This is a genomic window from Mycobacterium asiaticum, assembly GCF_001673365.1.
In the GTDB taxonomy this organism is placed as follows: domain Bacteria; phylum Actinomycetota; class Actinomycetes; order Mycobacteriales; family Mycobacteriaceae; genus Mycobacterium; species Mycobacterium asiaticum_A.
In genome coordinates this window covers 57,672-104,262 of sequence record NZ_LZLS01000065.1, presented here as the reverse complement: position 1 = coordinate 104,262, position 46,591 = coordinate 57,672, and the positions used below count along the sequence as shown (strand labels likewise).

Annotated in this window: 46 protein-coding genes, 1 tRNA gene and 1 pseudogene (1 of these 48 running past the window's edge); 20 read left to right on the top strand and 28 right to left on the bottom strand. The window is 61.8% G+C overall.

Annotated elements, in window-relative coordinates:
• Positions 1-87: 87 nt before the first annotated feature.
• The 4 genes from A5634_RS07415 to crcB (A5634_RS07400) all read right to left on the bottom strand — a co-directional run bounded on the left by A5634_RS07415 (position 88) and on the right by crcB (A5634_RS07400) (position 3,310).
• Entirely contained in the window at positions 88-1,380 is a 1,293-nt protein-coding gene (locus A5634_RS07415) for a GNAT family N-acetyltransferase (RefSeq protein ID WP_081290259.1), read from the bottom strand.
• 75 nt (positions 1,381-1,455) lie between these two features.
• The gene (locus A5634_RS07410) at positions 1,456-2,553 is read right to left on the bottom strand and encodes a DUF190 domain-containing protein (protein ID WP_065143402.1); all 1,098 of its coding nucleotides are present in this window, start codon (positions 2,551-2,553) and stop codon (positions 1,456-1,458) included.
• Positions 2,550-2,918: a fluoride efflux transporter CrcB gene (crcB, locus tag A5634_RS07405; protein WP_065143401.1), complete on the bottom strand. Its 369-nt coding sequence runs from the start codon at positions 2,916-2,918 to the stop codon at positions 2,550-2,552. The genes A5634_RS07410 and crcB (A5634_RS07405) overlap by 4 nt, the downstream gene beginning before the upstream one ends.
• A complete protein-coding gene (gene crcB / locus A5634_RS07400; protein ID WP_065143400.1) occupies positions 2,915-3,310 on the bottom strand; it encodes a fluoride efflux transporter CrcB in 396 nt (131 codons plus the stop codon). Before crcB (A5634_RS07400) ends, crcB (A5634_RS07405) begins: the two co-directional genes overlap by 4 nt.
• 81 nt (positions 3,311-3,391) lie before the next feature.
• Between crcB (A5634_RS07400) and pgm the strand changes: the two genes are divergently transcribed.
• Both pgm and A5634_RS07390 read left to right on the top strand, forming a co-directional pair.
• Positions 3,392-5,020: a phosphoglucomutase (alpha-D-glucose-1,6-bisphosphate-dependent) gene (pgm, locus tag A5634_RS07395; RefSeq protein WP_065143399.1), complete on the top strand. Its 1,629-nt coding sequence runs from the start codon at positions 3,392-3,394 to the stop codon at positions 5,018-5,020.
• A gap of 131 nt (positions 5,021-5,151) precedes the next feature.
• Positions 5,152-5,227 (top strand) — tRNA-Ala (locus A5634_RS07390).
• Positions 5,228-5,882: 655 nt separating this feature from the next.
• Here the strand turns inward: A5634_RS07390 and A5634_RS30100 are convergent.
• The 14 genes and pseudogenes from A5634_RS30100 to A5634_RS07330 form a co-directional block, all read right to left on the bottom strand.
• Positions 5,883-6,977, bottom strand: a pseudogene (locus tag A5634_RS30100) (recombinase family protein); the annotation flags it as partial.
• Positions 6,967-7,419 carry a helix-turn-helix domain-containing protein gene (locus tag A5634_RS07385; RefSeq protein ID WP_065143398.1) on the bottom strand — a complete coding sequence of 151 codons (453 nt, stop codon included), beginning with the start codon at positions 7,417-7,419 and terminating at the stop codon, positions 6,967-6,969. The gene A5634_RS07385 and the pseudogene A5634_RS30100, both read right to left, overlap by 11 nt.
• 154 nt (positions 7,420-7,573) lie before the next feature.
• Entirely contained in the window at positions 7,574-8,185 is a 612-nt protein-coding gene (locus A5634_RS07380) for an antirestriction protein ArdA (RefSeq protein WP_081290257.1), read from the bottom strand.
• 125 nt (positions 8,186-8,310) lie between these two features.
• Positions 8,311-8,634, bottom strand: a complete 324-nt coding sequence (locus A5634_RS07375) for a hypothetical protein (protein WP_065143397.1) — start codon at positions 8,632-8,634, stop codon at positions 8,311-8,313.
• Between the two features lie 86 nt (positions 8,635-8,720).
• Positions 8,721-9,761 (bottom strand): DNA-methyltransferase, encoded by a 1,041-nt coding sequence (locus tag A5634_RS07370; protein WP_065143396.1) that lies wholly within the window; start codon positions 9,759-9,761, stop codon positions 8,721-8,723.
• Positions 9,758-10,750, bottom strand: a complete 993-nt coding sequence (locus A5634_RS07365) for a replication-relaxation family protein (RefSeq protein WP_065143395.1) — start codon at positions 10,748-10,750, stop codon at positions 9,758-9,760. The genes A5634_RS07370 and A5634_RS07365 overlap by 4 nt, the downstream gene beginning before the upstream one ends.
• Positions 10,747-12,945 carry a type IV secretory system conjugative DNA transfer family protein gene (locus tag A5634_RS07360; protein ID WP_065143394.1) on the bottom strand — a complete coding sequence of 733 codons (2,199 nt, stop codon included), beginning with the start codon at positions 12,943-12,945 and terminating at the stop codon, positions 10,747-10,749. Before A5634_RS07360 ends, A5634_RS07365 begins: the two co-directional genes overlap by 4 nt.
• On the bottom strand, positions 12,938-13,066 hold the full coding sequence (locus tag A5634_RS29855; RefSeq protein WP_301337100.1) for a hypothetical protein: 129 nt from the start codon (positions 13,064-13,066) through the stop codon (positions 12,938-12,940). The genes A5634_RS07360 and A5634_RS29855 overlap by 8 nt, the downstream gene beginning before the upstream one ends.
• A gap of 272 nt (positions 13,067-13,338) precedes the next feature.
• Positions 13,339-13,542, bottom strand: coding sequence for a hypothetical protein (locus A5634_RS07355; protein ID WP_081290256.1), 204 nt, complete (start codon positions 13,540-13,542; stop codon positions 13,339-13,341).
• The gene (locus A5634_RS07350) at positions 13,539-14,087 is read right to left on the bottom strand and encodes a hypothetical protein (RefSeq protein WP_065143393.1); all 549 of its coding nucleotides are present in this window, start codon (positions 14,085-14,087) and stop codon (positions 13,539-13,541) included. The genes A5634_RS07355 and A5634_RS07350 overlap by 4 nt, the downstream gene beginning before the upstream one ends.
• Positions 14,084-14,701, bottom strand: coding sequence for a VWA domain-containing protein (locus tag A5634_RS07345; RefSeq protein WP_065143392.1), 618 nt, complete (start codon positions 14,699-14,701; stop codon positions 14,084-14,086). Before A5634_RS07345 ends, A5634_RS07350 begins: the two co-directional genes overlap by 4 nt.
• 179 nt (positions 14,702-14,880) lie before the next feature.
• Positions 14,881-15,957, bottom strand: a complete 1,077-nt coding sequence (locus A5634_RS07340; protein ID WP_065143391.1) for a hypothetical protein — start codon at positions 15,955-15,957, stop codon at positions 14,881-14,883.
• Between the two features lie 2 nt (positions 15,958-15,959).
• Entirely contained in the window at positions 15,960-16,751 is a 792-nt protein-coding gene (locus A5634_RS07335; RefSeq protein WP_065143390.1) for a hypothetical protein, read from the bottom strand.
• A 40-nt stretch (positions 16,752-16,791) separates the two neighbouring features.
• Positions 16,792-17,391: a hypothetical protein gene (locus A5634_RS07330; protein ID WP_065143389.1), complete on the bottom strand. Its 600-nt coding sequence runs from the start codon at positions 17,389-17,391 to the stop codon at positions 16,792-16,794.
• A 159-nt stretch (positions 17,392-17,550) separates the two neighbouring features.
• On the opposite strand from A5634_RS07330, the gene A5634_RS07325 reads away from it, so the two are divergent.
• Both A5634_RS07325 and A5634_RS07320 read left to right on the top strand, forming a co-directional pair.
• Positions 17,551-18,852, top strand: coding sequence for a hypothetical protein (locus A5634_RS07325; RefSeq protein ID WP_065143388.1), 1,302 nt, complete (start codon positions 17,551-17,553; stop codon positions 18,850-18,852).
• Between the two features lie 311 nt (positions 18,853-19,163).
• Positions 19,164-19,619, top strand: coding sequence for a hypothetical protein (locus tag A5634_RS07320; RefSeq protein ID WP_155769402.1), 456 nt, complete (start codon positions 19,164-19,166; stop codon positions 19,617-19,619).
• A 173-nt stretch (positions 19,620-19,792) separates the two neighbouring features.
• On the opposite strand, the gene A5634_RS07315 is transcribed toward A5634_RS07320, so the two are convergent.
• A complete protein-coding gene (locus A5634_RS07315) occupies positions 19,793-20,485 on the bottom strand; it encodes a hypothetical protein (RefSeq protein WP_065143386.1) in 693 nt (230 codons plus the stop codon).
• A 115-nt stretch (positions 20,486-20,600) separates the two neighbouring features.
• Here A5634_RS07315 and A5634_RS07310 point away from each other — a divergent pair, with 115 nt between their 5' ends.
• Together A5634_RS07310 and A5634_RS28070 are read left to right on the top strand one after the other, a co-directional pair.
• On the top strand, positions 20,601-21,395 hold the full coding sequence (locus A5634_RS07310; RefSeq protein ID WP_065143385.1) for a hypothetical protein: 795 nt from the start codon (positions 20,601-20,603) through the stop codon (positions 21,393-21,395).
• A 132-nt stretch (positions 21,396-21,527) separates the two neighbouring features.
• Entirely contained in the window at positions 21,528-21,863 is a 336-nt protein-coding gene (locus tag A5634_RS28070) for a hypothetical protein (RefSeq protein ID WP_155769401.1), read from the top strand.
• A gap of 106 nt (positions 21,864-21,969) precedes the next feature.
• On the opposite strand, the gene A5634_RS07305 is transcribed toward A5634_RS28070, so the two are convergent.
• The 3 genes from A5634_RS07305 to A5634_RS07295 are packed head-to-tail and all read right to left on the bottom strand — an operon-like array spanning position 21,970 to position 23,856.
• Positions 21,970-22,932: a hypothetical protein gene (locus tag A5634_RS07305; protein ID WP_155769400.1), complete on the bottom strand. Its 963-nt coding sequence runs from the start codon at positions 22,930-22,932 to the stop codon at positions 21,970-21,972.
• Between the two features lie 51 nt (positions 22,933-22,983).
• Positions 22,984-23,604 carry a hypothetical protein gene (locus A5634_RS07300; protein ID WP_065143383.1) on the bottom strand — a complete coding sequence of 207 codons (621 nt, stop codon included), beginning with the start codon at positions 23,602-23,604 and terminating at the stop codon, positions 22,984-22,986.
• A gap of 3 nt (positions 23,605-23,607) precedes the next feature.
• A complete protein-coding gene (locus tag A5634_RS07295; RefSeq protein WP_065143416.1) occupies positions 23,608-23,856 on the bottom strand; it encodes a DUF2188 domain-containing protein in 249 nt (82 codons plus the stop codon).
• Positions 23,857-24,346: 490 nt separating this feature from the next.
• On the opposite strand from A5634_RS07295, the gene A5634_RS07290 reads away from it, so the two are divergent.
• From A5634_RS07290 to A5634_RS07265, 5 genes are all read left to right on the top strand, one after another.
• Positions 24,347-25,816 (top strand): hypothetical protein, encoded by a 1,470-nt coding sequence (locus A5634_RS07290; RefSeq protein ID WP_253861506.1) that lies wholly within the window; start codon positions 24,347-24,349, stop codon positions 25,814-25,816.
• 620 nt (positions 25,817-26,436) lie between these two features.
• Positions 26,437-27,171 (top strand): hypothetical protein, encoded by a 735-nt coding sequence (locus A5634_RS28065; protein ID WP_155769399.1) that lies wholly within the window; start codon positions 26,437-26,439, stop codon positions 27,169-27,171.
• A 265-nt stretch (positions 27,172-27,436) separates the two neighbouring features.
• Positions 27,437-27,772, top strand: coding sequence for a hypothetical protein (locus tag A5634_RS07275; RefSeq protein WP_065143381.1), 336 nt, complete (start codon positions 27,437-27,439; stop codon positions 27,770-27,772).
• Positions 27,773-27,774: 2 nt separating this feature from the next.
• Positions 27,775-28,686, top strand: coding sequence for a DUF6745 domain-containing protein (locus A5634_RS07270; RefSeq protein ID WP_065143380.1), 912 nt, complete (start codon positions 27,775-27,777; stop codon positions 28,684-28,686).
• Positions 28,687-28,704: 18 nt separating this feature from the next.
• On the top strand, positions 28,705-28,923 hold the full coding sequence (locus tag A5634_RS07265; RefSeq protein ID WP_065143379.1) for a hypothetical protein: 219 nt from the start codon (positions 28,705-28,707) through the stop codon (positions 28,921-28,923).
• A 15-nt stretch (positions 28,924-28,938) separates the two neighbouring features.
• Here the strand turns inward: A5634_RS07265 and dndA are convergent, their stop codons facing one another.
• A complete protein-coding gene (gene dndA, locus A5634_RS07260; protein ID WP_065143378.1) occupies positions 28,939-30,138 on the bottom strand; it encodes a cysteine desulfurase DndA in 1,200 nt (399 codons plus the stop codon).
• Between the two features lie 99 nt (positions 30,139-30,237).
• Between dndA and dndB the strand changes: the two genes are divergently transcribed.
• From dndB to A5634_RS07215, 9 genes are all read left to right on the top strand, one after another.
• Complete coding sequence (gene dndB / locus A5634_RS07255; protein ID WP_081290253.1) at positions 30,238-31,383, top strand: DNA sulfur modification protein DndB; 1,146 nt, start codon at positions 30,238-30,240, stop codon at positions 31,381-31,383.
• Positions 31,380-32,921: a DNA phosphorothioation system sulfurtransferase DndC gene (dndC, locus tag A5634_RS07250; RefSeq protein ID WP_065143377.1), complete on the top strand. Its 1,542-nt coding sequence runs from the start codon at positions 31,380-31,382 to the stop codon at positions 32,919-32,921. Before dndB ends, dndC begins: the two co-directional genes overlap by 4 nt.
• The gene (dndD, locus tag A5634_RS07245; protein WP_065143376.1) at positions 32,918-34,894 is read left to right on the top strand and encodes a DNA sulfur modification protein DndD; all 1,977 of its coding nucleotides are present in this window, start codon (positions 32,918-32,920) and stop codon (positions 34,892-34,894) included. Before dndC ends, dndD begins: the two co-directional genes overlap by 4 nt.
• 2 nt (positions 34,895-34,896) lie before the next feature.
• A complete protein-coding gene (gene dndE / locus A5634_RS07240; protein ID WP_065143375.1) occupies positions 34,897-35,289 on the top strand; it encodes a DNA sulfur modification protein DndE in 393 nt (130 codons plus the stop codon).
• Complete coding sequence (locus A5634_RS07235) at positions 35,286-36,728, top strand: DNA phosphorothioation-associated putative methyltransferase (protein WP_065143374.1); 1,443 nt, start codon at positions 35,286-35,288, stop codon at positions 36,726-36,728. The genes dndE and A5634_RS07235 overlap by 4 nt, the downstream gene beginning before the upstream one ends.
• 51 nt (positions 36,729-36,779) lie before the next feature.
• Positions 36,780-37,505: an HNH endonuclease gene (locus tag A5634_RS07230; RefSeq protein ID WP_065143373.1), complete on the top strand. Its 726-nt coding sequence runs from the start codon at positions 36,780-36,782 to the stop codon at positions 37,503-37,505.
• 268 nt (positions 37,506-37,773) lie between these two features.
• Positions 37,774-38,238 carry a hypothetical protein gene (locus A5634_RS07225; protein ID WP_065143372.1) on the top strand — a complete coding sequence of 155 codons (465 nt, stop codon included), beginning with the start codon at positions 37,774-37,776 and terminating at the stop codon, positions 38,236-38,238.
• Complete coding sequence (locus A5634_RS07220; RefSeq protein ID WP_065143371.1) at positions 38,235-38,627, top strand: hypothetical protein; 393 nt, start codon at positions 38,235-38,237, stop codon at positions 38,625-38,627. Before A5634_RS07225 ends, A5634_RS07220 begins: the two co-directional genes overlap by 4 nt.
• Positions 38,628-38,669: 42 nt before the next feature.
• Positions 38,670-40,445 carry an ATP-binding protein gene (locus A5634_RS07215; protein ID WP_081290251.1) on the top strand — a complete coding sequence of 592 codons (1,776 nt, stop codon included), beginning with the start codon at positions 38,670-38,672 and terminating at the stop codon, positions 40,443-40,445.
• A 75-nt stretch (positions 40,446-40,520) separates the two neighbouring features.
• On the opposite strand, the gene A5634_RS07210 is transcribed toward A5634_RS07215, so the two are convergent.
• The 5 genes from A5634_RS07210 to A5634_RS07195 all read right to left on the bottom strand — a co-directional run.
• Positions 40,521-40,994, bottom strand: a complete 474-nt coding sequence (locus A5634_RS07210) for a DNA phosphorothioation-associated protein 4 (RefSeq protein WP_065143370.1) — start codon at positions 40,992-40,994, stop codon at positions 40,521-40,523.
• Positions 40,991-43,048 carry an AAA family ATPase gene (locus tag A5634_RS07205; protein ID WP_065143369.1) on the bottom strand — a complete coding sequence of 686 codons (2,058 nt, stop codon included), beginning with the start codon at positions 43,046-43,048 and terminating at the stop codon, positions 40,991-40,993. The genes A5634_RS07210 and A5634_RS07205 overlap by 4 nt, the downstream gene beginning before the upstream one ends.
• On the bottom strand, positions 43,045-43,206 hold the full coding sequence (locus A5634_RS28060) for a hypothetical protein (RefSeq protein ID WP_155769398.1): 162 nt from the start codon (positions 43,204-43,206) through the stop codon (positions 43,045-43,047). The genes A5634_RS07205 and A5634_RS28060 overlap by 4 nt, the downstream gene beginning before the upstream one ends.
• A 45-nt stretch (positions 43,207-43,251) precedes the next feature.
• On the bottom strand, positions 43,252-45,321 hold the full coding sequence (locus A5634_RS07200) for a DEAD/DEAH box helicase family protein (protein ID WP_216638720.1): 2,070 nt from the start codon (positions 45,319-45,321) through the stop codon (positions 43,252-43,254).
• Between the two features lie 65 nt (positions 45,322-45,386).
• A protein-coding gene (locus A5634_RS07195) for a sigma factor-like helix-turn-helix DNA-binding protein (protein WP_065143367.1) crosses the window boundary here: on the bottom strand, positions 45,387-46,591 show its 3' portion. 1,003 nt of this gene lie beyond the right edge of the window; 1,205 of the gene's 2,208 nt are visible here — the last part of the coding sequence; its start codon lies beyond the right edge, outside the window; the stop codon is at positions 45,387-45,389.

Below are 46,591 nucleotides of genomic sequence, written 5' to 3'. Positions count from 1 at the left end.
GCCCTCGCTATCGCACTGGCACAACGGTATTCGGCGGCATACGCCGACCTGGACACATCGGCCGCGCTGGACGAGATCACCGGCTGATCAAACGTCGCGCAGCCGAGGTACGTCGTCGAGGGTGCGGGGCAACACGTAAAGCGCCAAGCGACGATCCTTCACATCGTGCTCGCCCAGAAACACGCAACCGCCACTCTCACAGAACAGCCGCGCCGGCTTGTTGCGGCGGTCCGGGTCGAAAATGATTCGGCGACATTGTGTCTCGGCGTTGAGCACGCTGGCCACCACGTGTGGCAACAAGAACTGTGCGATTCCGTCGTGCACGATTTCGGGGTCGGCGATGGCTGGGTGTATGCCCAAGTCGTACGGCTCGCTCTCGTCCAGCGCGGCCGATGTGTCCAGGTCGGCGTATGCCGCCGAATACCGTTGTGCCAGTGCGATAGCGATGTCCGGACGCTGCCAGAGCTCACCGGCACTCGCGGTGCACAGCCAGATCGCCAGCCCGTGCGCCACCGAAGCCCGGTAGCGCAGCCAGATCTCCTGCAGGCTGGGCAACTCGGCCGATGGCAACCCGAGCGCGGCGCGGTATTCCTCAAGCAGGCCGCGTTCGCTGCTGCGACGATCCTCGGTCGTCAGGGCGCCTTGCAGGAAGTAACCCAAGTCCAGCGACCAGTTGCCGCGCCGTGCAACCTGCCAATCCAAGAAGCCGACCTCCCCGCTGGGGAGGACATAGGTGTTGCCGATATGCGGGTCGCCATGCAGCAACGTCTGGGGCGAGTTGGTCAGCGTCTCGATGTAGGGCTTCCAAATCGATCCGATGAGCTGGTCGATCGTCAACGCCAACACTTGTGGCGGTGCGTCGTCTCCCAGGTTTTGCTGGGCTTGGTGCAGCGGTGCGTATTGCATGCCGTCCCAGGGCAGGAACGGTTCCAGCCAATGCAGTCCCGGCTCACGCAGCGCCCGCTCACCCCAGTACTTGCCATGCATTCGGGCCAGACCCCGAACCCCGGTGGCGACCTGCTCGACTGTCATCGGCCTGGTGGCATCGCGCGGGTCGGCCCCGCGCGCGGTGAGGTCTTCCATGATCATCACGAAGTCGTAGTCGTCCTCGTCGATCAGTGCGGTGTAGACGAGGGGGTGCTCGAGCGGTAGCTCGACGTCGCTGGTGAACAGTCGCGGCTCGTGAAACATGCCGCTGGTCATGCGGATCATCTCTTTGTGGGCAGGGTCGGCGGCCTTTGCGAAGACCGTCGCCGGTCCGTTGCCGGCGCTATAAGTCATCTGCAGGCGGGCGCGGCGGTTGGTCCCGTCGTCGCGCGTTGTCACCTTGACCGCCGCGACCGTGCAGCCGGGATGCCGCACAGCCAGCACCGCCGTCATCCACTCCGGCGTGATGTCATCCCAGGTCTTGGGTACCGACAAGGTCACCGCGAGTCCTTCCGTCGTGTTCGCTGTTCAGTAGTCGTATTCGGCGAGCGGTGTTTCGGTGCTGCGATGGGACTCGCTGAGCGAGATGGCCGCCGGCACCATCTCGCTGGTGACCAGCCCGTGACGGACGGTCAGCTCGTCGATGATGTTGAAACTGCGCGCGACGGCTTCGGGGGTGTCCACCACGATCGTGGTCAGCGGGACACGGCGGGCGAGTTGGAAAAGCTTGTCGCCGTGCGGTTTATGGTCGCCGTGGAAGCCCCAGATGCCGCGTAGCACGGTCGCGCCGCGAGCCGTCTCGGACTGCATCAGTCGCTGCACGATCGCGCGGTGGATGGGCTGTGTCTCCGCACGCCCGGTCTCGGCGGTGTGCACCATGATTTTCTGCCACAGGTTGCGTCCCTGGCTGTCGGCCGGCGGTAGCTCCTGGGGACGGGCGAACAGCTCGCCGTCGCGTTTGCACAGCCGCACCCGTTCGATCGTCAGCAGCGGGTTGGGCAACAGCGTGGCCAGCTCGGCCGCCGCGGCCGATACCTGCAGCGGCAAACCGACGGCGATGATCATCTGCGGCACATTGACGTTGCGTCCGAAGAACTTGGCCCGTTGGCGCTGACCGTAGGCCGTGCCGTCGACGCCGAGAAGCACTGTGGCACCGGCAAATCCGTGCCGGTGCAGCAGTTCGCAGACGGCGTAGTGGGCAGGCTTTCCGGTCATCTGTACCTGGCGCCCGACATATATCGTGAGCTTGGCGGCGTCGCCGGTGCGGCTGTCGATGTCGCTGAGCGAGTCGGTGCCGCTGTCGCGGGTGATCAGTCGGGCACGTTCCAATGTCACCAGCCCGCGGCCGGTCATCGCGGTGACTTCGTCTATTACGGGGCGGATCTTGGATTCGACGTCCACGGCCACGATTGCCACCGGCGGGTCCTCGGACAGGCTCAGTGATCGGTCGCTGCGCAAGTCGCCCTTGGGTCCGAAGCTGGCGACGCCGCGCATCATCACACTGCTTGCCACGCCGCGGGCACCGAACAGATCCAGCATCGAGTCGGCCAGGAATCGTCGCGGCGCACCTACGGCACGTTGCCGCTCACCGAAATAGGCGGTCAGCTTCAGGCTCTGCTCGCTCATAGCAGCCCCGCGATCTTCTGGCCGAGTACTACCGCGGCCAACCCGAGGACCACGCTGACGGCGAGATTGGCGAAAGCCGCCACCAGTTGGCGCTCCTCGCTGAGCCGTTGGGTTTCCAGCATCCAGGTGGAGAAGGTCGTGTAGGCGCCGACGAACGCGGTGCCGGCCAACAGCGCAGCATCCTTGGGCAACGCCAGACTTGCCAGGAACCCAAGCAGTGCCGCGCCGGTGACGTTGACCGTCAAGGTGCCATAGGGGAACGGCCGCGCGAGTCGCCGCGCCACCGTGCGGTCCACCAGGAACCGCGAGACCGATCCGATGCCGCCGATGACCATCACACCCAGCCAGACCAGAACCGTCGTCATCGAATGCGCACCCGGCGTACCAGGGCGGTGGCAAGGTACACCGCAACTAGTCCGAGCGCGATGCTGACGACGGTGTAGGTCCCCGCCAGTGCCCAGTGGCCGTGCTCGATCATCCTGACCGTCTCGACTTGCATCGTCGAGAAAGTGGTTAATCCGCCGCATAATCCGGTGCCGAGCAGGGGGCGTCGGTAGCTCGACAACGGCAAGCGTTCCAGCAGTCGGGTGGTGAAATAGCCCACCAGGAATGCGCCCGCGATGTTGACCACGAACGTGGGCCACGGCCAGCGCGCCGGATCCGGCACCGCCAGGGTGGCCAATGCTGCCCGGGCCAGCGAACCCAGCGCGCCGCCGGCGAAAATCGCTGCCAACTCCCGATAGTCAGGGCGTGCCACTGGCTGTTTCCCTCCGGTGCTTCAACTGTGCGCCTACGCAGCCTAGGGCCGCACCGGGACGTACGGGCAGAATTGGTGACCATGGCCAACTCGCGAGCCGGTCAGCCGGCGCAGCCCGAAGACCTTGTCGACCTGCCCCACCTGGTGACGGCGTACTACTCGATTCAACCCGATCCCGACGATGTCGCCCAGCAGGTGGTGTTCGGCACGTCGGGTCATCGTGGCTCGTCGTTGAACGGCGCCTTCAATGAGGCGCACATTCTGGCGACGACGCAGGCGATCGTCGAGTACCGCGCCGCGCAGGGAATCACCGGGCCGCTGTTCATTGGCCGTGACACGCACGGACTTTCGGAGCCGGCCTGGGTGTCGGCGCTGGAAGTACTTGCTGCCCACGATGTTTCGGTGGCCGTTGACTCCCGCGACCGCTACACGCCGACACCCGCTGTTAGCCACGCCATCTTGACCTACAACCGCGGACGCGCCGAGGGGCTGGCCGACGGGATCGTGGTGACACCGTCGCACAACCCACCCATGGACGGGGGTTTCAAGTACAACCCGCCGCACGGGGGTCCGGCAGACAGCGACGCAACCGGCGCAATTGCCAAGCGCGCCAACGAAATCCTGCGTGACATTCGATCTGTGAAGCGGGTGCCGTTGGCGCGTGCGCTGGACTCGGTGCGGCGACATGACTATCTGGGCGCCTATGTCGACGATCTACCGAATGTCGTTGACATCGATGCCATCCGCACGACCGGGATCCGCATCGGTGCCGACCCGCTCGGGGGCGCAAGCGTGGACTACTGGGCGGCGATTGCCGAGCGGCACCGTCTGGACCTCACTGTGGTCAATCCGCTCGTCGACGCGACGTGGCGGTTCATGACGTTGGACCACGACGGCAAGATCCGAATGGACTGCAGTTCCCCGGATGCGATGGCGTCGCTGATCTCGCATCGGGATCGCTATCAGATCTCCACCGGCAATGACGCAGACTCCGACCGGCACGGCATCGTCACACCCGATGACGGGCTGCTGAACCCGAATCATTACCTGGCCGTGGCCATCGACTATCTCTACACACACCGGGGGTCATGGCCGGAGGGCATCGCCGTAGGCAAGACGGCCGTGAGCTCCTCGATCATCGATCGGGTGGTGGCAGGCATTGGCCGGGAGCTGCTGGAGGTGCCGGTCGGGTTCAAATGGTTTGTCGACGGGCTGATCGGCGGCACCATCGGGTTCGGCGGGGAGGAGTCGGCGGGGGCGTCATTCCTGCGCCGGGACGGCTCGGTGTGGACCACCGACAAGGACGGGATCATCCTGGCGTTACTGGCCTCGGAAATCCTGGCTGTGACCGGGCGGACGCCGTCGCAGCGGTACTCGGAGTTGACCGCCGAATACGGTGCGCCGGTCTACGCACGGGTGGACGCGCCAGCTGACCGGGAACAGAAGGCACGATTGTCGCGGCTGTCGGCGTCGGAAGTTTCTGCCACCGAGCTGGCAGGGGAGCCGATCGTGGCAAAGCTGACCGAGGCGCCGGGCAATGGCGCTTCGTTGGGCGGTCTGAAGGTTGTCACGGAGAACGCCTGGTTCGCGGCGCGGCCGTCGGGCACCGAGGACGTCTACAAGATCTACGCCGAGTCGTTTTTGGGGGCGTCGCACTTGGCGCAAGTGCAGGAGACGGCACGTGAGGTGGTCAACTCCGTCATCGGGTAGGTGGCTTTGGGTTTTCACCGCAGCAGGTGCCACTCGTGGCTTGAACGCGATATTGCGGGTGGAGCACTGCTCTGACCAGTGGCTTTGAACGCGTGTTGCCGTTGGTGTAGCTTCGATGAGCACGACTTCTCGGGGCTATGGCGCAGCTGGTAGCGCACCACACTGGCAGTGTGGGGGTCAGGGGTTCGAGTCCCCTTAGCTCCACCAAAACGGGTTCTTTCAAACCCTTGACCAGAGAAATAGAAGAATCAGTCGACGTTGTACTCGCTAGGCCCGCGCCCGAGTGCGCGGGCTTTGTGTTCTCCTGCGTAAGAATACTGCTGGTCAGGTTTGGTTGACTGCTCTGCTGCTTGTGGGCAGTTGCGCATCGTGCGGCGCCGTGCTGCTGGGCAGCGGCAGCCATTTCATGGCTGAACAGGGTCTTGAACGGCTCAGCGAGGTTGAAGGTGATGTCTTCCTCGGACACCTCTATACGCGAAAATAACGCCTGATTGAGCAGCCGGCGCTCCTGTGGAGCCGCCTGCATATAGGCCTCATAGGAATGGGTTGCGTAATCGAGGGCCTTTCGAAGACACGTTTCGAGCTTGTCGAACTCAATATCGGTCGCACCAAGGCGGCCATCGATGTCTGCTAACTGGCGCGCGATCCGGTCTTGCTCAGCCTTGAGAAGATCGAGCGGCACGGCACTGGCGTAGTGCGCTTGCAAGAGTCGGGCCCGTTCGTTGGTCAATCGCTCTTTCTGCGTTGTCAGATGATGGCTTTCCCTCTGCAGCTGTTGGCGTAGCGACGAAAACTCGTCTAGCAGTGTGGCTTCGATCTCGTCACGGAGCTTTGGATCAAGCTGGTGTCCGCGGTAGTGCTCCTCGATCCGCTCTTCAACGATCGAGATCAGCATGGCTCGCTGGGTGCAGTCAGTTCGCTTCTGGTGGCGCCCAATGCAAATGAAGTACGGATACACCGCACCGTGCCGGTTCTTAGGATTGGTGATGGTCAGCCGACTACCGCACTTCCCGCAAAAAATACTGGATTTGAGGTAGTGCGGGTGTTCACGTTGTTTCTCGCCGGTCGCGTGCGATGTGAGGACGTCTTGGACACGCTCCCAGGTGACTTCATCGATGAGGGGGCGGTGGCGACCGGGATAGCGAACGCCACGGTACGTGACTTCACCTTTGTAGTACGGGGTGGTCAGTATTTTGTGGAGAGAGTTCCACCTGATAGGCCGAGCTGGCGACCGTGGTGTCGCGCGGGTTCTCAGTCCGCGGCGCTCGAGTTCGGCGGTCATTTGTTTCAGCGTCCAGTCGCCCGTCGCATACGCCGTGAAGGCCCAGGTGATTAGTTCCGCGCGTTCAGGGTCGACATCGACGGTCCGGACCTCTCTGCCCTCTTCATTCACTATGCGGACATTCCGATAGCCGAGCGGCACCTTGCCCGGTGTGCCGCCAGTCTTGGCCTTCTGCTCCATGCCCTTGACGACTTCGTTGGCGAGGTTGCGACTGTAGAACTCGGCAATTGAGCTCATGATGCCGTGGAGCAACATCCCCGATGGCGTCTCGTCAATGCTCTCGGTGGCCGACACAAGCTTCGCTCCGGCGTTCTGGATCAGCACGTGAATTTGTGCATCATCAAGGCGATTACGGGCCAGGCGGTCGACCTTGTGAACGATCACGTAGTCGACAGGGTGGTTTTTGATGTACGCAAGCATTCGTTGTAGCTCAGGCCTGGTGTCGGCTGACTTTGCCGACTCGCCCCGTTCAACGAATTCCTCGGCGACCAAGGAATCCAGGGATTCTGCCTTGCGACGGTTTGCTTCAAGCTGTGCGGGCAGTGAGTAGCCCTCAGGGTCGCCGTCACGTTGTGCCTGTTCCTTCGTCGAGACGCGGGCGTAAGAGACGGCAACCTTCTGTGTCGCAGCGAAAGCAGAATCCGCTCGGGCCGGTGTCGCTGTCTCAGGGCTCATGCGGGCTCTCCATTGTCGAATTGGCTACGTGTCCATAATGATTCGCGCACCAGGGGCAGTGCTCGGGCTCGGCTGCGCTGTGACGATCACCTGTGCTGTGGCTATACGCGTGCATGATCTCGGTGAAATGGTGCTCGACATGGCGGATCACCGCATCGGGCAGGTGCGCGTACTTGGCGTGCAAATAGGTGCCGAAGGATGGCAGGTCGTCGGCGGTCAACCAACCGACCGTGGTGAACAGCTGCATGGCGTTGATGCCCAGTACATTGCCGATCGCGATCAAACTCTCCGCATGCGGCTTAGCGATCTTGCCTTGCTCAATTCTCCACACTGTTCCGACGTCAACATTGGCGCGACGCGCGACTTCGTTTACGCTGAGATGCAGCTCATTGCGCTTCTTTTTGAGAAAATTTATTAGTTCTACTGTCTGTTCTGGTGTCATTAGAATTGTCTCCCCTTGTATCAATAATTGTACAATGGGGCGTTGAACGAATTCAATAAAAATGGACAATTCCACAACGGAAAATTTCGTTAAATCAATATGACGGATTGCATTTTTGGATTATCTGTGTAGCGGCCTTAAATGGCCCCAGCACTCATTGGTTGGCGCGGAAGACCCACGCGCCGCCCATGGGATCCTCGACGGTGGCGATGTCGCCGGATAGCTCCAGGTCGCGAGCGATCGCGGCGTAGTCGATGCGGACGTAATCACGGATATGTGCAGGGAGTTTGTCGATCTCGTCCTCGTAGCCGAGTTCGTCGGCCATCTGCTCGACGTAGTCCTCGACTGAGTCGTAGTGGCCGAGGTAGTCCTCGCGGAAGCTGTCGAAGTTGTCGGGTGGGCGGTCGAAGATGCTGAGCCATGCCGAAAAGCCGTAGCCGTGCTCACGAACGGCTTTGGCGATGCGGGAGACCATCTCGATCGAGTCGTATTCGTGGACGCGCCAGCTGCCGAATTGTTCGTAATCGTGGATAGCCCACTCTTCGGCGTTTGGTTCGCGGGAGCTGTCCAGAATGTCATTGATGTCGGCCTGGATCTCCCAGTCCTCGCGGGCGGCGTCGATCCATTTGCCGTGCAGGACGCCGTTGTTGTAGTCGGCAAGGCTGGCGACGTAGATGGCCGGTGATGGTTTCGGCTCCATCTCATGGCGCTGTTCAGCCTCTGCCTGAGGCTCGGGTTCGGTTGGTTCGTGGTGGGTTTCATTCATTCTCACCTCCCTTCTGTTCTTGGTGGGTTGTGTGGGGCCGGTCGGGAAGCAGAGAGCCTGAATGGCTCGATCTGCTTCCCGCCGGCCCCGGTTGCGCCGTAAGGGTCACGGGCGCGTTATGTCCCTCAGGCCGATGGGTTCTCACCTCCCTTCGGGGTCCGGCGTGGCCGGGCTCCCGTCGGTTCGCCGCCGTCGGCGAACAGGGTGGCGATGGCCTGCTGGCGGGCCGCAGCTTCACGCTCGATTTCGGCGCGGGCTTCGGCTGCCTTGCTCGCGAGTTCCGGATCGTCTTTCGCGCGAGCGATGTGCTCGGCAACGGCGATCTGGATTTCATCGGTGATGGTGCCGTCGCGCAGCTGGGCGATGAAGCTCAGCTGCGCGTGGACATCCGGCTTGAGTTTGATACCAAGGGTTTTGACGCCTCGGGTTAACTCATCGGGTGTGGACATAGCGACCTCCTCGGTGCGCTGCGGCCGGTAAACACTTGCTGTGCTTACGGGAACGGCCGCATGACACCGACGAGGCAGCCGCGCGCTCATGCGGCTGCCGTTGCGGGGATTGGTGTGGAAGGTGCGGTTCGTGCGCTGGCGATGCGGTCCGTTGCCGCAGCAGCGAAGCCGGGATTTAGTTCGATGCCGAGCCAGTCTCGGCCGAGGTGCTCGGCGGCGACGGCAGTGGTGCCGCTGCCCATGAACGGATCACACACGATGCCCGGCTCGCGCTTCGCTCGACAGTTGCATGGCGGTTTGAGTGCGGGACGAAGGGCGGTTCGGCCGAGGGAGCGGATGACGCCGCGCCGCCAGGGCCGTCGGCAACGGACGCAGCGCGATTCTGGGCAACCGGCGGCGATCATGCGTTCGGCCAGTGCCAGCGGATACACGGCGTGGTGGCCAGAGCGGTAGCCGCCCGGCGCGATCGTCCAGACGTCACCGGGGTTCTTCCCGAGCGGATGCCCGACGCGTCCAACGGCTTTGAGTGCTGCCAGACCGGTCACCGTGTCACTGTTGGGACCGCGCCAGGTCTCCTTGCGGACTGTTTTTTGACGACTGAGCTTCGCGGCGGCAGCGCGGGCCGATACGTGCGGCACGCGGATCGCGTCCAGATCGAAGTAGTACTGCTGTTGCCGCGCGAGGACGTAGATGACTTCGTGGGTGGTGTTGAGTCGGTCGGGAATGCTGGTGGGCATCGGGTTGGGTTTGGCCCAGACGATCTTGTTGCGGATGATCCAGCCGTCACGTTGCAGTCGTAGCGCGAGACGTTCGGGTGCCATCAGCAGACTCTTGCGTTCGGCACCCTCGTTTGGGTGAGTGGCGTAGGTGTCGCCGAGGTTCAGCCAGTAGGTGCCGGTGGGCACGAGCACGCGGGCGACCTGCTCGCTGATCGCCGCGAGCTGCTCGACCCAGGCGTCGACGTGTGCTTCCAATCCCAGCTGGCCTTCGGCGGCGTAGTCGCGCAGTCGGAAATACGGCGGGCTGGTGATGACGCAGTCGACCGATGCGTCCGGCAGTGTCCGCAGGCGATCGAGTGCGTCGCCGATCAGCAGCCTGTTGCGCGGGATCGCTTGGGCCGCTCTCATCGCACTCCTCCGTCGTGGATAAGCGACACCAACTCGTTAGGAGCGATCACGCGGAACAGCGCAGGGGTCAAGTGCGGGTCGGCGGCAATGGCGGCGGTAAGTGCCTGGCGGCGTCGGTCGGCCGTCGCGGGGTCCGGGTGTGTGAGCGACCAGACGACGAGCGGAAAAGCGCCGTCGCGATCTTGCTCGATGCCGGTGTGGCGATAGGCCTCGTACTCGCGGCACTTGGTGAGCAGCGTCGGCAGGTGCTCTGTGCCGAGGTCGATTTCAATGAACCAGGCGCGTACCAAGTCGTCGGTTGTCGCGGTTTCGGCGTAGAGATCGGGCTTGAGTGTGCGCCTCGCCGCGCCGATGCCGGTGAAGCGCCGCCAGGTCGCCGGCTCGACCGCGCTGTCGACGAGCTCCAGCTGACCGTCTCGATCGGCCCGGATGAGGGCGACATGCGCGTCGGCCACAGCGAGACGATGTGACACGAAGCGGGTCGTCGGTTCGTAGCGGAGGCGGCCTTGGCGGTGGCGGCTTTCACGCAGGCGATCACCCACAACGTCTACGTGATAGATCAGTCCGTGTGAGCCGGCCCGGACGCCGCCGATGCGGCGGTCGAGTGTGCCGAGGATTCGTAGGTCGCGGAGCCGCGCCAGCGTTCGCCGGGTAAGGCGGCTCCGGGCCGCTGGCGCGATGGTGTCGAAGTGCAGCGCTGCGATGTGATGGACGGTCAGAAATTGATGCTGGTCAACCGAGCGCAGGATGGCCCGGTCACGATCCGACAGACGACTACTAATGACGTCGATAGCAGATGCGGAGATGCGTTGGCCTACCGAGCGTTTGGCGGATCCTGTGGTGCCACATGGGGCACCACTATTCCCTGACGGTAACGGCCGGGATTGCCCGTTGACAGGTGCGGATGCGGCCGGGGTGGTCGACGCGATAGGACCAGCGATCGGACCATCCTGCTCCGCCGGATTCAGCTGTTGCCGTTGATGGTTCATGGCTGTCTCCGGCGGCGGGGCGCGCCGATGTCGCCAATGTCCTCGCCTGCGCCAGCGTCCTCGATGAGCGCGGCGAAGCTTGCCTCGATGTCGGCGATCGGTTGGCCGTAACGTTCCCGGCTGAGCTTGCGGATCGCCGCGGGACTGCTCGACGGCGCCGGTGCGGGTTTGGTGACACCGGAGGCCCAGGGCTGTACCGCGTTGTCGCGGACGAGGCTGGCGTAGACGTGATGGGCGGGCAGCTTCGTGAAGTCCTCGATCGTGAGCACTGATTGGCCGGCGGTCATCTCTTTGGCGTCTCCGGCTTGGAGTTGGAAGCAGACGCGCGAGCGGGCGTTGTTGCGAAAGGCGTCGAGCATCGCGGGCGGCAGTTGTTTCTCGTATTGGTGCGCCAGGTGGAAACCAGCACCAAGGCTGCGGGCGGTCGCCAGGGCGTCACCGAGATCGGTTGGCAGCCGCAGGTAGTCCTGGACCTCGTCGATGTAGACCATGACTGGGTCACGGCTGTTTTCGGGTGTTCCGGCGCGTTCGCGGATCGCTTGCCAGAGTTCGGCCACCACCAGCGCGCCGAGCAGCTGTGCGTTCTCCGGGCCGATGACGCCCTTTTGCAGTGGCACCAGGAGCACCTTCTTCTCGCGCAGCACTTGGCGGACATTGAACTTCGGGTTCTGCTGGGCCAGAACGTCTCTGAGCGGCTTGCTCAGCAGCGGGCGCAGCTTGTTCGAGAGCGGCGCGATCGTGGTGGCGGTGGCTTCGGGGGACAGGCTGTCGAACCACTGCCAGAACGGTCCGGAAGCGAACGGGTCTGCTTGCATGACGCCACGCGTGAGGCGGCGGCGAAAGCCCGGATTGGTCAACAGCAGGGGCAGCATGACGAGCGAGGCGTCATCGCGGCGCGCAAGCAGGTCCAGGCAGTTGCGCAGGATGTCGGCGGATCGGGGGCCGAGGCTGTCACCCCAGATCGCTTTGAAGGTACCGAACAGGCTGTCGGCGACGACTTCTGGTGAGCGGCCATGCCGGTGTGCCGCGTCGAGCGGATTGATGCCGACCGGTGCTGAATCAAATGGATCGAGCACGACAATGTCGCCTCGCCGCTTCTCCGGGATACGGGCCAGCAGATCAGTGATCAGGTCCTTTGGCTCGATGACCACGATCGGGCGATCGGCTTCGAGGTCCTGCAGGATCAGGTTGAGCAGCAGCGTCGACTTACCTACCCCGTTGGGGCCGATAACCCAGGTGTGGCGCATGGCGTCGGTTGGGTTGTAGCCGATGGTGCCGCCCGCGCCTGGAGCAGAGGCCTCGGCCACGACCCGGTTGCCGGATTGCAGTGCGCCGCTGGGGCGGACGGGGCGCGGATGCAGCGGCGGCTGACCGGGATAGTGCTCATCTTGATCGGCGATCGGCCAGCCCGTGAGACGGGCGATCTCGGCGACGGTCAGGCGCTGCGCTGGGGTGAACATCGACCACGACGCGCGCGGGGTGTTGATTCGATGGGCCTTTTCGGGTCGCAAGGTAATCCGGACGTCCGGCGATTCGGTGGTGCCGATGGCCGACGCCAGGCCGAGCAGCAGGCTCTTGCGGCGTTCGGCGGTTGGCGCGTGCACGCCGAGGCGGATGGCGGCGGTAAAGGCGTGCTGGCCGAGTTTATGTGCTAAGGCCTGCCGGGCGCCGGGGCGGCCGTCAGTCTGGATGCCGTGCAGCAGCTTAGATACGACGAGTTGGTTGTCGCGTTTCGGTTCGGGCGGTGGGGTTTTGGGGTGCTGGCGGGGACCGAGTACGACCTGGATGGTGAGGCGCTCGCCCTTCCCGACTGCGGTCAGGGCGTGCAGGATTGATCGATGTGATGCCACCGCGTCGACAGGCTCAAGCTGGCGGGCGTTGGTGCTCAACTGGATTCGGCGCGCAGTATCAACGTGCTCGCGATCGTCAGCCGGAGTACTGGTAACGATGGATCCGTTAACCAGTTGCTCGACGGCACGGCGGACGGCCGCCTGGTGCCGGAGCTGACTGCCGATCAGGTATTCCACGCCGGTCACGTCGGCGCGCGCTTCCAAGATGAGTTGCGGTGCGTGGGATTGCGCGGCCCAGTAGCGCAGCAGCCCGAACGCAGTTGCCTCAGAAAGAGGCTGCGGCCAGAACAACTGCTGCCAGACCAGCGAACCCGCCGACACGGTGGCATCACCGGCGTTAGGCATTAGCGGCCTCCTCGGGGTCCGGGCGGTTGTCCGGCTCGGTGGCGTGTGCTGTCAAGGCCTCCAGGGCTTCGGCTTGTGCTTCGGCATCACGCAGGGCCATGGCGATGACCGCGCGGCTCAATTTTCGAAGGTCGGCTGGTTCCTTGCAGATGCTGCGAACGGACGATGTGCCGCTCGGGTTTTGGAGTGCCGCGTGAACCGCGGCGATGGTTGGTTCTTCCTGTTTTAGACATAGGTGTCCTCCATTAAGAATTAGTTGCTAATTGATTTCGGCTATTGAATTCGGTCAATGCCTGAGCCGTATTATCTATTGAATTGAATCAATAGTCAATACATTTCGATTGCGGCACAACATGTTTGACTATCTGTCAATAGAGGTCAGATGGCCATATTTCACCATCGATTTCGCCATGTAGAAATTACAACGAAGACGCCGATGACGACTGCGACGAGCGCCAAGACGCCGATGATGACGATGAGCGTCGGCAGGATGGATTGGATGAGCTGGACGGCGCAGTAGAGGGCAATGACGCCGAGCAAGATGCCGAAGCACCAGCCGATAATCTTGTCCATCCACTTGCCCGGTTCCTGACTCACCTGCCCTCCTTGGCGCGGAGCTCGGCCAGCAGACCATGGTCGAAACCGGTTGTGACGCAACCGGCCACGAAGCGGCGCTGATCGAACGGGAACCGCTGCGCGAAGGCCTGAACGTAGGCCTGCCCAGTCAGATCGGCATGCAGTAGTCGCCACACCAGCGACCCAGGCCGGTGCCCGGCCCTCTCGAGCTCGGAGAGGTGCCATAAGGACAGTTCCAGTTCATCGACCAGACCGAAGTCGAGCTGCCGGCGGACATGATTGACGTCGTGCCAGAAGCGCAGCGCGAAGTTGGTGCTGGCCGGCTGATAAACGACGGCGTCGCTGTTCTCTGACGAGATTGGCAGGCGAGCGCCGGTTGTCAGGCTGTTTCTGAATGCAGCGACGAGCGCCGGGTAGGTATTCGGCGCGTCTGGACGCAGAACGTAGCCGAAGCCTACCTCCTGCGCCGTCCGAGCCGCAGCGGCTTCGATAAAGTCGCTGAGAATGGCTGCGGCGTCGATGATTTCGTCGCCAAGCTCACGGCGGACATCGCCGATGATGGTCATACGGAGTGCTCCTTTCTGCGGTTGGTGCCTTGGTGGGCGGCGCTGCCCGGCGCCACGTGTCCATGACGGCGGTAGTAGTTGAGTCCGTCGAAGACGGCGCGGGCTGCGTCGCCCGGTGGTGATGACGGAGTGAGCCGGGTGACGGCGACGTTTGGATCCGCCTCCAGCACGCTGGGCGGCAGCGCCCCCAGCACGACGGCGTGTAGGTACCCGGGGAAGGTCCGCAGCCGTGTGATAACGCGGCTGGGGTTGGCGTCAGTGATCAGGAAGTCGGAGAACACCACCAGCGCGACAGAGGCGCGCTGATGACCGGCCTCTGTCTCGACAAACCTGAGCGGCGGTTCAAGCTCGCTCGACATGCCTAAGCCATTCGACAGGCGCTCCAGGCCGCGAGTGAGGCGGCGCACGCCTGCCGTGCTGAGGGGTTGCGGTGCAACGAAACCGGGTGAGGCGTGATCGAACGGGACGAGCCCTACGCGGTCAGCTCGACAGCGGCAGGTGTTGGCGACGTGGCGGATTGCCAGCGCCGTCTCAGCGTGCCGTTGCGACAGCGGGTCGTTGCCGCCACTGGCGGCCACGCTGGCCGATTCGTCGAGGACGATGAAGACGGTCACGCCTCCTGGCGGGCACGGTCCTGGCTGTTCCAGGGTGATCGCCAGGGTCGCCGCTTCACGGCGAACGGATGTCCGCCTCGGTCCGTGTGCTTCGTCGCCTCCGAGGCCGCGTGGCACGAGTAATCGGGATCGCCCGACGGCGACAGGTAATGGTGTGAGCGTCTCGCGCAGTCCGGTAGTCATGCCGACCTCGCCCGCCGCAGCGGCGACTCCGGCTGCACCGTCGCCGGGCCGTGCCCGACAACGTCGGGACTGGCTTGCAGGGCGCGGTACTTCTCTGCATCGAGGTGGGCGGCGGCTGCCAGGCCGCGGTGGGTGTGCTCGGTGATCACCGAATTGCCATGGAAGTCGGCCTTATTCGCCTTATTGATGCGCCGCAGAGTGCTGAGGCGCCGGTGGCGACGGTCGGCGGCGTAGGCGTCGTGCTGAGCGGACTCGACGATGTCGGCAACCGCGTCGGCGTGGTACCAGCTGTTGATGAAGCTGGCCATGGCAATAGCTGCGGCTAGTGCGCCGAAGGTCAGCCCGGACAGCGATCCTTCGATGGCGGTGCGCAGTGCGAATATCCCGACGGAGACGAACAGTGCAATGAGCGCTGCGATGACCAGCATGGCAGCGCGCAGTCGGTTGGAACCTGACGGCCCGTTAAACAGGTGCCGGTACGGTTCCAGCGTCTTCGGTATGTCGTCGAGCTTGCGCTCGGCCGCTTGCTGGAGGTGACGCAGTTGGGTGGCGGCCAATCCGGCGGTGATCGTGGCGGTTCCGGCGGAGATGGCCTGGGTGATCGCCAAGGCGGGGATTTCGCCGAGCGCAATTGCCGCACCGGACAGTCCGGCGATGTCGCCGATCAGCAGGGCGCCGGTGCGGGCGAGATAGCCGATCGAGGAGGTCGCCTTGCGCCCGACGTAAGGGCTGAGAGTGTCGCGGATCTGTGCGTGACGCGCCGCTGCCTGGTCTGCGACCCGCTTCGCCCGTTCGACCGATGACTTCAGGTGCGTGACTGCGTAGTCGAGCGACTTCGCCGTAGCAGCCTGGTGGCGTGCATGCAGTTCGCCTTCGGCGGCAAAGAGGTGCTGCTGTTCGAGGCCGCGAGCGTCGTGTTCGAGTTCGAGGTAGGTTTCGGCGATGGTGTCCGGGCGGGCGGTGGCCGACGCCTGCTCGACCGGGATCAAGCGGAGACCTTCCGACCGCCCCGGTGCGCTGCGCGGCGGCTGGTGGTCGGTGACCTGGCGGCCGATGGTGGGGATGCGGGCCATGGTCAGGCTCCTGCCGCATCTGTGACGACGGTGCACGTCGCCTGTGTGCGCTGGCAGACGGCGGCGTGAAACGCCTTGAGTGCGTTTACATACGGTGTCGGTAGCAGCGAGCCGTCGGCCTGCCGGCCGATGCCGATCAGCCGTACCTGGGCTTCAGACAGGTCGGGTACGGCGATGGCGCCGGCCAAGTCGGTGGCCTGCTGCTCGGTCAGCGACGGGTCCTCAAGTTCTTGTCCGGCGGTTTGGATGCCGTCGGTAAGGATCGTTTCCTCAAGGTGGAACTTGCCCGCGGCGGAGAGTTGTGCCAGGTACTCGGCACCTGGTTGAAGTTGGCCGACCACATCGGTGGCGCCATCCGGAAGCTGACTTTGAGCCTCCGGCAGCGCGTCGTTGAGCTGTTTCATGACGTCGTCGACGACGCTGGGAACCTTGCGGAGTCGGGCGTTTTCGGTCGCACCATCCAGCTTCAGGTCACCGTCGAAGATGGGCACGCCGACTGTCGAGCCCGCGAAAATGTCCACCCGAAGATGGCCACCACAGACCGCAGTGCGCTCGGCGACGTCCCGGATGATCTGCTGCTGAGCGGGCTGGGCCGTCAGACCCCGGCGGCTGCCAGATTCGTCACTGGCGACTAATGCAGCGATCTTGCTTCCGTCAGTCGGGCACGACGTGGCCACTTGTTCGGCGTGGCCAATGCTTCCTGCGGGCGGCTGAATGCCGCAGCCAGCGGTCAGGAGCAGCGTTGTCGCGACAGCCAAGACCGCGGTCGGATGAAGAGCATTGGTGGTCAGCATGAGTACTGATCTCCTTTCAGGATGGTGTTGTCGATAGAGATCAGCGACGCTGCTGACGGAAGCGGGCACGGCTCAGCCAGGTTTCGACTGAGACCGATAACGGAAGGTCGGGTTCTTCCTCTGCGTTGAGCGCTTCGCCGAGGCCGATGACGGTGCAACGCACGACGAAGTCACGGTGATTGCCGACCGGGCGCCCGAGCGTTCGCGCCGCGTCGAAGGCAGTGATGTGATCGGCCCGTGCCAGCTGGTCGGCCAACGGGGACAGTTCGCCGTACGACCGGACGGCCGCGAATGCACGCTCGCCAACTGCGACCTCGTCGAGCAGCGTGAAGCCGACGTCGTGGACGAGGCGGAGTGCTGAGCGCAGAAGAACTCGTGCGGCAGCTGCCTGCGGATTGTCGAAGAGCGCGGCAGGATCGCGGGGCGCAGCGACCAGCGCCGCCGCGCGCCGATTCGTCATCGACTGGTGCCCGCTCACCTGCTGCCGTAGCTCCACGAGCGTCGTGGCTAGCTGCCCACCGCCGAATGCGCTGACACCGAGCAGGTCACTGACGACCTCGGCGGCCGAGACGGTGGCGGAGCCGTACTCGGTGATCGCTGCGTCAAGACCACGGATGGTCGAGTCCAAGTTGCAGGTCATCTGATGCGCCCTTCGGTCGGATTGCGTGCCTTCTAATGGCGCCACATTTCGGCTTCCGGTCGATATGTGGATTGACCGGTCACTTTTGGCGCGCACGCCGCGGGCAAACATGGGGTTCAATCGAGGTGGTTTGCCCAAGCTGGATGGTGTAATGGGCGCGTGACGACCACCCTTGGGGACGCGCCAGGCACCAGACCCCCGACAGTCGACGACGTAGTGCGAGAGCTGCACGAACTCAAAAAGCGTGAGGGCATCACGGCGCCGAAGGTGCGTAGCGGCGGAGCCATGCTGCAGCGATTGCGCATCAGCGAGGATGAGCACGAGCGTCGGCGCAGCCAGGGCGTCGATCTAGCTATGGCGACTGTTGAAGCGCTGAAGTGTGTTGTGCACAGCTACCGGCGGTCGTCGGTGACCGGCAGTGGGATTGCGGATCAGCGATGGGTAATCCTGAACCATGAACTGAATCTCGACGGCGCGTTCATGCTCAATCTCGGCGAGCGGCAAAAACTTTTGTACGCTCCTGCGGTTGAACCGGGGGAAGATGTACCGAGATTAGGTGAAAAGCAATACTATTCGCGGGCGCAGGCTGTCATTGGCAGCTTCGCCGTGCACGTCCTTACGCTTCAGAAGTCGCTCTGCTGGGCGCCAGGCGAATGGGAAGCCAAGGAGGCGGCGCGCATAGCCAGACTTCCCGAGCCAGCTCGTGTTAGTGCCATCTTCGATGCGCTGATGATCGCTGCTGCCCTACACCAAGACCCTGCTGCCAGCAGCCGGACGGTCGGGGTGGCTCTTCCTGAACTCTTGGCAGCGGTTCAGGAGTTTCCCGCTAAACAACGCAACGACGCGACTCATCTGTTCTTCGCGGCCATCAGCGCTGTTGGTTCCGCTCTATACAACACGGCTGCCCGTGAGTACATGAAGACCGATGACCGCCTCGTGCTGCCGTGGGAGTTGTTCAAGCATCTCGTCTTCACAAGTCAGTGGCTGACGGATGGCGACTATGCGTTTGTGGCCAAGCGGTGCCAATCGGAGCTGCATAGCGACGTGAGTAACTGGCCGCAATGGCTGCCGTATGACCTCCAAAAACTCCTCGATGGACGCAACGAGGTGTTCTTCGATTCAGACGAAGGTCGTACTACGCAGCTGTTCATGCGTGCCTTCGAGGAGTCACTTCATCTCTTGGCATTGCTTACGCAGCGCGTTGACTCGCTGCGCCTGTGGGACGTCGCCGATACAAACGGCAATTTTGTTGTCATCACGCTCGTTCACGACGAGAAGCGACCGGGCATTGAAGCGCTACTTACACCGCCAGCAGATGACGAGAATCCTGATGCCAAGACACGCACCGTCGATTTGCAGGGCGACAACGCCGGCACCCCGCATCACCCGACAACGAGTGACCCTTCAGCAGCCCCTGACCCAAAGCAGGATCCCAGTGCGAAGGAAGACGGCAATCGGTGATTAGCGCTCGACGGGAGATAACAAATCTCCGATGAACGCTCACCCGCTTTGGCATGTGGTTCGTTGCGGCGTTGTTCTTCAATGATCCATTGCGTTATTGGCCATAATATGTTTAATTAATCTTGAGTTGTCTATCTGACAGATTCCAACTTGTACTGTGTCTGGCATTGCCGACATATTGACAGCAGACATACGAGATGAGGCCCCTGCCCTAGTCCCCTAGGGCGGAAGCCTCATCTTGTGTATCGGAAATACACGCTTCACCTATCGGTGAATGGCAACGCATGCCGCGATGGGGAGAAAGTGTGAATATGTCCCATATTTGGTACAGCGGAGTGAGATTCCGGTCGGATATCGAAGTCGACGGCCAGGATCCGCAGCGCCATGCAAAGAATGCGCCAGGCGAAGCGACCTCGTTCTATTACAGCTCCGAGGACGATCAGGAGTCGTCCGGCAGTGATCCAAGCGGATCAATCCTTCCGGACGCATTCCACACCCAATACCTGATCGACGCACACTTCGTGACTGACGAGACTGCCCGCGTCCAGATTATCGATGAGCTCGATCGTGCGGAGCATGATCATCAGCGCTGGGTATACAACATTGCGGTGCGCGTGTTGGGAGTTGAGCGGGCCAACGCCATTTTGGATGACTACGACCAACGGCTGCAGCGCTGGAGGCTCGGTGGAGCCAGGATCGTCGCTCTACGGGACGGTACAGTCGGCCGCTTCTTCGACGATTTCAATGTCATCGTCAGAACCCGTTGATGCCGTGGGAGCGAACATGACGTGCAGTTCGACAGTCCGGGGGACTGCGCGGTCTGCTCGGAAATTTCCGATACGTCGTCTGCTTGTCATATTCGCTCCACAGATGTGTGTCTGTGCTGACGAGTCCAAAAGGACGAAAGCGACTAACAATAAGAGGAGTTAGGTAGCTAGCTCTATTTGGGATGCGTGCGTTTGGGCTTCATGGACCGATCGACCATACGCACGATGAGCCTCGGGGCCGCAGCATCCACAGCGCGCGAAACCGCTGCCGCGGCAGCGGTCGCAGTCGCAGCCGTAACTTCCCGGTTATGACGTGCACGCCAAACGGTCGACCGCATGCTCTTGTATGCATCGCGCGCCGCACCCGGCTGCTTCGGCTTGGCGCCGCCCAAAGCTCGGAACAGTTGCTCCGCCACTATCGGTTGTATTTGTCGTGCCACCCGCTCGATCCCCGAAACAGCGTGCGGCACTGCAACACCGACGCGTTGATGGCGATTCGCGGTCTTCTCGGCTGACTCCATGAGCCGCGCGCCAAGTTCTGCGAACTCTGCTTCTGTCCGTGGTTTTAAGCGGCGTATGAGCGCGATTGCCACCGCTAATTCGGCCACAGCCTCTCGGAGCTGCTCGGTGTCGTCGTTTCTTAGTGCGCTCGCGATTTTTCGCGCGGCGCGTGCTTTGACGCGTCGAATCTTCGCCTGATCGTCGAGATCGGGGTGTTCGTTCGCCAGTTCGTCGAGCAGGCGCTGAACGTTCGGCAATTGCTCGGCGAATAGCGCGCCGAGAGCGGATGCTCCATCGCCCATGGACCGCTCTTCTCCTGGATCGCTTGCGCGGTCGCCAGAGTCGTCGCTGGGCTCATCGGGCATAGGCCGATCGTATCGAGCCAGGCAGACAGGTGAAGGAACGCGTCCGCGAGGGCAAGACCGGCGACCTCCTATTCGACTTTGATGAAGCGAGTGCGCATCACCCGACAACGCCGTAATGATTGATGAGGTGACCAACGACAACTTCGATGCAGTCTCCAACGCCCGTGGTGATGACGGAATCCGATCACGAACGCTCGGCAAGGCCGGCAACGACCACGATCTCCGCGAGCGTCGACTAATCGGGGTCCTGCGGCAATCTCTCGGTGTTCATGACGTGCGCCCCGTGATGCCTCCCGCGATCGGAGGCGTCACGATGCTCGATGACGCGATCGGCACGGTATCGACTCAGCGGCTCTGCTTGGAGCAGCACGGCGACACCCTGATTTTGCGCACTTGGTTGGCGGAGCTTAAACCCCAAGCCAAAGCCCTGTACCGGACCGAGCGGGCACCCAGACTCATCAAACTGCTTTCAGAGCCGGACGCGATCTGGCATGCCCGTCCCAACGTGTACCTCGCGTTTCGTAACGCTGGGGCTCCGCTGCGCCTATACCCGCACTGCAACCTGGACCCGATCGAGTACATCGTGCGCTGGTCGGGGGATGACTTCACTCGGGTGGGCGGGCATCCACGCGAGGATCTCAAGTCGACCTTGTGGCCATGGCTGCGGAGTCGTCAGTACGCCGGGCCAGAGGACGATGAGCAGGTTGACGGGTTCCTCGATCGTCTTGGTCGTCGCGATGTCCATCTACGTCCCAGTCTGGAGGTCACGCGGTCCTGGCCGTGGGCCGAGGCGGTCGGACTCGACGAGCGTGGTGCCCTCGTCGCCGACGTCCGTTCTGCAGTTGGCGACCTGCTGTCGACGATCAACGAGCCCCCGCTACCGGCGTCTACGGTCTCACTCGAACAGTAGGCGCGAATGTGGCATGCGATGGGAACGGAACGTTCCCGGGGGCTCAAATCGCCTGGTGCGCAGGCCTTTCTGCAACCGCGCGAGTGATTCGGTGCGGTCTTCGACGACTGAGTACGTCCCGCAATTCCTCCTGTGCCGCCAGCTGGAGGCGGAGCGGGTGGCGGCATCACCACAGGCGCGGTCGCGAATGCTGGTGGCGGCGGCGGAACGGTGGCCTCAAATAGTCTTAGTGCCGGAACGGCTGGCAGCGGGGCGGTCGGCGGTGACGGTGCCTCCTCAACATTCCACGGAGTCGGTGCCGGTGCAGGTGGCGCCGGCGCGTCCACTACCGGTGCAGGCTACGCGGGAGGCAACGGCGGAACCTACGGTGCTGGGGGTGGTGGCGGCGGAGCGTCGTTGAACGGCAATGTTTCTGGCGCTGGCGGCAACGGTGCGGACGGACTTTGTGTTGTCACTACGTACTTCTAATGAAAACTTTGACCGAAGCCCATACTGGTTTCGCCGCTCGGATCGGATCTAATGTTGCCTAGACCGTGATGAGTTCAGGTAATGCTCTTGTCGGAGCGAGCGGATCTCACGCGACACTAGCGAGGGCAGCGATAATGCCATCAGTCCAAGAGTTCGTGAGCTCGACGCGGCGCGGATCGGCTATTCGAAACGGTGCTTGACGCCGTACATCCCGAAGGACGGCTACGAAGGCTTGGTCGCCCGACAGGAAGAGATCTGCATCGACGAGATACATGCTGTGCTGCGCGTCGAGTGCGTTGCTCTTTTTCACTTTCCGCTCAAGTTGTGTGTGGCCCACGGCATATCGCAGCCACTCACGACGGATGTCGTGTGGCTCCAGCTCTGCGAGAAAGAACTGTGCGAACTCGTCAGCATCAGAGACAATGCGATCGATGTCGAGGTAGGCGGCGAACCACTGCCGTTGGGTCTCGTTTGACGAGTGACGTTGTGACAGGACATACCAGTAGTATTCGCCGATCAGCACCCGCCATCCGGCGGTCGAAGATCCATCCCAGCCGGGCATGACGGTGTTGGCTTCGTCGGGCGTGCAGCGCAATTCGAGGTCGATGAAATCACTGGAGAACCCGTCTTCCCTCATGCGCTGTTTGTTCTTGAGTTGCGTTTCGTACCAGTCGTCGACTGCTGCGAGCGACGGTCGGCGCACCACGTCCTGGTGAAATTTCTCAGAGTCGTTGCGGGCGTCACGCCACACTTGCTTCGTCCAGTGGGTGCGCCAGCCTGAGACGGCAGCGGCGTCAGGTATTGATCGCAGCCATGCCGGGCGCTTGCGCTGGAGCGCGGTGCGAAACTCGTTGGTACAGAGGTCAACCTCGGTGCGGAGGCGCAGTCCTTGAGCCGACGACATTGCCGCCACGATCTGGCGCCGCGTGTCGGCGTTGGGTGTTTGCATGACTTCGAGAAGCATGCTCGGCGGCAAGACGAACGCGTAACCCATATCGCGCAGGGCTGCGACAAACGTTGTTGCCGTGCCCTCCTCACCGATCCGGGACCATAGGTTGGTGTCGAGCATGACTCGCTTTTTTGTGGCCATCGTCGCCGTGAGCGCCTGGGATGTCGATTGTCACGCCACATTTCTGATTGATTCAAGCAATGAGACGAAAGCCGCGGCCTCGCTTGTCAGCCACGCGTCGAATCCTTTACGGCGCCGCTTCGCGGCCTGGTAGAGGGTTCCACGGCGCACGTCGAGCACGGCGGGGCGTCGCTTCCGATCGGGATGGGTCATCTCGGTTAGCCGGATGGCTGCCTGGATGCCGTCGCGGGACAATTCGGCATCCTTGAAGTACGGCCAGACCAGCAGCGGCTCGGATTTCGCCCGATAGATGAATTGCGGCGATACCCGCACTTCGAGGCCGCTGGCGTGCCAGGGAAGCGGCTGCGAGAACACCTCTAGGTTCTTGCCGCGGCGCCAGCGGTTCCACCCGATCTCGAGCGTTTCGTAGTGGCTGCGGCGTTTCGGGATGCATTCATCGACGGCCAGGCGGATCCGCAAGGCGTCATCGCCGTTGGCAATGCCTTCCGCAATGGCGACCCGAAACTGGCGGTAGAAGTCGTGGCTGGGTTCATACCTGCTGAACTCGTTCGCAATCACGTTCTGTACGGCTGTAATTCGACCGCTCGACATCGCCGAAGCGAACTCGACGAAACCCCCCAGGCTGATACTTGGAATGGTCGGCTCGGCCACGGTTCAGCCCTTGGGCGGATAAGGATCGTTGCCCGGCGCGACGGTGTTGGAATCGCGAATCTGGCCGTCGCGGCCGTGGATCCGGACCTCGCCGCCACCGCTGTTTCGTACGATCTCGGTGGCCCGCTGGGTCGCTTCCTGCTGGGTATCGGTATGGGCGCTGGAACGGCTTGCGCCCGGCTTCTTGACGTCCCACCCACCGCTCGGGTTCGGAACGACATGCCGGCTGTTGGGCTTCTGGCTCTTCGCCACTCTGTGCTCCTTGCACTGTTCAGGCACGGTTATTGCCGTGCGTGGCGAAGTCCAGGTCGGACAATCGGCGGGTTACCGCTGCCCCCGGCGAACGCCGGTGTTACCGTCAAGGCCTGCCGACCAAGCAGCCAAGAGGTTCCAGACCAAGGACTCCGGGCCCAAACCGGCTTTGGTCTGGGCTTCTTGGATCATAGGCCGCGCCGCAGACGACACCCGGTATCTCGATGTCGCAACAAATCGGCGGCGTTGGGGATACGGTCCGTTCAGACGGGCTGCGTCTGTGGAGAACGTACGATATCCGCAGGTCAGGCCAGCCGATCCCGAATCACAACAGTGTAGTTTGCTGTGGACAAAGCCTCGGGATGTCGGCGTTGTCCGGCGTGTCGCGTGTCGCCCCGGCGTGCTCGGCGGAACGCATCGGCACTTCGACTCAGGAGTGGTCGTCGTTCTCGGCCAGCTCGAGGTGAGTGCCGATCAGTCTTATTGATCGGTGTCCACCGAAACGAGCACGCTGGCCCGGGGAGTGATGAAATACCCTGTGGCCCTTGATACTCCACTCAACACCCGCCAGCTCGATGTACTCAGTTGGATCAACGAAGGTTGTCCAGATGGCCGGTGGACAAGCTCTTCGTACAAAGCAACTGCCGCGGCCTTGCAGAATCGGCGGCTTGTCAGTGTCACCAAGAAAGGCGGCTGGAAGGCGACGATCGAGCCTGCGGGTGCCTACTATCTGAAGCACGGCGACTATCCGACTGATCACTTCCCAAATAAGCGGCGATCGTATAGCCGGATTATGCGGTTGGCGCATTCGGAGCAAGGTAGGCCGCAACGACCGCTCACCAAGCCAGCGCCCGATGAACCGACCCCAACCCGAAAACTGCTGCAGGACATCATCGAGGCGGGTGGCGTCCTGGAGCGCAACACCCGTGACGATGACACCAACTACGGGAGCCTGGTCGCGATTATCAACCGGCGGCAGATGGCACCAGACGGCCAGCAAGTGATCCTGATGGATGGCGTCGACTACTACCACAAGGTGCTGCGGCTGTCGTCGGTAGCGGAGTGGAAGACGCAACCGCCAGCCGAGGTCGTAGCTGCCGAACGCATCGGGCGCTGGCACCCCGCGGTGGCAGCGCTGCGCAGTGAGAATCGGCTGAGTTCGATTGGATCACCGCAGCGCCAGCGAGCGCTGCGCTTGTTGCACGCCCTGGCACGAGAGGCCGAAGCTCGCGGTTACACCGTGCAGGAGCGGCCGAGACGGGAGCCTCGCGGGTACGGCTACCACGACCGTGACCGGCTGTCCGGCTGCGTGATAGTCGGCGTGACGCCGATCAAGTGCTCGGTCGGGATCGCTCAGCTGAAAGACAAAGTGCCGCACGAAGCGACGAGCAAGGAACTCGAACGCGCCAATCGCGAATCGTGGTACCGGATCCCGACCCACGACTATGTACCGTCAGGGCGCCTGTCGATCACGCTGAACACCGACAGTCGCTACTCGTCAGAGGTGTCGTGGTCGGATACCAAGACAATTTCACTGGAGTCGCGGCTGCCGGACGTCATGACCTTGTTCGAGCGATGGGCGCTCATCCACACCGAACGTACCGAAGCCGAACGCCTCGCCGAGGTCGAGAAGCAGAAGCGGATCGAGCGTGAAAATGAGCTCACCCGCCAGGCATACGTGCAGCACGCGCTCAGCGAACGGCTGATTGCCGACCTCAACGATTGGGAGCTGGTCGGTAGGCTGCGTCACTACCTCGCGGACATGGCTGACCGCATTGAGCACCTCACCGACGATGATGAACGCGTGGCAGCGGTCGAATGGCTGCAGTGGTGCAAGCAGTACACGGCCAAGCGCGACCCATTGTCGAAGCCGATCCATCAGCCGAAGATCAAGCCGCCGGGGTACGCCGAGGTGCAGGAGTTCAGGACGCGGCTGGGGTTTGGTTCTGGCTATTGGTGATCACCCACACGCCAGGCCTCGGCCGGCTACCAGTAGTACACGCGTGATGGCGGAGCGAGATCGTCGAACGCTGACTCATCACCGAGACGCCACCGGCGAAGCGCGGAGCGCAGTGCCATGCGATCGCGATGTCGCTGATTGCGATTCTCCTGTCGATGCTGCGGACCCCCATGGCACATCCAGCACGAGCAGACATTGATCCCGGTGTAGCGGAAAGTCCAGTGACAGTGAGTCATTGGCAACCACCCATCCCAATTGGTGGGAGGGCGTTCGGGAAGATCGCAGACGGCGTGATCGGATGCGTGCTGCGCGTCGGCGGTGAGATCGCCGCGGGCAAGTCGAACCCATAACGGATCGTGGGCGTCGGTGCGGGACAAGGCAGTGCCTCCAGGGGACTACTGGCCCCTGCCCGCTACCCCCGGATGAGGACGGACAGGGGCTGCGGTGTCTCCACCGAGTCCCGCGCCCTGCGGTATACCGTGCTCATTCCACCAACGTATCAGCGACAGCAAATCGGAAAAGCGAACTACTCATGCGTCATGACCGCGATTGGGTTGTTCAAACCACAGCAGTCCGCCCGGCTCCTCGGACCCGACCGCGTGACCCATCGCCCACAGCCAGTGATCGTCTTCGTACCGATCTGGCGAACCTTCGGAAAAATCAACCTTCGGGAACGGGTTGCAGTTGTCACCGTCACCACGATGTGCGGCGGCGCGACCCAGACAGAACGGACACTCGTTGTGGTCGTCGACGTTGTCCACCGTGCGCTGGGTGATCCGTTCCTTCCGGCCGTCGGGTTGTTCACGCTCGTCTTCCACACCTTCGATGCTTCCAGCTGGCACCGACAACCCGCGATCGAAGCAACGATGAGTTGCGATATGGTCCGTAAGCTCAGCGCAATGTCAGTGGGCCGGCCATCCGAGCGAAGCTATGAGCCGTTCACCGACGAACACCTCGACCGGCTGGTCAAGATTGCGCTAAATGACCAGGCCGCCATGTTCGCTCGCAGTCCTAATCTGTCGGTGTATCGCGACCGTTTGCTACTGATCGCACTCTGCCAAGGTGGTGCGCTTCACTACCTTGACGGCAAGAACGGGGTCAAAGACATTGACGTGTATAGCTTCTATGCCAGGCATCCGGCCGTGCGCATGCACCCATTCCGCCATACGGAAGCGGACTTCGGACCGTCTGAATTCGGGTACCGTCCAGCGGATTTAGAGATTCGAGGCAAGCAGCTCGTCGGCCGGGCCGTCGACCTGCTCGTGGAGCCCTGCCGGTCGGCCCTGACGCCGATCCAATTGAGGCTGTCCGGGACTGGCTTGAGTGGTCGAAGAATGAGACACCGCAACTCCTGAAGAAGAAAGCAGTCGTTGGCCTGTACCCGGATCGCTACCGGGCCAAGGTGGTGTGGCCTAGCCCTTAGTATTTGCTGGCTGAGATCGCCGCTGCGAAATAGCTTGCAGCTAAACAAAATACGTAGCACATCTAGTAGATGTGGCGTTGCCCACACCTTGCGCCGATGTTCGAACAATTGTACGATCAGTGGCCATGTCGCGTGGGTGATTTCTGATCGCGTGCCGCGCGGCTGTCCCGCCGAACTCCCATCGAAAGGTGTCACCGATGGCTCACCGCACTCCTATCCGCCACGGCGAGATTCTGCTGCTGCCGATCGATGCCACGCCGAACGGCACCAGTGCACAGGTGACGAGTTGCATTGTCGGGCATAGTGAATCGGGTCATCACCACGTACTCGAGAGCGATGACGTCTTCGAGCAGATCGTCGCGGCGAACGGTGACCTGTTCGTCGACCTCGACCGGCCTACCCCGCTCCGCCACCACAAGACCCACCAGCAGCACCGAGAGATTGTTGTTCCGGCGGGCGCATGGAAGGTCATTCGCAAAACCGAGTTCGACGTCCGATCGTCAGTCGCGCCGCGGCGTGTCGTCGCCGACTGACCATGGCCTTCAGCCGGACCCGAGTCGTTGAGCTCGTCGCCGAGTTCTATCGATCCCTCGGCGCGCACACCGGCACCAAGTACGTCGTGGTGGCCAATCTCGATGAAGCGCTGCGATTGGCGGCGGCGCACCGGGTCGACGCGCGGCTGGCGGACCATCCGCTTCGGCAGAGTGCACGCACACTCGAGGATTTGGACGAGGACCGCCGACGCCTGGGCGGCATCCAGCGGCTGGTCTTTGGACATGTGGCACGGCGATACGTCGCGAGCCGCCGCATCTTCTGGCTGAGTGACCTCGTCGTCATCTCCGCCGACAATGCTGTCGGTTTGAAGAACGCGATCGGTGAAGCAAGCTGTAGTGGCTTGGGCTGGCTGATCGCCGCCGATCGGATGGCGATCATTGTGCCAACACCAGTCGTGCGGCTCGCCGAGGGGCGAACAGATGTCCTTCACGACGACAGCGGCCGCATGGCGATCGTCTGGCCCGATGGCCACGGCTACCACTTCCTCCGCGGCGTCCACTTCGACAGGCGGTTGTACTTCCAAGTGATCAACCACGAGCTGCTCATCCAGGACATCGCCGCGCTCGCCGACGCCGATCAACGGGCGGTTGCCTTGCAGTACCTCACCTTTGAACAGCTGGTGATTGATTCTGATGCAACGCTCATCGACCGCGGCGTCCGCGGCACCTCCCTGTACCGCTTGGAACTGCCGCCGCGCATGGCCCGCGACCGTAAGCGGGGGTATGGCAAGTACGACTACTTCATTCACATGCGCGACGCCAGCCACCCCGAGCGTGAGTTCGTCGAGTGGGTGGATCCGCAGGTTGCCCAATTACGCGACGCCGAACTCTGCCAAGCGCACGCGTTCGGCATCAGCCTCGACGACTGGCTGTCGATCGAGCATGAGGGATAGGAAGCCATAAATGTCTCTATGGAACTGGAAAGCGTCACTACGGAACAGAAAAGGAACAGCGTCATCATGCTTCCGGATGAGTACGACATACTGATCAACGTCACCTACCATGGTGTCGCCGTGCAGATTTCAGACCGCTCCACCGACCAAATCACGCATGAGCAGAACGACTTAGACGATGTCAACGCTGCGATCGATTACGTTGTGCGGACGATCAAGGTAGACACGGCTGGGTAGTGTCGCCTCGGTTTCTCACCCTCTTAATCGTGAGAGTCGTTGTGCGACAGTGCTCCACGGCACGTCATTATTGAGATGGCTCCAAGAGAATCGGAGCGCACCGTCGATACGCTCCTTCGGAAGTTCTGCGGCGACGAGAACATGACTCGGTTCGTACTTCTGAGAGGTGCATGCCGATCCGTTCGACACCGCAACGACGTCCTTGAGGGCGACGATGGCGGCTTCGGCGTCGACGCCCGGCACTGAGAAGTTGAGAGTGTGCGGCACCGTGCGCGCTTCGTCACCGTTGAGTTGAATTTCGAGCGGCGACAATGCGGCCAGTGCTTCCCGTTTGATCGCCGCAACGCGCTCGGATCGGGCGTCGTATTCACGAAGCGCCAGCTCGGCGGCAAGGCCAAGGCCGGCAATCAGCGCAACCGGAAGCGTGCCGGGCCTGAGTCCTCGCTCCTGCCCGCCACCGAACATCAGTGGTGCTAATGGGATGCGCCGGAAACCGCGGCGCCGGGTCACAAGCGCGCCAATGCCTTTGGGCGCAAAGACTTTGTGTCCGGAGACGCTGAGCATGTCGATCCGTGGAGACCGCAGGGGCTCGATGAGCTTGCCGAATGCTTGGGCCGCGTCCACGTGGAAGTAGGCGTCATGCTGGTCCAGCGCCGCGGCGATGTCGGCGATTGGTTGAATGACGCCGGTCTCGTTGTTGACGGCCATGACCGATACGAGGAGCGTGTCCGGGCGGATGGCGTCGGCAATAGCGGTCGGATCGACCCATCCGCCGCGAGTTGGCGGCACCAGCGTGACGTCGAAACCACGATCCACGAGCGCAGCGAGCGGTTCCAACACCGCTTTGTGTTCGATCTGGGTCGACACGATGTGGCGCCTGCCAGCCGCCTCACCTGAGGGCGCCAAGCCGAGGATCGCCAGGTTGTTACTCTCCGTTGCGCCGCTCGTAAATGTCACCTCATCGGGACGGGCGGTGACTACTGCGGCTACCTGCTCTCGGGAGAGGGCCACGCGTTCTTTGGCGATCTGCCCATATCCGTGCGTACGGCTGCCCGAATTGCCGAACTCGTGCGCCATGTAGGTCATCACCTCCGCCGATACCCGTGGGTCCACCGGTGTCGTGGCATTGCAATCCAGATAGATGGGGCGGCCAGCGGTTTCTGAGACCGGAGAACCCGGTGCGGCGGATCTGTCGGTGGGCGTGTCTACCGTCATGATCCAAGACGGTACGCGTAGGTTCTGACATGCGTTCGGAGAAACGCGGCCACGTGTACGGATTGCGTTTTCCGAACAAATACGGTAGGAGGATGAGAGGTGACGCAAACCACCGCTGCCCCGCATCATTCGCCCGAAACCGCAGGTCGACCCCGTGCTGCCGGATTTGAGTACGTCTTCCCAGCTATCAGAGGGGTTCAGGCCGGTCGCGAGTACTACGTAACGATGTGCCCGTTGCGGCTCATCCCTCGGATGTTTCTGTTCGATGAGGAAGAGCTGACGCCGGAGCTGCGCGCGCAACGCACCCTCAACAAAGGGCGGGTGCCGGAGATCGCGCGATACATCGTGGAGAACAGTGACAGCTACGTCTTCTCTGCCCTGACCGCTTCCGTGGATGCCGATGTTCATTTCGAGCCGATTGCGAGCGATGGGCCCAGTGAGCGGGTCGGCACGCTCACCATCCCGATGTCGGCCCGCTTCGTCATCAACGACGGTCAGCACCGACGTGCAGGCATTCAGCAGGCGTTGGCCGAGAACCCCGCTCTAGGCGACGAGAGCATTGCGATTGTCATGTTCCTCGACGTTGGCTTAGAGCGCTGCCAACAAATGTTCGCCGATCTCAACCGGTACGCGGTACGGCCCGCCAAATCGATAGGCGTGCTCTACGACCATCGGGACGAGATATCAGCGCTAACAAGGCTTGTCGTCATGCGCTCGCCATTTCTGCGCGATCTCACCGAGATGGAGACGTCAAACCTTGCGCAGCGGTCACGAAAGCTGTTCACGCTGTCGGCGTTCTACACAGCGACGAAAGCGCTGCTCGATGGGATCGAGGAAGACTTCGAGCGCCAGGTTGACCTCACGGCAAAGTACTGGGAGTTGGTGGCTGATCAGTTCCCGGAGTGGGAGCAGGTATTCAACCGGGAGATCACGGCCGGCGAAGTGAGGCAGGACTTCATTCACACACATGGCATCGTCCTGCACGCATTAGGCAAGGTCGGCAACAGTCTCTTAAGCCAAAGCAAGGGTGTCCGGGCATGGTCGACAGCCCTCAAGAAGCTGCGCGAACTGGACTGGCACCGGTCAAGCAGCATGTGGGAGGGCCGCGCCGTCATCGGCGGGCGCGTATCGAAGAGCGCCGCCAACGTCCTCCTCACTACGGCGGCGATGCGCGCTGTAATGGGGCTGCCGTTGCCACCAGACGAACAACGGGCAGAAGACGCATTTCAAGGAGGGGTTAGATGAAGCGGAGTCTGCCTATCTCGCCGAAGCGGCGATCGGCGTTCGACGAACTGGGATTCGCGGCGACCATCGAAACGGTCGTCAACAAGACGCAGGAACTTTATGCGGCTGACGACGTGCCATGGGTGGTCGGCTACTCGGGTGGCAAGGACTCGACTGCCGTTCTGCAGATCGTATGGCTTGCGCTGAAAGGACTTTCGGAGAAGCAGCGCCACAAGCCCGTCCATGTGATTAGTACCGACACGTTGGTCGAGAACCCGGTTGTCGCCGCGTGGGTGACGCATTCGTTGGAGGTAATGGAGAGTGCGGCGCGTGAGGGTGGACTTCCCATCGCACCCCATCGTTTGACTCCGGCGGTGGCGGATACATTCTGGGTCAACCTGATCGGTCGGGGCTACCCCGCACCTCGGCCGAAGTTTCGGTGGTGCACCGAACGCCTGAAGATCAAGCCGTCGAACTCATTCATCCGCGAGATGGTGAAAGCACACGGGGAGGCCATCCTCGTACTAGGAACGCGCAAGGCCGAGAGTTCGGGGCGGTCCCATCGAATGACCGAACTGCAAGCGCGCCGGGTGCGAGATCTCCTGAGCCCGAACAATTCCCTGCCGAACTGCCTCGTCTATTCGCCGATTGAGGACTGGTCCAACGATGACGTGTGGACCTTCCTGATGCAAGAAGCGAATCCGTGGGGCTATTCCAACAAAGAGCTACTCACCATGTACCAGGGCGCCTCGCCGGACGGCGAATGCCCGCTGGTTGTCGACTCCAGCACGCCGAGTTGCGGCGACAGTCGATTCGGTTGCTGGACGTGCACACTCGTCGATAAAGACAAGTCGATGTCGGCGATGATTCAGAACGACGAGGAGAAGGAGTGGATGCTGCCGCTGCTTGATCTCCGAAACGCACTCGATGTCGCCGACGACCGGCACCTCCGTGACTTCCGGCGGATGAACGGGGCGGTCCAGCTCTTCCACGGCAAGCCGATTCCCGGACCGTACACCCAAGCCTCACGTGAGGACTGGCTGCGCAGATTGCTTGAGGCACAGGCGTACATCCGGGAAGAGGGACCCGAGTACGTCCGGTCCCTTGACCTGATTACACAAGCTGAGCTCGAGGAGATCCGCCGGATCTGGGTTGTGGAGAAGCACGAGTTCGAGGACCACCTTCCAGGCATCTACGAACAAGCCATGGGCAGGCCCTACCCCGGCGGACCGCTCGACGAGCATCTGCCTTTGGGCCCGGAACTGATTGAGACGCTGCGGGAAGTAGCCGATGGTGATCGATTGCACTTTGAACTCGTCCGCGAACTACTCGATATCGAACAGCGATACCAGTCTCAGGCTCGTCGTGCCGGACTGTTCGATTCGCTCGAAGGTGCGATTCGACGGAATTTCTACGACGACGAGACTGACGCCACCCTCCGTGCGCACCGACGCAAAGCCGCCATGGAGCGAAACGGCGATCCGACGGACGAACCTGACCCTCTCGACATCATCGATGGATACGTGCGGCAGAAGTCAGGGGAGGAGGTCGTTCAGTGATTCTTGATTCGCTCATCTTGGAGAACGTCGGCACGTATCGAGGAAAGAACGAAATCCGGCTGACACCACCATCTTCGAAGAAGCCCGTTGTTCTCATCGGCGGTTTGAACGGTGCTGGTAAGACGACGATCCTCGAAGCCATCCATCTGGCCCTCTACGGGGTGCTGTCCCAAGCGCGTCGCCGGCGCACCGGTAGCTACGACAGCTACCTCAGAAGCCTTATCCACCACGGCATTCCTGCTTCCGAAGGCGCCGCCGTCGAGCTGACCTTCCACGTCTTCCAGCAGGGAGTGAAGCACAGTTATCGGATCAGGCGTCGGTGGCAAGGCGGCGGTGCTGCTCTCCGCGAATTCGTTCTGGTATGGGTCGATGGGAAGTTCGATGAAGCCCTTGCATCGGCCTGGAGCGAGTATGTCGAGAGCTTTATCCCACGCGGTATCGCTGGCCTGTTCTTCTTCGATGGCGAGCAAATTGAAGCGCTGGCTGATCTGGAACAGTCACAACGTGTGCTGCAATCCGCGCTTGCCGCTCTGCTTGGGCTTGATCTGATCGACCGCCTGGCAACGGATTTGGCCGTGATCCGTCGTCGCCACCGTGGCGCCGAGGTGCCTGAGGAGCTGCGCCAACTTGTCGAGGCAAACCGGACCGCCGTCACCTACGCGCGCCAAGCCGCGGAACTCGCCCAAGAGCAGGTCGGCACTGCGAAGGTGGAGGCGGAGCGGGCCGATAAGCGCCTGAATGCAGTCACCGAGCAATATCGAGCCGCTGGCGGTGGGTTACTCGAGCAACGTGAGGCGGCAGAGGCGCGTCTGATGCTGGTTCGTCAGCAGATTACTGATGTTGACGAAGAGCTACGCGCCGAGGCGGCCGAAGCGGCTCCTCTTCTGCAGGCGACCCACCTGCTGGCTTCACTCGCGAATCAGGTTGCGTTGGAACAGGATGCACACCGTGAGTCACTCGTGATCGATGTCGTTGCGGCACGAGATCAGGTACTGCTAGACCAATTGCAGAAAGCGAAAGTACGCGGGGCGGCGCTGACAGCACTGAAATCATTTATGTCGACTGACGTCGCCGAGCGCCAGGAGGCGTCGGCGCGAGTGCCGATGATCAGCGGGCTTACTGACGGCCGCACGGTTGACGCATTGCAGTCGAGCATCCTGCCATCATCGCGCAAGCGACTGTTATCGCTCGTGGACCGGCGGGACAAGCTCACGGGAGAGCTGGAGCAGGCCGAGCGGACTCTCGTCGCCATTCCAGACCCGGAGGCGCTGGCGACGATCAAGCAAGAACTCGACGAGGCCTCGCAGCACGCGGTGCGCTGCCATGCCTTGCTCATTCAGGCTGAAGACCGGTTGGAGGCGGCACGGCAGGAGCGTGCTCGCGCTGACACCACGTACGAGGCCGCCATGGACCAGGCGGCGCGGGCCACACTCGACGCCGACGATGACCGTCGCCTCGTGGAGCACGCCGAACGCGCACGAAAAACCCTGGACGCCTTGAAGATCAAAGCGGCTGAACGCCATGTCGGTCAGATATCGAGGCTGGTGCTTGAAGCCCTCGGGCGGCTGCTACGAAAGGATCGTCTAGTCACTGACGTTCGGATCGATCCCACCACGTACGCGGTGGAGCTTGTCGGGTCGGACGGTCAGAGTCTTGCGGCCACGGAGTTGTCGGCGGGTGAACGTCAATTACTCGCGGTCGCGCTGCTCTGGGGCCTTGCGCAAGCCGCTGGGCAGCCGCTACCGATGGTCATTGATACGCCGCTCGGCCGCCTCGACGGAGAACACCGTGGTCGACTCGTTGAACGGTACTTCCCTCATGCTGCGCACCAGGTAGTACTGCTTTCGACCGATACCGAGGTCGATGAAGCGGCGTTGAAGACGTTGCGGCCGTTTGTAGGGCGGATGTATCAGCTGGATTTCGATGGCACCACCAACGCCACCACGATCCGACCCGGCTATTTCTGGGAGTAAGTATGGGTATCGAACACATCAGGCTGACAACGACGGGACGCGACCAGCTGGTCACTCTGAAGCGTCGTACAGGCATCACGCAATGGAATGTGTTGTGCCGGTGGGCGTTGTGCCGTTCGTTAGCCGAGGCAGCACCGCCCCCATCAGCGAAGCTTGTCTTCGACAGCAATGTCGAAATGACGTGGCGGGTATTCGCCGGTGAGTATGGCGACGAGCTACTCGCGCTCGTGCGCTACCGGTGCCACGTCGATGGTCTCCCGACCGATGAGGACACCGTGAGCCAACAGCTGCGCCTGCACCTTCATCGAGGCATCGGCTACCTCGTCGGAGATCCCCGTGTCACCAACATCGCCGGGCTCGCGACTGTCGCACTGGACCAGCCGCCAGCCGCATGACGCAGCAGGTCGCGCGTCACCGGACAGCGATGACGCGCGCGGCGTTGTCCCGTCCGATTGCGCTGGCCGTGGCCGACGGTGTTCTGAATACCTCTTTGTCCGTGTTCGATTACGGCTGCGGGCGGGGCGATGATCTGCGGAACCTCAGCGCGCTCGGATATCGGAGTGATGGGTGGGACCCGGGCCACCGACCGGGGACTGCCCTCCGCTCCGCCGATGTCGTAAACCTGGGCTACGTCGTGAACGTCATTGAGGACCGGGTCGAGCGCCGCGAGACATTGCAGCGCGCTTGGAATCTCGCTGCGCAGGTGCTGATCGTTTCTGCCAGGCTGGTATGGGAAGCGAGAGACCTTGAAGGTCGGCCCCACGCCGATGGGGTCGTGACGAGGACCGGCACCTTCCAAAAGTTCTATGAGCAAGCCGAATTGGCAACATGGATCGAAGAGACGCTCGGGGTCAAACCCATCGCCGCTTCACCAGGCATCTTCTACGTCTTCCGCGACACCACCCTCGCTCACGAGTTCCTCGCGACACGGGCATACACCTACCGGCCTCGTGTGCACGTCGATCCGCACGCGGTGTACGAAGCCCATCAAGAGACTTTGGCACCGTTGCTTGACTTCCTTCGCGTCCACGCTCGACCGCCCCGTGCCGACGAACTGGGGGAGGCCGCGGCTCACATTCGGGAGCAGTTCACGAGTATTGCCCGTGCTACCAACCTTATTCGGCAGGTTACCGATGACGGATATTGGGAACAGGTCGCGCTGCAGCGGCGCCAGGAGCTACTCGTTTACATCGCGATGTCACGATTTGGTCGGCGCCCGCGATACAGTGAACTAGCGAAAACCCTTGCGGCAGATATCAAAGCTCACTTCGGCAAGTATAGCGACGCGTGCCTCCAAGCTGACCGGCTGCTGCTCGCGACCGGTGACCCCGCGATAGTGCTCGTCTCAGCCCGAAGCAGCGGCGTCGGTAAGCAGACACCGTCCGCGCTGTACGTACACCGATCTGCACTCGGGCTACTGCCGCCGGTCCTGCGCGTGTATGAGGGTTGCGGTCGTGTCCTTGCGGGCACCGTGGAACACGCTAACCTCGTGAAGCTGTCGGTCACCGAGCCGCAAGTGTCCTACCTCACCTACCCCGACTTCGACCGCGACCCGCACCCCACCCTGCGATCGGCTATAACCGTGAATCTCCGGAGGCTCAGTGTCGATTGGCGTGACTACAGCCGCTCGCAAAATCCCCCATTGCTTCACCGCAAGGAGGAGTTTGTCGGACCAGATCATCCGAAACGCTCACTGTACGAACGCCTGACGCGGGCAGAGACGAAGGCCGGGCTCTACGAGCACCCCGAGCACATCGGCACACTCAAGGGTTGGCTGGCCACCCTGGACGCGGCCGGTATGTCGCTTCGGGGGCATCGATTGGCACGTCGTTGAGCAGCCGGTTGTCTTCGTTCAACAAATGCTCGGGCAAGCGGGCATGGTGCGATGACTGCTGCTGAGATACTCGATTTCGTCCGCAGGCGGATGCGACAGTCGTCCTACTACCAACCACTTGTGATCCGTGCACTCATAACTGCCGGCGGCAGTCTTTCGCAGGAGGAGCTCGCGAAGGAGCTTCTCCTCGAAGACCGGTTTGCGGTCGAGAAGGCAGTCCGGACGTTAATGCGTTGGCCGAAAAGCACTTTGGAGAAGCATGGAATTATTGCGTACGATCGAAAGAGTCGCACATTCCAGTTACTCGTTGACCTCGAGGACAGTACGGTTCGGGAACAGATCGTTACTGAGTGTGATTTGGCGATCCGCGGCTGGCAGCAAAAGGAATCACCCAGGGCAGCATCACGATTCTTCAGCGTGATCGAAGCGGCTGGCGGACGCTGCCAGGCGTGCGGTGTGCCCGGTTCCGTACGACCGATCGATGTCGATCACATCGTGCCCCGTAGTCACTCGGTCAAAGGGTTCGTGACGCTGAGGGACGGCTGTCGTGTTCCGGTCGACGACCTGCGCAACCTTCAGGCCCTGTGCTCCCGATGCAATCGGGGAAAGCGTGACGCTTCGACATTCGACTTTCGCCCGACCCGTGAGCGGCTCGCCGAGACCATTCGGGACGTGCTAGAACACGGCGCCAATCTCGGCTATGAGCCATCTGAGCTGATGGCCATGGTGACAATAGAGGCCACGGACTCCGACGCGGTTCAGCCAGAGAGCAGCTGACGGCGGTCCGCGCGAAGGTCCAAGAGTTGCCGGTGCGCGTCGCAGCGATCAACTCATTTGGTGGAGCGCTGCAACAATCGGCCTTCTCAGACCCCCTAGGTATGTGAGAGCAGCTACCGCTGAGGCTCACCGCACGACAACGCCAGCAATCTGGCTTGGGTGTCGGAGGTCGGCGGTAGAATGGCTCTCACCCGACAACTAAATACCTACAACTCCGTAGCGACCGCGTCCCACCGAATGGGGGCCGTAGTCAGGACAGGAATACAGCATGTTTAGTTCACAGGCGCAGTCTGCCTACCTCACCCTCCAGTCCATGGCCATGTCGGCCAAGGACAACTACACCCTCAATCGGGCCGAGCGTGCTCTCGATGAGATCCTCCGGAATCCCGGGAACGCCAAACCTGCAGGTCACCAGGTCCGCAGCGCGTGGGCAAACGCCGGAAAGGTGCTCGATAACCGGCGCCGGATCGTGCCCCAGCTGTCCCTCGATACACCCGGTCTCCAGGTCGCCGAGGCTGATGGAGCCTATGACACCGTCGACATTCTCGACTGGCTGGACCACGCGGCGGTGTCCGCGTCGGATCGGAATGTTCTGCGCAGTCTTGCCGGTGGTGCCGATGCCGAAGCGCTCGCCGACGATGCGGGGGTGCCGGTGCAGCGGCTCCGTGAGCGCATCTCACGCGCCCGACGTGTCGGGCACGCCGACTACCAGTCGTCGGTGGTGGCCGCATGACCGCCCTGCATCTCTCCATGCGCCCGTTGCGGCTGGTGCCATGGATGGTTCGAGCCGTGATTCCGGCTGGCCATATTGGAACGTACGCACTCCGTCGCGGCGGTGGCGTTACCTACATCGGGCGCAGTGACGACCTTCGACGACGGTTGATCGTCCACGCGGCGTCAGATCGGGCCGACTTTTTCACCTATGACCTGCACAGGACATCTGTGCAGGCTTACGAAGTGGAGAGCGCGCTGTTTCACATCCTGGCAGGGGAGGTCACCAACCAGATCCACCCTGCGGCGCCCGCGCACTCCGGCGCAATCTGTCCGTTCTGTCGAGTTGTCGCAGTCGCTGCGCTCTCGGAACGAATCAACTTCCGAAATTACCCAAGCCATGCGGCGTAACAGGCGACACCGTGCCTCGCTCCTTAAGAAAGGAAGATCAAAATGACTGACAACCCAGTTTTCATCGCACCCGATAGTTCAGGGAAGACACCACGAGGTGCCGCCAACACGTCAGACGGTACACACGCTGACATCATTCAGATCGACACTGCGCTGGAGTCCATGCGCGACTCAGGATTCGATTTGACGGCGGCAGCTGGTGAGCCCATTGATAACAGCATCGAGGCGGATGCGTCGTTGATCCGGGTGCAGACCGCTTACGGCGAAGGCAAGCGTGCGATTAATGAGATCGCCTTCGCCGATAACGGCATGGGGATTAGCCCCAACATCATGGCGCGCTCGCTTTCGATGGGGTTTAGCTCTCGGTACGGGCAACGCGCCGGGCTCGGTCGGTTCGGCGTCGGCATGAAGCTGGCCGGCCTAAGCCTTGGCCGACGCATCGATGTCTTTACAAAGCGGCGCGACAGCGAGGACATCTGGCACGCCTACATAGACCTGAACGAGATCAGGGACGGGAAGCAGACCCACATTGAGTCACGGGTTGTGACCGCATGGCCTGAGGACCATGCCCAGCTAATGGCGGGATCCGATGGCCAGCCCTTCGAGTCCGGGACGTTGGTCGTGTTCGGCAAGATCGATCGCCTGACGAGCGGAGGCCACTACGGCACCGCACTCGACGAGAAGCTGAGCGAGCTGCGGACCTTCATTGCCCGTACGTACCGCTTCTTTCTCGATAAGGGACTGCACATCGAATTAGACGGGAAGCCGGTCACGCTGCTCGACCCGCTGTTCCGTCTGGACAATCCGCGGATCATCAAGCGGTACAAGCCGGCTGATGTTCGAGGCGTCGTCATTGACGAAGGCGAGATCGAGATCGCAAACAAGCAGAGCATCTACGTCACAGTGACCCTTGCGCCTCCAGAGTTTCGTCACCGTTCTGGTGATGGCGGTAATACCGACCACCTCGGCCGTGACATCAGGGAGTTTCAGATCGCTGAGAGCGCTGGAAAGATTAGCATGGTTCGCAATGGCCGCGAGATCAATTACGACATCGTGCCCCGTCTGTTGCCGGCTGGCATCGACAAAGTTGATCGTTACATCGGTATCGAAGTGAAGTTCCCTGCTGAGCTGGACGAGTTCTTCCAGGTGCGAAACGTCAAGCGCGGCGCTGTCCCGGTAAGGAAGCTCCGAGAGGAACTCAGGGGATGGCTGGAGCGGCCGGTTCGGCAGGCACGGCGCGAAATCCGCGAGCACTGGGGTGAGGTGGAGACGAGGGAGCGTGCGAACACCGACTCGTACGAAAAGGTCACCGACGCCGTGGCGCATGTCGAGAAAACCAGCCCCCGCGGTCAAGCCGGAAGGGATGTCAGCGATGAGGAGACGACCAGAATCATCGATGAGATTCTCGAGGATCTCAAAGTTGCCGGCTCGGAGGATCAAGAATCCATCGATAGTGTCCGAAAGCGTCTCGACGAGAAGCCGATCAACCTGGTCGATGCGCAATGGCCGGGTTCGGACTTATTTAGGATTCGCCATCTCAACGGTCGTGCCATCGTGGAGATCAACCATCGACATCCAGTATGGCGAGATGTATTCGACCCCCTCAAGAAGGTTGCAGATGACGGTGGTGCCGGGAGCACCGAGCAGGAGTTGGTCGCGCTGATCCGTAAAGCGAGCGCGGCGATCGAGGTGCTGGTGCTTGCGTATGCGAAAGCCGAGAACCTCCACGTGGATCCAGATACGCAATTCGAACAACTGCGCACGTACTGGGGCACATTTGCGAAGGCATATCTGGGCGAGGTGATCAAGAAAGACTAGGCAAATCTATTTGGACACATCCCCGTTGGCCGAGTTAATGACTCAGCCAACGGGGATGTTCCGAATGGGGGCGGTTTAGCCCCAAGACACTCCGCCGAGCAGCTCCTGGACTGAAAGTGGCTTTGCTCCACCGCTTTCGGCCAAGATATCGGTCACGAGGTCGATAACGACGAGGTCGACCGGCTGGTGGCGGACGTTAATCTGCTCCTGGATGTATTCGAGACCGCCATTGGCGAACTCCTCGAAGATCTTGATCCGTTCCTCCAGTCGCGAGCCGTCCATGATCTCCGGGTCGTCCGAGACAACGTTCGCGGCGATCATGTTGATGAGCGCCTCGCTGAAGCCCGGATCGGTCAGCACCCCGTATCGAATCGGATCACCGGAGCTGGCGGTGAACGGAACGCGGCGCTGCTGGTGAAATCCGACCGCGGCCGCAAACAAGAGAATGTCGCGGTAGGTCGGAAACTTGGCCTCATTCTGCATCTCCTGGATCAGCACCTCGTGCTGTTGCGGCCGACGAACCCGGACCTCGCCCTGCGCGGCTGTCACTTGATCTCCTTCAGTTCGGAGTGGTCGGAATCGTCGGATCGTATGTAGGGATACGACGAACCTTCAAGCTCGATGTCCTCGGCGATACCGCCTGTCGCGGTGGTGTGGGCCTCGATGACGCCGAGATGGCTTACATAAGGAAGCAACTCCGTGACCACCTTGCCGAGTCCTTGGCTCTTGCTCACGAGAACCACCAACTGTGGCGCCATCTGCGCGAGCGCTCGCGACACCGCTTCCTGGTAGTCCTGATCAAGTGAGCCAAATGCCGCGTCCATGACGATCGGGAAGGTGCCTGCATCGACCGCAGCTTCGCCTTCAGCCCGTCCGCCTTTGCGGATTTCACGCGCCAGCTTGGAAACTGCGGCCACAAAACTGAGACTCAGAATTTGGTTCTCGCCAGTCGATTTCGGAACAGGCAGTTCCACACCATTGACGTTCTGATGCAGCGTCAGCTCGAAACCCTCGTTGAGGGTCGGGACATACGGCTTGAAGGTGATGCCCTTGAACACCTCCTTAACCTCGGCGTCGAGTCGCTGTCGCATGTCTTCCTCGCGGAAGGCAAGAATCTCCTCCAGCGCCTTCTTCACTGCAAGGACCAACTCTGATCGCGAACGGGCCTTTTGGGCCAGCTCGTCAGTTACCTCCGCCCGCGAACGCTCTCGCGATTTCTGATCGATCTCTTTCTCAATGGATTCAAGCTCTGCAAGCAACGATCCCTTACGCTGATTCTTGACTGCGATGCGGCCGTCCAGATCGATTCGTTTTGCTTCCAGCTGCTGTACGTCCTCCAGTCGGCTGTCTTTGAGCTTGAGGTCTAGCTCCGACTTACGCGCCTCAAGGCGCGAAACTCGTTCTCGCTCAGTCTGAATCCGATCAAGCAAGCTGCTCAGCGTATCCCGAAGGCTCACTCGGGCGTCCGCCAGCGGATCAATCTGGCCGCTGAGGCGCTGCCAAGCGGTCTCTACCGCCTGCAGCCCTGCACGTTGGCGCCATTCCTTGACGTGGTCCCATGGAGCGCTATGTTCTGTCAGCGGTGTCCCACAGATGCACGCCCCTTCTTCGAGCAACTGGTCAACGAACTCGCGCTTTAGCGGCGCTGGCAACGCTCCCTTTTGGTACAGGTTGTCGGCCATCGCCTTCGTCTTCTCACCTAGCTCCTCGGTAAACGCCAAGAATCCTTTAGTCCCGATTAGCAACGAGCGCTCGGTGCGTGCCGCGGTGTGGGCCGTACGCGCCTCATTCAGTTCGGTTGAGACCGCGTCGCGTTCGGCTTGGATGGGCGCGGCTTCATTGTGTTGCCGCAGGAGTTCCAAGGTTGCGTCGCGCTCCTCGGTCAGGCTGGCGATGTCGCCCTCGATCAGCTTGAGATCGTCCTTCGCTTTGGTCTGCCGGTCCGTGAGTGAATCGATTGCATCCTGTATCGCACTTGCTGTTTCGCCACCATGTTTCTTGAGTTCGTCGGTGAGCTTGCGATTCACTTTTGGCAGGTGGGTGATGGCCCGCTCGACCTGCTCCAAGTCGAGCAGTACCTTGATGTCCTTCTGCACTTCGGCGTAGGCGCCCTTCTTCACCAGGTTCTCGATCCGCTCACCGTTGAAGAAGAAGAACCGGCTGACGCCGACGGGCAGGATCGTGTGGATCTTCTCCTGCGGGACCTCGACCACTTCGGATGATCCATCCGCTCTGGTCGTCCATAGTTGCAAGGTGGGGGACAGCGGGCCTTGGTCGTCAGACTCCTTACGAAGGTGCGCGCTCCTACGCAGGCGGTAGTCCTGACCTTCGTGGTCGAACCGGATCTCCACGGCGACCTCAACTGAATCGCCGATGGGGAGCGCTCGCCAGACGCTGTCAGTGATCATTCGGTGTTGCTGTTCAACGTCTTCGGACATGTTGCCGTACAGGCCCCATGTGAAGGCGTTGAGGAGTGTCGTCTTGCCGGCGCCGTTGGCACCGAAGACCAGCGTCACCGGCTTGATGGCATCCGATGTGAGGTCGAGGGTCTGTGTTCCCTTGAACTGCCGGAAGTTCGTCAGCGTGATGGATTGCAGCTTCACGGAATTATCTCCTTCACGGCCGCGAGTAAATCCTCGGTTGCGTCGTACGCCGTGATATGAAGTTTCGCGCGCTCAATCTCCAACACCCGCTTCAACAGTGCGAGCTGCTCCGGCGTCAGCTCCTCCAGCACCTGCCGCTCTGTCCGCTTATCCGTCACACCGTTTCCTTCATCGTTGGGTCCTGCCCGTTGGTTATTCGTCTACTACATATCCATGAGTTGATAGCGCTCCTTAAGGGGACGCAAGGCCCGTAAAGTCGTTTCATAGTTTTCCGACAGCTTCCCAAATTCGTTGGCCCTCTCTAATTCTCGTATGAGAAGAGCCCGCTCTACGGTGAAATTGACCGGAGCTCCCGCCGGAGGAACAGCCAAATAATCGAGGATCTCGGCGCGTTCCTTCCCAGGTGCGCGGCGAAGCAGACGGCCGCGCCGTTGGATGAACTGGCGTGGATTACTGCTACTGGCAAGGAGATAACCCACTCGGGCGTCGGGTATATCTACTCCCTCGTCCAGGCAGCGCATCGCGATCAATGTGCGAAGGTCGCTGCCGCTGCCGAATCGTCGTAGCAGAACCTTGCGTTCGCCGCGCGGCGTCTCCGAAACATAGGTATGTCCCGACAGACGAAGTTCGTTGCCCACAAGGTGCATAACCTCGTCGACCTGTCTCGGTCCTGGCGGCTCTCCAGGCTCAGTCGGCCGCCGCCCTTCGGCGCAGTAGATGAGTTGGAACCACTCATCGCGCCGCGCATCCAAATCGGCTCGCAGTGCGGCGATTTTGCCTTCGGCATGTCCGAGGACCCCGGCCCGCTGACGGAGCAAGAAGCCGAGTGGCGAGTTCGGGTCCGAATCCTTCAGGTTGTCGCCGGAGGCGATGCGCTTGGCAATCTGAGCCGAAAGGTCCAAATAGAGATTGGTCTCGGCGGCATTGAGCTCTATCAGACGAGGAACGTAGAGGTAACGCGTCAGCGCACCCATCTCGATTGCCTCGCCGAGACCGAGTTCGAAGCACACTGGTCCGAAGTAATCAGTGAGGGCATCGGTCCCTTCATCGTCGAACCACCGCTCGGGTGTCGCTGAGAGTCCGAGACGGTAGGTTGCGTTCTGCGGCAGGGCCGAACGGTATGTTGCGGAACCGAGGTTATGTGCTTCGTCAGCGATGACTAGCAGTGGTTGTGTAATCCGCGACAGGATCGATTGGAAGCGCTGACCGGAGAAGGAGTCGTTCGTTGCGATCATCGCTACGACGGGGCGTTGACCCATGCGCGCTGCTGCCAGTTGCTCTTCGACGATCGGGAGCCACTTCTCACTCGATTCGTACACGGCGATCGGTCGTACACCGAAGTCTTCGACTTCGGTAATCCATTGGTCAACCAGATGCGTCAGCGGCGCCAGAACTAAGAGGATCAGGGGCTCTTCGCGCTCACGCAGCAGATCGCCAAGCTTAGTGGCGGCTATCAGGGAGGTCTTGGTCTTACCGGTGCCGGTCGCCATCTTGAGGATGCCGCGACCTTGCTGTCCAAGCCATGCCATGACCGCCTTCCGTTGGTAATCACGGACCTCAAGGTTCGACGGGATGCTCAGTCGCGTGGGTTCATTCACTTCTGCCGGGTTTGGCGTTAACGCGTTGTCGGTGGCGGGCAATGGGCGCGATGGCCGGTCGCTGCCAAGTTTGATGAGCCGTTCTCGTGCGATATCCGGGAACCGTTCGACGCTGAGATTCGGTGTCTGGTTAGACCAAAGGGATTGGAAATCGGCTTCCAGTCGGAGGGCGCGGGTGCCATCTCCGGACACCCATCCTCGGTAAACCTCGAGCGATTCGAAATTGGCCATCAGGCCGCCATAGGTCTCGTTGCTACTGCCGGTGAACCCGACCAGGTCACCGAGCCCGTCCCTGAAGACGCCGATTTTCTCGTGGTAGATGCCGACCCGGCCCTCTTGCTCGACGAACGCGAGTTTGATGTCGAGGCGTCCGTCGGCAATGAGTCGCCCCAGCAGACCAAGTCCGTCGAGAACCGTGTCCGGCTGATCCTCGTCGTCCAATTCGCGCAGGGTCGCTCGTTCTAGTACTGCGCGAACGTCGTAGCCACGCTCGATATCAACGATGTCATCTTCGTTGAGATGAGGAGACGCGATGAGCCGCATCGATCCGCCGCGTTCAGCAAAGATCTCGATGCCGCGTGCGTACAGCGCAAGGCTGGTGGAGGTGAAGTAGCCGACCGCCCTGCTGTAGCTCGTTGCAACGGTGAACGCTGGGACGAAGAAGTTGCGGACCACGTCTTCTCGGTCGCTCCGATACCGGTCGTTCAGAGTTAGGGAGCGGAGTCCTCGTGGTGTATCGGTCACAAAAGATCCAGAATCTCGTCTACGTCGGCGTTATGGGTACGTCCCGCGGACGAATGGCCCGTCTCAAGCTGCTCTCGAACCGCTAGGAGCAGGTCGGCAATGTCATCGTCGCCGCGCGCACGGTAGTCCCCGATGATGCTGGACACTGGAGAATTCTCGGGCAGCTCGATTGCAGACGCCAGAGCGACGCGTGCTTCGGCGGGATCGGCGGTCGGGCGCGCTCCGATAAGAGTTAGGGCGTCCGTGAGCGGTTCGTCGACGATGTCACGCGCCTGCTCAAAGCTAAAGCTGTGGTCGTCATGAATGACAAGGAACGCCTCGGTGCCGGCTGCAACGTCCTCGTTCATGAGAAACCGACGAATCGTGCCGAACTGCGGCTGGATGCCGGTCCAGGCGATCGACTGCGGTCCGAGCGGAGAGTCTAGTTGTTTCGTCTGTCCCTCATTGAGGTCGAGAATCGTCGTAATCGCCATCGGCGCAACGGAACCGCTGCCGCGGAGGTGGTCGGTGGTTATGCGAACGCGGTATGCCCATGCGTCGGGACGCCGGAATAGTCGCCGCGTCTGCCGCGGAGATTTGCGGGCGGTCCGCTCGCCGCCCAACTGAACGATTCCATCCTTCGTCGTAAATGGTGCCGCGGCCGAATACGCGATGACGCTACTAGCGCTCACGCTATACCGGCCAGTGATGTACTCGACGACGTCTTCCAGGCGTGCCCGTCCGCCGCCACGGGCCACGAGTTCACGGATCATCGAACGAATTCCCGTGTATGCCTCCAGGCCCCATTCCTTCAGAGCCCAGCGGTCACGGTCAACGCGATCGAAACGGTCGTCGGCGCCAAGTGAGTTTCCCAGCGAACGCGCGCTTCGATCGAAGACGAATCGGTCGACAATCTCCTGGGAACTCAGCGGCGAGCCCTCCAAGAACAGAACGGCCGCTGCATAGTCGCCAACTGATGACGTCCTTGTCAGCACGTACTCCCCGCTTATGACGAAGCCGCAGTGAGTCAGCCACGCCGCGGTGATGGCAGCCTTCCTGTCGGGTTGCCCTGACTCAACCAGTTCCAACTCGTCGAGCCGGATTACGCCATACTGATTCGCTCGCTCTGCAAGTTGAGTACGCGTGAACTCTGTTGCCGCGCTCATCGTAGGTACGACACACCAGCCGTCTTCGATTTCGTAGGCGTCATCGAGTCGGTCGA

Bases quoted from the DNA above. Each gene is read 5' to 3' on its own strand.
- A5634_RS07415 (WP_081290259.1), bottom strand. From the start codon at position 1,380: ATGACGGCGGTGCTGGCTGTGCGGCATCCCGGCTGCACGGTCGCGGCG.
- A5634_RS07410 (WP_065143402.1), bottom strand. From the start codon at position 2,553: ATGAGCGAGCAGAGCCTGAAGCTGACCGCCTATTTCGGTGAGCGGCAA.
- crcB (WP_065143401.1), bottom strand. From the start codon at position 2,918: ATGACGACGGTTCTGGTCTGGCTGGGTGTGATGGTCATCGGCGGCATC.
- pgm (WP_065143399.1), top strand. From the start codon at position 3,392: ATGGCCAACTCGCGAGCCGGTCAGCCGGCGCAGCCCGAAGACCTTGTC.
- A5634_RS07385 (WP_065143398.1), bottom strand. From the start codon at position 7,419: ATGACACCAGAACAGACAGTAGAACTAATAAATTTTCTCAAAAAGAAG.
- A5634_RS07380 (WP_081290257.1), bottom strand. From the start codon at position 8,185: ATGAATGAAACCCACCACGAACCAACCGAACCCGAGCCTCAGGCAGAG.
- A5634_RS07375 (WP_065143397.1), bottom strand. From the start codon at position 8,634: ATGTCCACACCCGATGAGTTAACCCGAGGCGTCAAAACCCTTGGTATC.
- A5634_RS07370 (WP_065143396.1), bottom strand. From the start codon at position 9,761: ATGAGAGCGGCCCAAGCGATCCCGCGCAACAGGCTGCTGATCGGCGAC.
- A5634_RS07365 (WP_065143395.1), bottom strand. From the start codon at position 10,750: ATGAACCATCAACGGCAACAGCTGAATCCGGCGGAGCAGGATGGTCCG.
- A5634_RS07360 (WP_065143394.1), bottom strand. From the start codon at position 12,945: ATGCCTAACGCCGGTGATGCCACCGTGTCGGCGGGTTCGCTGGTCTGG.
- A5634_RS07350 (WP_065143393.1), bottom strand. From the start codon at position 14,087: ATGACCATCATCGGCGATGTCCGCCGTGAGCTTGGCGACGAAATCATC.
- A5634_RS07340 (WP_065143391.1), bottom strand. From the start codon at position 15,957: ATGGCCCGCATCCCCACCATCGGCCGCCAGGTCACCGACCACCAGCCG.
- A5634_RS07335 (WP_065143390.1), bottom strand. From the start codon at position 16,751: ATGCTGACCACCAATGCTCTTCATCCGACCGCGGTCTTGGCTGTCGCG.
- A5634_RS07330 (WP_065143389.1), bottom strand. From the start codon at position 17,391: ATGACCTGCAACTTGGACTCGACCATCCGTGGTCTTGACGCAGCGATC.
- A5634_RS07320 (WP_155769402.1), top strand. From the start codon at position 19,164: ATGTCCCATATTTGGTACAGCGGAGTGAGATTCCGGTCGGATATCGAA.
- A5634_RS07315 (WP_065143386.1), bottom strand. From the start codon at position 20,485: ATGCCCGATGAGCCCAGCGACGACTCTGGCGACCGCGCAAGCGATCCA.
- A5634_RS07310 (WP_065143385.1), top strand. From the start codon at position 20,601: ATGATTGATGAGGTGACCAACGACAACTTCGATGCAGTCTCCAACGCC.
- A5634_RS07305 (WP_155769400.1), bottom strand. From the start codon at position 22,932: ATGCTCGACACCAACCTATGGTCCCGGATCGGTGAGGAGGGCACGGCA.
- A5634_RS07275 (WP_065143381.1), top strand. From the start codon at position 27,437: ATGGCTCACCGCACTCCTATCCGCCACGGCGAGATTCTGCTGCTGCCG.
- A5634_RS07270 (WP_065143380.1), top strand. From the start codon at position 27,775: ATGGCCTTCAGCCGGACCCGAGTCGTTGAGCTCGTCGCCGAGTTCTAT.
- A5634_RS07265 (WP_065143379.1), top strand. From the start codon at position 28,705: ATGGAACTGGAAAGCGTCACTACGGAACAGAAAAGGAACAGCGTCATC.
- dndA (WP_065143378.1), bottom strand. From the start codon at position 30,138: ATGACGGTAGACACGCCCACCGACAGATCCGCCGCACCGGGTTCTCCG.
- dndC (WP_065143377.1), top strand. From the start codon at position 31,380: ATGAAGCGGAGTCTGCCTATCTCGCCGAAGCGGCGATCGGCGTTCGAC.
- dndE (WP_065143375.1), top strand. From the start codon at position 34,897: ATGGGTATCGAACACATCAGGCTGACAACGACGGGACGCGACCAGCTG.
- A5634_RS07235 (WP_065143374.1), top strand. From the start codon at position 35,286: ATGACGCAGCAGGTCGCGCGTCACCGGACAGCGATGACGCGCGCGGCG.
- A5634_RS07230 (WP_065143373.1), top strand. From the start codon at position 36,780: ATGACTGCTGCTGAGATACTCGATTTCGTCCGCAGGCGGATGCGACAG.
- A5634_RS07225 (WP_065143372.1), top strand. From the start codon at position 37,774: ATGTTTAGTTCACAGGCGCAGTCTGCCTACCTCACCCTCCAGTCCATG.
- A5634_RS07220 (WP_065143371.1), top strand. From the start codon at position 38,235: ATGACCGCCCTGCATCTCTCCATGCGCCCGTTGCGGCTGGTGCCATGG.
- A5634_RS07215 (WP_081290251.1), top strand. From the start codon at position 38,670: ATGACTGACAACCCAGTTTTCATCGCACCCGATAGTTCAGGGAAGACA.